Source organism: Actinomadura sp. WAC 06369 (assembly GCF_003947565.1).
GTDB lineage: Bacteria > Actinomycetota > Actinomycetes > Streptosporangiales > Streptosporangiaceae > Spirillospora > Spirillospora rifamycini.
Window position 1 is genome coordinate 1 of sequence record NZ_QHJN01000025.1, and the last position, 57,671, is coordinate 57,671.

Genomic DNA, 57,671 nt, shown 5'->3' on the forward strand with positions numbered 1-57,671 from the left:
CACCGGAACCGCCGGCGCCGCCCGCTCCCCGACCCCCCGAGCCCGCCTTGGACCCGCCGTCCCCACAGGTTCCGGCGGCCAGGGCGGTCCGGGCGGCGCCGGCGGTTCCGGTGGCCCCGGAGCTTCCGGCGGCGCCGGCGGCCCGGCTGGTCCCGGCGCCCCGGCTGGTCCCGGCGCCCCGGCTGGTTCTGGCGGGCCGGACGGTCCCTGCTGCCTGGAAGGTCTGGGCACTGGCGATTCCGGCGGTCCCGGCGGCTGTCATGCGCGTGCCGACGGGGACGTCCTGCTCGGCTCCGGGGACGGGAGCGCTCGGGGCGGCATCTCGGCCCGGTGCGGGCGCGTCGCTTCGCTGCGGCGGGCGGTGGACGGGGGCGCCCTCGCTGACCCGGGCGGGCTCGCCGACGAGCTGGAGCGCGGGACGCGCGGTGTCCGGGGCCACCGTGCCGTCCGGGGCGGGGAGCCACAGGCGGGCGCGGCGCCCCCGCGGCGCGTCGCGGCCCTCGGCGACGACCTCGGCGCGGCGCCCCCGCAGCCGTCCGTGCCCCGCGCCGAGGCCCTCCCACGACGGCGCGTCGATGCGCAGCCGCAGCCGGACGCCCGGCCACGCGGGCGCGCCCGCCAGGGCGAGCACCGCGCCGTGCCGGCGGGCGAGCGCCGACAGCCGCCGGACGGCGGCCGGGTCCGGCCGGTCCGGCGGGCGCAGCAGCACCAGGTCGACGGCCTCGACCAAGGCCGCCACCACGTCCGCCCAGCGGTCGCCGGGCTCGTCCACCAGCAGCAGCCGCTCCGGGGCGGCGCCCATCCCGGCGGCGGCCCGCACCCCGAACGCGGGCAGGCCGACGACGCCGCACCAGCCGCCCGTCCCGTCCGCGCCGCCGTGCCGGGACGCGCCCGCCACCAGCGCCGCGCCCAGCGACGCCGCGCCGGGCCCGTCCAGGCCCGCGAGCGAGCCCGCGCGCAGCCCGCCGGGCAGGACGGCGCGGAGCGCGGGCAGCACCGGCACCGCCGGCCGCGCCGCGCCCGGCGCCACGGCGTCGCGCAGCGCGGTCGCGTCGCGCAGTGCCGCCTCGGCCACGTCCGCCCCCTTCCCGTTCCCGTTCCCGCATAATTTCGAACACCGGTTCGATCGATGTCAAGTTTACGCAGGTCACGCGATGGTTCTGGGGAGGCCGCAAAGCCCTGCGGGGTAAGGGCGGACGCGACTTCCGAGGCATCATGGACACCATGACCACCGATGTGCCGACCATCGCCTGGACGGGCGACGCCCTCCGGCTGCTGGACCAGACCGTCCTGCCCGCCCGCGTCGAGCACCTCGAGGTGCGGGACGTCGACGCGCTCGTGGACGCGATCCGGCGGCTCGTCGTGCGCGGCGCGCCCGCGCTGGGCGTCGCGGGCGCGTTCGGCGTCGCGATCGCCGTCCGGCAGGCGGAACGGGAGGGCTGGGACCACGCCGCCCGCGACGCCGCGATAGCCCGCGTCCGGGAGGCCCGCCCCACGGCGGTGAACCTCGCGGCGGGCGTCGACCGGGTCCTGCCCCGCGTCCCGGAGGGCGCCGCCGCGGTCGCCGCCGAGGCCCAGGCCGTCCTGGACGAGGACGTCCGCGCCAACCGGGCGATCGGCGTGCACGGCGCCGACTGGCTCGAGTCCCGCTGCCCCCGCCGGCCGCTGCGCCTCCTGACGCACTGCAACGCGGGCGCGCTCGCGACCGCCGGATGGGGGACGGCCCTCGGCGTCGTCCGCGAGCTGCACGCGCGGGACCGGGTCGAGATGGTGTACGCGGACGAGACGCGCCCGCTGCTGCAGGGCTCGCGGCTCACCGCCTGGGAGCTGCGGGAAGCGGGCATCCCGTGCACGGTGCAGGTCGACGCCGCCGCGGCGGGCACGATCATGCGGGGCCTGGTGGACGCGGCGGTCATCGGCGCCGACCGGATCGCCGCCAACGGCGACACCGCGAACAAGGTCGGCTCGCTCGGGGTGGCGCTCGCCTGCGCGGCGGCCGGGATCCCGCTGCTGGTCGCGGCGCCGTGGAGCACGGTCGACCGCGCGACGCCCGCCGGGGACGCCGTCCCCATCGAGGAGCGCCCCGCCGAGGAGGTCCTGGCCTGGGGCGGGACGCCCGCCGCACCGGACGGCGTCCAGGCGTTCAACCCCGCGTTCGACGTGACCCCCGCCCGCCTCGTCACCGCGCTCGCGACGGAGACGGGCGTGCTCGAGGTGGCGGCGGGCGTCACGCCGGCGAGCCGTCCACAGGTGCGGGAAGGGGCGGCGGACCGTCCGGCCCGCCTGTGATCATGTCGGACGTGACCACACCGACTCCGCCCCGGGCGGTCCTGGAGGCCGTCCTCGAGCGCATCACCTACGCCAACGAGGAGACCGGCTACACCGTCGCGCGCGTCGCCGCCGAGCGCGCCGGCGACGACCTGCTGACGGTCGTCGGGGCGCTGCTGGGCGCCCAGGTCGGCGAGAGCCTGCGGCTGACGGGGCGGTGGCGCTCGCACCCGAAGTACGGGCGGCAGTTCGAGGTCGAGTCGTACACGACGGTGCTGCCCGCGACCGTCCAGGGCATCCGCCGCTACCTCGGCTCCGGGATGATCAAGGGCATCGGGCCGGTGATGGCCGACCGGATGGTGGCGCACTTCGGCACCGACATCCTGCGGGTCATCGAGGAGGAGCCGGAACGGCTCGTCGAGGTCCCCGGCCTCGGCCCGAAGCGCACGAAGCGGATCGGCGACGCGTGGGAGGAGCAGAAGGCCATCAAGGAGGTCATGGTCTTCCTGCAGGGCGTCGGCGTCTCCACCTCCCTGGCCGTCCGCGTCTACAAGCAGTACGGCGACGCGTCCATCGACACGGTCCGCCGGGACCCCTACCGGCTCGCCGCGGACGTCTGGGGCATCGGCTTCCGCACCGCCGACACGATCGCGCGGGCGATCGGCGTCCCGCACGACAGCCCGGAGCGCATCAAGGCGGGGCTCCAGTACACGCTGTCGGAGGCCGCCGACGACGGGCACTGCTTCCTGCCGGAGCCGAACCTCGTCACCGACGCCCAGAAGATCCTCGAGGTGCCCCGCGAGCTGGTCGTCCCGGCGCTGGACGAGCTGGCCGCGGCCGAGGGCGTCGTGCGGGAGCCGATCCCGGGGGACGCCGCGACGATCCCCGCCGTGTACCTCGTCCCGTTCCACCGCGCCGAACGCTCGCTCGCCCGCGGCCTCCGCGCGCTCCTCGACGCGGAGGAGGACCGGCTCGCCGCGTTCGCCGGCGTCGACTGGGGCAGGGCGCTGCCCTGGCTGCGCGCACGCACCGGCACCGACCTCGCCGCCGAGCAGGAGGAGGCGGTCAAGCTCGCCCTCACCTCCAAGGTCGCGGTCCTCACCGGCGGGCCGGGGTGCGGCAAGAGCTTCACCGTCCGCTCCGTCGTCGAACTCGCCGCCGCGAAGCACGCCAAGATCGTCCTCGTGGCGCCCACCGGCCGGGCCGCCAAGCGCCTCGCCGAGCTGACCGGGCACGAGGCGTCGACCGTCCACCGGCTCCTCCAGCTCCAGCCCGGCGGCGACGCCGCCTTCGACCAGGACAACCCGCTGGACGCCGACCTGGTCGTCGTCGACGAGTCCTCGATGGTCGACCTGATCCTGGCGAACAAGCTGGTCAAGGCGATTCCCCGCGGCGCCCACCTGCTGCTGGTCGGGGACGTCGACCAGCTCCCGTCCGTCGGCGCCGGGGAGGTGCTCGCCGACCTCCTCGGCTCCGCGACGATCCCGCGCGTCCGGCTGACGAAGATCTTCCGGCAGGCGCAGCGGTCGGGCATCGTCGTCAACGCGCACCGCGTCAACTCCGGCGAGCACCCGCACACCCGCGACTACGCCGACTTCTTCCTGTTCCCCTGCGAGGAGCAGGAGGAGGCCGCCGAGCTGACCGTGGACGTCGTCGCCAACCGCATCCCCCGCAAGTTCGGCCTCGACCCCCGCCGCGACGTGCAGGTCCTCGCGCCCGTGCACCGCGGCGCCGCCGGCGCGGGCGCGTTGAACGCCCTCCTCCAGGAGGCGCTCACCCCGCACCGCGAGTCGGCCCCGGAGCGCCGCTACGGCGGCCGCGTGTTCCGCGTCGGCGACAAGGTCACGCAGCTCCGCAACAACTACGACAAGGGCGAGGCCGGGGTGTTCAACGGCACGGTCGGCGTCGTCACGAAGGTCTCCCTCGAGGACCAGTCGCTCACCGTCCGCACCGACGAGGACGAGACCATCGACTACGCGTTCGACGAACTCGACGAGCTCGCCCACGCCTACGCGATCACGATCCACCGCTCGCAGGGCAGCGAGTACCCCGCCGTGGTCGTCCCGCTCACCACCGGGGCGTGGACGATGCTGCGCCGCAACCTGCTCTACACGGGCATCACCCGCGCGAAGAAGCTCGTCGTCCTCGTCGGCTCGCGCCGCGCCCTCGCCGCGGCCGTCCGCACCCCCGGCGCGGGCCGCCGCCACACGGGCCTGCGCCACCGGCTGGATCAGCGGTAGCGCGCGGAAGACCGAGGGGGCGGCCCGGCCGGGCCGCCCCCTCGGTCTTTCGACGCGTCAGATGATCTGCTCGGTCGGCAGGATGGTGATCTCGGTGAGGTTGACGTGCCTGGGGACCGCGCTCATGAACGCGACCGTCTCGGCGACGTCCTCGGAGGACAGGACGTCGATCTGGGCGATCAGGTCGGCCATGAGCTTGCTCGCCGCCGGGTCGGTGACGTGGTCGGGCAGCTCGGTGTCGACCATGCCCGGCTCGATCGTCGCCACCCGGATCTTCTTGCGGCCCAGCTCGGTGCGCAGCAGCCTGGTGAGCTGGGTGATGTAAGCCTTCGTCGCGGAGTAGACCTGGAAGCCTTCCAGGACCCGGACGGCGGCGATCGACGAGGTGGTGATCAGGTCGGCGCCGCGGCCGTCGGCCGCGGCCGACTCCAGGGCCGGCACGAACGCCTGGACGGTGTTCATGACGCCCTTGATGTTGAGGTCGATCTGGGCGTCCCAGTCCGCCGCGGCCAGGTCGGTAATGCCGGAGATGAGCTGCCTGCCGGCGTTGGCGAAGACGAGGTCGGCGCGGCCCAGTTCGTCGGCGACCCGGTCGGCCGCCGCGAGGACGGCGGCGCGGTCGGTGACGTCGGTCGGCAGGGCCAGGGCGGTCCCGCCGCCCGCGCGGACGCGGTCCTCGACCCGGTCGAGCCGGTCGCCGCGGCGGGCCAGCAGCGCGACCTTCGCGCCGAGTTCCGCGAAGCGGACGGCGGTCGCCTCGCCGATGCCGCTGGAGGCACCGGTCACCACGGCGACGCGTCCGGCGAGCGGGGTCCCGGAGACGACCTGGGCGGGGCGCTGGGTGCTCTTCGTGGTGTCCATGTCGACAAGCCTGCAAGCCGTTCCGCCGGACCGGGGGGTGGCGATACGACCCCCCACCGCGACCAGGTGCCGCGCCGTGTCCGGCGGTAGCCTCGGGGGCATGCCACGCGCCGAGTTGGGCCAGTTCCTCATGACCCGCCGGGCCAAGGTGACGCCCGAGGACGTCGGGATGCCCGCGGCGGGGGAGCGCCGTGTCCCCGGCCTGCGCCGCGACGAGGTCGCCGCGCTCGCCGGGGTGAGCGTCGACTACTACCGCGGCCTGGAGCAGGGCAAGGAGACCCGCCCCTCGGCAGAGGTCCTCGCCGGCCTCTCCGCGGCGCTGCGGCTGACCGAGGCCGAGGAGCGGCACCTGTACGCGCTGGCCGGTGCGGCCCGCCGCCTCGGCGAGGAGGCGACGGTCCGGCCGGTGCCGGCCGAGCTGCTGGACCTGATGGACTCCTGGAGCGACTCCGGCGCGATCGTGCTGGATCCGGTGCTCGACGTCCTGGCGATGAACGCCGAGGCGCGGAAGCTGTTCGCCGGCTTCGAGGAGACCGCGAACCTGCTGGAGATGGTCCTGCTGGACCCCGAGGGCCGCCGGTTCTTCGTCGAGTGGGAGGCCGCCGCCGAGGCGACCGTGGCGAACCTGCGCGCCAGCGCCGACTTCGCCGCCGCTCCCGCCCGGCTCCGCGAACTGCTCGACCGGCTCGAGGCCGAGAGCCCCGAGTTCCCCGGCCTGTGGGCGCGCCACGACGTGCAGCCCAAGACCCACGAGACCAAGGTGCTGCGCCACCCCGACCGGGGCCTGCTGACCATCGGCTTCCACGCCTTCAACGTCGCCAGCGTCCCCGGGTACCAGCTCCTGGTCTACCGGGAGCACCCCGGCGGCGACTGAGCGCCGCAGCGCACGCGGGCCACGGCGGCGGGCCGCACCGGCCTGCGGGGCCGGCGCGTCGAGCCGCACGGGCAGGTCCCTCAGCGGCCGAGCAGCCGGCGCAGCCAGCGGAGCCGGGCGGCGCGGGCGTCCCGGGAGACCGCGGCCTGCGGGGCCATCATGTCGAACCCGTGGAAGCCGCCGGCCCACACGTGGAGTTCGGCGCGGCCGCCCGCCTGCCAGATCCGGGTGGCGTACGCGACGTCCTCGTCGCGGAACGTCTCGGCGGAGCCCACGTCGATGAACGCGGGCGGGAGCCCCGACAGGTCGGCGGCGCGGGCGGGCGCGGCGTACGGGGAGACCGCGTCGGTGCCGCGCGCGTCGCCGAGCAGCGCGGTCCAGCCCGCCAGGTTGGACGCGCGGTCCCACACGCCGAGCCCGGCCATCTGGACGGCCGACGGGGTGTCGTTGCGGTCGTCGAGCATGGGGCACATGAGGAGCTGGCCGAGCAGGGCGGGGCCGCCGCGGTCGCGGGCCATGAGGGCGAGGGCGGCGGCGAGCCCGCCGCCGGCGCTGGCGCCGCCGACGATGACGCGCGCCGGGTCGGCGCCGAGCTCGGCGGCGTGCCCGACCGTCCACAGGAGCCCGGCGTAGCAGTCCTCGACGGGGCCGGGGTGCGGGGCGCCCGGCGCGAGCCGGTACTCGACCGACACCACGGCGGCCCCGACGTCCGCGGCGAGGTCCAGCATCTCGGGCAGGCCCATCCGGTTGTCGCCCGTGACCATGCCGCCGCCGTGCGTGTGGTAGAGCACGGGCACCGGCTCCGGCGCCGCCGCCGGACGGCAGATCAGCAGGCCGATGTCCGGTGCGCCCGCGGGGCCGGGGACCGGGCGCTCCTCGACGGTGAACGCGCCGTCGCGGGCGAGGGACGCGTCCGTGGGCGGCTCCATGAACGACGGGCGGTCGGCCGCCGCCGAGAGGGCGGCGGGGTCGGCGAGGGCGTCCGGGGCGAAGAACTCGTTGACGACCCGCAGGACGGGGACGAGTTCGGGATCGAACGGCGGGGGAGGCCCGACGGGGCGGTCGGTGGTCATCGTCGACTCCAGATGAGGGGGACCGGTGCACCGTCATCGGCGGCCCTGGGGCGTGCGTTGCGGCCGCCGGACGGCGGCGCGCCCCGCGGCCGGCCCGGAAGCGGCGTCCGGGCCGGCCGCGGCGCGCCGTCAGGGCGCCCAGCTGTAGAGCATGCGCTGCCCGGGGCCGGTGCCCTCCGAGTCGCTGCCCGGGTGCTCGGCGACCGTCCACATCTCGCCGAGCGTCGGGGCGGTGGGAGTGCCGCCGGGCCAGTGGGACAGGTCCTCGGGGCCCTTGCTGATCGGCTTCTGGCTCGCGATGCTCAGGGTGCCGGTCGCCGAGGTGATCGGCTGGGTGGTGTAAAAGGTGCCGTTACTGTCGGCGCCGCGGCTGCGCGTCAGGTACCACCGGTCGTTGAACCGCGTGGCGCCCTGGATGTTGCTGGCCGGCAGGTTGTAGGCGGCGTTCGCGTTCCACCGGTAGCCGGTGTCCATCATGAGTTCGCCCGCGGCGTCGAACGCGCCCGCCATCGGCCAGGCGGCGACCCGCCCGTCGGCTTCGGTCTTGGCGCCGTCGCAGTACTCGCCCGCGAGCAGGTGGTCGACGCCGCTGCGGTCGAGCGACACGTAGGAGAAGTTCGGTGACCCGTCGTCCGCGCTGCACTTCTCGCCGGTGGCCGCGGTGCGGGTCCACGAGCCGACCTGCGGCATGATGTACCGGTACGAGTGCGCGTGGTAGGTGTCGCCGATCAGACCGATCTTCGTCTCGTCCGCGGTCGTCCCGTTCTCGGAGGCGCCCAGGTCGTAGATGCGGCGCATGTCGAAGACGCGGAAGCCGCGCGCGGTGTCGGCCACGAACAGGTGGTCGCCGTACCAGAGGATCCCGCCGGCGTGCAGGGCCGTGTCGTATTCGGGCTTTTTGCTCGAATCCTGTGAGACGCGGACGGTCTCGTAGTCGATGGTGTCGCCTGCCCGCTTCGGGTAGACGAGCAGCACGTGGCGGTACGCGCCCGTGGTGCGGTCGACGAAGCTGATGCGGGCGCCCCGCTGGCCGCCGGTGAGGTCGTTGTGGTCGTACCAGCTGACGATGAGCTGCTGGGGGCTGTCGCCCCACCGCTGGTCGCTCTGCATGTCGGCGACGGTCGTGACGCCCTGCGGGTACCACTCGGTCGTCTCGTTGTCGCCCTCGTTGAAGCAGATGCTGCGGCGGATCGACACGCCGGACTCCACCGCGTCGGAATTGCACGCGCCGCCGGTCGTCACGGCGGGGCCGTCCGCCGGGTCCCGCCGCCGGTTCAGGTCGCCCATGATCTGGGTGACGGTCGCCTTGACCATGGGGATGTCGTCGGCGCGTTCGAGCAGGTCGGTGCCGTAGGCGTTGGGGCGCATCTCGAAGTTGGTCAGGGCCAGCGGGTCCGCGGACGCCGGAGCCGCGAGGGCGGTCAGGAGCCCGGCGGCCAGTGCGGTGGTGGATGCGGCTGCCAGGAGCCGGTGACGCCATCGGTGCACGCGTTTCCTCCTCGGACCCCCGCGAGGGGCCGGGGGAGCCGGTGGGGCGGCCTCGCGAGGACGTGATCAAGGTGTCATAGAGGCAGAAATGGCGCTATATCCGGTCATGATGTGCGGCCGCCGCCCGCCCGACCGGGGACGCGGCGGCGGAGTGATCGTTCCTGCTCAGCGAGCGCGGGGAAGCGGCCGGAGCGGACCGCCGGGGGACCGCGCCCCTCCCAGATGGCCGGTAGCGGACGTATGGCGACATAACGGCCAGTCCGGATTGTGTGGCAGGGTGCGACCGCAGCGTCACGCATTGCCGATGGCGTACGCCGCCCCGCGCCCCGCGCCCCGCGCCCCGCGCCCCGCGGCGTGCGGCGCGCGAACGGGCTCCGGCGGTGCCTATGGGTTCCGGCGTGGCCTACGTGCCCGGCGGCCCTACACGCCCGGCGGGGCCCACGCGTCCGGCGGTGCCTATGGGTTCCGGCGTGGCCTACGTGCCCGGCGGCCCTACACGCCCGGCGGGGCCCACGCGTCCGGCGGGGCCCACGCGTCCGGCGGTGCCTATGGGTTCCGGCGTGGCCTACGTGCCCGGCGGCCCTACACGCCCGGCGGTGCCCACACGCCCGGCGGGGCCTGCGTGCCCGGCGGGGCCTACGTGCCCGGGGGGCGGCGGCGGGGGCGGAGCTCCTCGTCGGTCTCCCGCGCGTGCTCCTCCGCCGCGGACGCCGCGGACCCGGCCGCCCGGCGCAGCTGCGACCCCGCCTGCCGGACGACCTTCGCGGGGCGCTCGGGCAGGTGGCGGGCCGTCCCGCGGTGCCGCCGCCACTGCTCGCGGGCGCGGGCGCGGTGCTCGACGCGGAGCTGCTCGACGAGGCGGTCGACGTCCATCGAGATCTCCCCGTAGAGCGGCCACAGGTCCCCGGCGGCGGCCCGCTCGTGCAGTTCCCGCGCGAGCCGGGCGCGCCGCTCGCGGGCGATGTCCACCCGCACCTCGAGGTCCTGCTCGGCCTTGAACGGGCGGGCGCGGCGGTCCAGGTCGGAGCGCGCGAGGCGCCCGTAGGCGGCGATCCCGTCGGCGACGCCCGCCAGCGCGTCGGCGAGCCGCGGCCGCAGCACCGGGTCGGTGAGCAGCCGCCCGTGCCGGCCGAGCCGCTCGTCGTCGACCAGCGAGCGGGTGAGGCCGCGCAGCGTGAGCGTGAAGTGCTCCATGGTCTCCATGGCGTTGCGCAGCGCGACGCCCGCGTCGACCAGCCGCCAGGCGCGCGGGTTGAGCTTGACGCTCTGCTCGGCGGCGCCGAGCGCCTGGTCGGTGCGGGCGAGGTCGCGGGCGAGGTGCTCGGTCTCCTGCTGCCAGCGGACGGCCTCGCCGGGGCTGCGCTCGCCGCGCAGCCCCTCGGCGATGTGCGAGATCAGCTCCCGCAGCCGCTCGGAGATGTCGGCCACCGCCTCCTCGGCGGGCCGCACCACCACCGACGGGACGAGGAACGTGGCGACGAGCCCGGTGGCGGCGCCGACGATCGTCTCCATGAACCGGTCGAAGGCCCCGGACTCGCTGGCCGCGCCCAGCGCGAAGATCAGCATGGCGCTGATCGCCGCCTCCAGGACGTGCTCGCGCAGCCGCAGCACGTGCCCGATCGTCAGCGCGGCCAGGATCGCGAGCCCGAGCGTCCACCAGGTGAACCCGATCGTCTCGGAGAACATCACCGCGACCAGCACCCCGGAGGTGACCGCGGAGACCCGCAGGATCCCGGCGCGGATCGTGTCGTACACCGAGTACTGGACGACCAGCAGCGCGGTCAGCGGCGACAGCAGCGGCGGCGGCCCGCCCGCGGGCAGCAGGTACAGCGCCAGCAGGTACGCCACCGTGGCGGTGATCGACAGCCGGGCGATGCGGTAGACGGTGGACTGCACCTCGGTCGCGACGCTGAACGGCGTGCGTCCGGCGCGGTCCTGCCTGCGGAGGAACGGGATGGGCATCGGTGGAACCGGGATCGGTCGGGTACGTGGCCGTACGGGCTCCGCCCGGAGCGAGGACGCGCGGAGGCCGTACAGATCCCGTGTGCCCACCGGTGCCGCGTTCACTCCCTTCACCTGCTCCTCCGGAGGATGCCTCGGCCTGCAGACCGGGGCGGAATCCGGACTCCGTCAGAACCGCCGACTGCGGGTGGGCGAGTTCCGCCGCATGCTCCGATTCGGCTTCAGCTTCAGGGAGAGGAGGAAGTCGATCCCGTCAGTGGCGCCAGCGGGTGGCGGCCGCGACCTCCTCGGGCGTGGCGTGCGCGAGCAGCTCGGCCTCCCCGCGGCGGACGGCCGCGACCGTGTCGACGACGGCCTCGCCGAGCGCGTCCCGCAGCACGGCGTCCTGCTCGAACGCCGCGACGGCCGCGTCGAGCGACGCCGGCAGCGGCGCGATCCCGCGGGCCGCGCGCTCGTCGTCGGTGAGGGCCGCCGGGTCGACGCCGACCGGTTCGGGCAGCGTGAGCCCCGCCGCGAGCCCGTCCCGTCCGGCGGCGAGCAGCGCGGCGAGCGCCAGGTACGGGTTGGCGGCCGGGTCGAAGCACTTGACCTCGAGGTTCGCGGCCTCGTCCCGCTCGCCCTGCACGCCGCTGACGAACCGGAGGGCGGCCTCCCGGTTCTCCGGCCCCCAGCACGCGAACGCGCCGGCCCAGTGGGACGGGACGAGCCGCAGGTAGCTCGCGACCGCCGGCGCCCCGATCGCGAGCAGGGCGGGCAGCCGCCGCAGGATCCCGGCGGCGAACGCCTCCCCGTGGGCGCTCATCCCGCACGGGCCCGCGCCGCCCGCCATCGCGTTCGCCGGGCCGTCCACGGGGTTGCGCCGCCACAGGCTGAGGTGGACGTGCCCGCCGTTGCCGACCGCGTCCGCCTCGACCTTCGGGGAGAACGACGCCCGCATCCCGTGCCGCAGCGTCACCGCCCGGATCGTCTCCCGCACGAGGACGGCCGTGTCGGCGGCGGCGACCGGGTCCTCGTGCTCGACCGAGACCTCGAACTGGCCGGCCGCGTACTCGGGGTGCAGCTGCAGGACGGTCACGCCGCTGGCCGCGAGGTCCGCCAGCAGTTCCCGCAGGTAGCCGGACAGCTCGGCGATCCGCGTCATCCCGTAGGCGGGGCCGCGCGCCGCCGGGACGAACGCGTCGCCGTCCCCGGCCGACACCGCCCACTCGACCTCGAACGCGGCCTTCGCCTCCCAGCTGGCCTCGCCGAGCCGCACCACCTCCCGGTACAGCAGGGCGCGGGCGTCCAGGGGGTGCACGGTCCCGTCCTGCGCGAACCGGACGGCCGGGGCCTGCGCCCAGCCGGGCAGCGCGGCCATCGGCACGACCCGGTCCAGGACGGGGTGCAGCCGCAGGTCGCCGACGGGCCCGCCGATGTGCCGCCCCGAGACGATCGAGTCGTCCAGCAGGTACACGTCGAACACCGGGGACATCCCGACGCCCCACGCGGCGGCGTGCTCGAGCCGGTCCACCGGGACGGTCTTGGTGCGTGTGATCCCGCTGACGTCCACCCAGGTCAGCGCGACGGCGACGACGTCCTGGCCGGCCAGCCGACGGGCGGTCTCGGCGGCCCGGGCGCCCATCTGGGCGCGGTCGTTGCCGCCGAGGGTCGCTGGGATCTGTTCCACGTTCGATCTCCGGTTCTTCGCAGGGGTAGTCCGCGCCCGGGACGTTGGAGCGTTCCCGGTCACCAGGGCATCGTAGGAACATCTTCCCGCCGTTTCCGGGAAGGGCCTCCCTTCGGGACATGTCGCGGAGAGGAAGCCGGCCGTGCTGGAGTACCTGGAGTCGCTGCCGCTCGTCGACCACCACTGCCACGGGGTGTTCGAGGCGGACACGGACCGCGCCGCGTTCGAGGCGGCGCTGACCGAGGCGGACGCGCCGGGCCCGCCGGGCGCGTCCCTGTTCGACTCGCAGATCGGCTTCGCGCTGCGCCGCTGGTGCCCGCCCGTCCTCGACCTGGACGCGCACGCCGAGCCGGGCGACTACCTGGAGCGGCGCGCGGACCTCGGCGCCGCCGAGGTGAACCGGCGGTTCCTCGCGGCGGCCGGCCTGCGCGCCCTGTGCGTGGACACCGGGCACGCCCCGCGGCCGGTCCTCGGCCCGGCCGCGCTGGGGGAGGCGGCGGGGGCGGACGCCCGCGAGGTGCTGCGGCTGGAGACGGTCGCGGAGGAGGTCGCGGCCGAGGGGGTGTCCGCGTCCGGGTTCGCCGCCGAGGTCCGCGCCCGGATCGAGGCGCGCGCCCCGTCGGTGGTCGCGGCCAAGTCCGTCGCCGCGTACCGGGCGGGGCTGGAGATGCCGGGGCGCCGGCCGTCCGAGGCGGAGGTCGCGGCGGCCGCCGGACGGCTCATGCGGCACCTTCAGCCGCGCGCCTCCGAGGAGCCGCTGCACCGCTTCCTGGTGTGGTGCGCCGTGGATGCGGGCCTGCCCGTCCAGTTCCACGTCGGGTACGGCGACCTGGACGCCGACCTGCGGCGCGGCGACCCGCTGCTGCTGGTCGACCTGCTGCGGGCGATGAACGACGCGGGCGTCCCGGCGATGCTCCTGCACAACTACCCGTACCACCGCAACGCGGGCTACCTGGCGCAGGTCCTGCCGAACGTGTACGTGGACGCCGGACTCGCCATGAACAACCTCGGGCACCGCGCGCACGTCCTGCTGGGCGAGCTGCTGGAGCTGGCGCCGTTCGGGAAGGTGCTGTACTCGTCCGACGCGTACGGCCTCGCCGAGCTGTACCACCTCGGCGCGCTCCTGTTCAGGCGGGCGCTCGCCGGGCACCTCGCCGGGGGAGTGGACGACGGCGCCTGGACGGCGGGGGACGCGCGGCGGGTCGCGGAGATGGCCGCCCGCGGCAACGCCGAGCGCGTCTACGGGCTCTGACGGCCGGTAGCCTCAAAAACGATCATCGGTGACGGGAGGACGACCATGGCCGGACGCGAACGCCTGCTGGTGATCGGCGGGGACGCCGCGGGGCTGAGCGCCGCGTCGCAGGCCCGCCGCCGCCGCGACGCCGCCGACCTGGAGATCGTCGCGTTCGAGCGCGGCCGCCACGCGTCCTACTCGGCCTGCGGCATCCCGTACTACGTGGGCGGCGTCGTGGACGGCGCCGACCGGCTGATCGCCCGGACGCCCGCGGAGTTCGCCGCCCGCGACATCGACCTGCGGCTCCGCACCGAGGCCGTCGAGATCGACACGGCGGGCGGGCGGGTGCGGGTGCGCGACGCCGCGTCCGGCGCGGAGGCGTGGGAGCCCTACGACCACCTGATGGTCGCGACGGGCGCGGTCCCGGTGCGGCCGCCGCTGCCCGGCGCGGACGCGCACGGCGTGCACGGCGTGCAGACGCTCGACGACGGCATCGCGATCCACCGCGCGCTGGAGGCGGACTCGCCGCGCCGCGCGGTCGTCGTGGGCGGCGGCTACATCGGCCTGGAGATGGCGGAGGCGATGGTGATGCGCGGGCTGCACGTCGCGCTCGTCGACGCCGCCGAGCAGCCGATGACCACCCTCGACCCCGACATGGGGGCGCTCGTCGCGGACGCGATGCGCGGCCTCGGCATCGACCTCTACCTCGGCGAACCGGTCGCGGGCTTCGACACCGACGCGTCCGGCCGGGTCACGGCCGTCCGCACGGAGGCGCGGACGCTGCCCGCCGACATCGTCGTCCTCGGGCTGGGCGTCCGGCCGGGCGGCGAACTGGCCCGCGACGCGGGGATCGAGGTGGGCGCGACCGGCGGGGTCGTCACCGACCGCCGCATGCGGACCCGCACCGAGCGCGTCTGGGCGGCGGGCGACTGCGTGGAGTCCCGCCACCTGGTGTCGGGCGAGGCCGTCGCGATCCCGCTCGGCACCCACGCCAACAAGCAGGGCCGCGTCGCCGGGATCAACCTCGGCGGCGGCTACGCGACGTTCCCGGGCGTGCTCGGCACCGCGATCTCCAAGATCTGCCGCGTGGAGGTGGCGCGCACCGGCCTGAACGAGCGGGAGGCGGCCGACGCCGGCTTCGCGGCGCTCAGCGTCGCGGTCGAGTCCACGACCCGCGCCGGGTACCACCCGGACGCCACCTCGATGACCACCAAGCTGGTCGTCGAGCGCCGCTCGGGGCGGCTGCTCGGCGCGCAGATCGTCGGCGAGGAGGGTGCGGCGAAGCGGGTGGACGGCCTCGCGGTGATGCTGTGGAACCGGATGACGGTCGAGGAGATGACGGGCCTCGACCTCGCCTACGCGCCGCCGTTCTCGCCCGTCTGGGACCCGGTGCTGATCGCCGCCCGCAAGGCCGCCGAACGCGTCGAGCGGGACATGCACGCCCTGGATTGAGCCGTTCCGGACGGCTTTGTCGGTGATCTCCCGTACGGTACGTCACCATGATCGAGACGACGGGCCCCGACGAGAACACGCTGGTCATGCCGGACGGCTGGGCGCGTGCCCGGCATCCCCGCCGCGACCGGCCCGGGGTCCCGGCGCCGCCCGCGCCCGACCGGTCCGCCGCCGAGCGCGTCCGCGGCCTCGTCGCCGCCGTGCGCGACGACATCGACCACGTCCTCGGGCTCCCGGACACCGCGCCCGACATCGCCGACGCGGCCCGCGCCCACCTGGGCGGCGAGGCGAACGGGCTCGGCGCGGCCGCGGTCGCGTACGTCACCGCGCCGCTGAACCACATGTCGCAGTGGTCCGATCCGCCGCCCGACCGCCTGTTCCTCGACGCGCTGGTGGCCGAGCACGGCGTCGCGTTCGCCGCCCGCGCCTACACGGAGTGGGCCGGAATCCATGCCGACAACCCCGCGTGCGCCAACCGCACGGGTTTCCCGACGACCTACGGGGGACGCCGCGACGCGCTCCTGGCGATGACGGTCCGCCACCACGGCCCCGACGACCTGCTCTACGACTGGTGGCTCACCCGGGGGAGCGCCCGGTCGCTGCGCACCCTGCTCGCCGCCGCCCCGGACGACGTCTACGCCGAGGCCGTCGACGGCATCGCGGGCGCCCGCCGCCACCCGCTGCAGAAGCTCGTCGCCGCCTACCTGGCGCCGACCCGCGACGACTGGGTCGAGGACCTGTGGGCGCGTCCCGGCGAGAGCCGGTTCGGTTGGGCGGGCTGGCTGGCGCTCTGCGCGCTCGGCCGCCCGCACCAGCCCGCCGCGCTCGGCCAACCACTGCACTACCACTGCGACCGCGAGGTCGTCGCGACGCTGCTCGACGGCGTCGGGGCCGAACCCGTCGTGCCGCTGCTGGTCGAGGCGCTGGACGGCCCGTACGTGAGCACCACCGACGCGGTCGCGCGGACGCTGGGGTTCCTCGCCGCGCTGCCCCGGGACGAGGCGTTCCAGGCGCTCGTCGACCGGATCGACGAGCCCAAGGTCGCCCCCGCCCTGATGGAGGCCGCCCGCCGCTTCCCGAACCGCGCGATGCGGCTGCTGCCGGGCTCCCCGTCCCCGCGGGCCGCGGAGCTGCTGTCCGTGCACGTCCGCGCGAACCCCGGTATCGCCGAGGACGTCGCGCCCGGCCTCCCGGACGGGGAGCGGGCGAAGGTCCGCGAGATCCTCGACGCGATCGCGCGGGTCCCGGCCGCCGCGGACCTGCCGCCGCTGCTGACCGAGCCGCCGTGGACCCGCCCCCGGCGCAAGAGCAGGCCGGTCGTCATCGAGGACCTGCCTCTGCCCGGCTCCCGCGCGGTCGCCTGGGGCCCGGGCGAGCGCGACGCCTGGGCGGGGCGGGGGACCGATCTCTGGAACTTGCGCGCGCAGGGGGAGGACTTCGACGACCTGGCCGCGAAGGTCGCGGCGGGAGAGGACCACTACTGGTACGAGGGGCCCCTCCTGTTCCTCAAGGGCCCCGAGGAGACGGCGCGACCGCTGCTGGAGGGCTGGAAACCGAGGAACCTCTGGGAGGGGAACGGGTGGCTGCCGATGCTGATCGCGCGCCACGGGGCGGCCGCGTGCGCCCCCGCCCTGGCCGCCGCCCGCAAGGACCCGGCGTCCTTCGGGCCGTACCTGCTGCCGCTGCTGTCCGACGGGATCGCGCGGACGATGGCGGACTGGCTCGTCCGCCTCAAGTCCGCGGGCAGGACCGCCCGCGCCTGGTTCCGCCGCCACGGGACGGCCGCCGCGCCCGCACTCGTCCCGGACGCGCTCGGCAAGGCGGGGCCCGCGCGCCGCGCGGCCGAGGCGGCCCTGCGGCTGATCGCCGACCGCACCGGCCCGGAGGAGATCGTCGCGGCGGCGCGCGTCCACGGCGACGCGGCGGCCGCGGCGGTCGAGGCGCTGCTGGCGGCCGACCCGCTGGACGACCTGCCGAAGAAGATCCCGGCCGTGGAGTGGGCGGACCCGCGCACGCTCCCGCAGATCCTGCTGCGGGACCGCACGCGCGCCCTCCCGGACGAGGCGGCCGGGCACGTCCTGACGATGCTGGCGATGTCGAAGGCGGACGACCCGTACGCGGGCGTCCGCGTCGTCCGCGACCTGTGCGACCCGGAGTCGCTCGCCGAGTTCGGCTGGGCGCTGTTCCGCCGGTGGCAGGAATCGGGAGCGCCGTCGAAGGAGGGCTGGGCGCTCACGCAGCTCGCGCTGACCGGCGGCGACGACACCGTCCGCCGCCTCACGCCCGTGATCCGGGCCTGGCCGGGCGACGGCGGCCACACCAAGGCCGTCACCGGCCTCGACGTCCTCGCCGCCATCGGCACCGAGACGGCGCTGATGCACCTCAACGGCATCGCGCAGCGGGTGAAGTTCAAGGGGCTGAAGACCCGGGCGCAGGAGAAGATCCAGGAGGTCGCGGCCGAACTCGGGCTCTCCGCCGACCAGCTCGCGGACCGCGTCGTCCCGGACTTCGGCCTGGACGCGTCGGGCACGCTGACGCTCGACTACGGTCCGCGCCGGTTCGTGATCGGGTTCGACGAGCTGCTGCGGCCCACGATCGCCGACGGGGACGGCAGGCTCCGCAAGACGCTGCCGAAGCCGGGCGCCGCGGACGACCCCGAACTGGCACCGGCCGCGTACAAGCGGTTCGCGGCGCTGAAGAAGGACGTGCGCACGATCGCGACCGACCAGCTGGCGCGCTACGAGCGGGCGATGGTCACCGGCCGCCGCTGGCCGCTCCCCGACTTCCGCGACCACCTCGCCGGGCACCCCCTCGTCGGCCGCCTCGTGCGGCGCCTGGTGTGGCTGGCCGAGGACGGTGCCGCCGGCGCCGCCGGCGCCGACGGTGCCGACGGGGGCGCGGTGGCGTTCCGCGTCGCCGAGGACGGCACGTTCGCGGACGCCGAGGACGACACCGTCCCCCTCGCCGACACCGCGCGCGTCCGCGTCGCGCACCCCGTCCACCTGGGCGGCGAGCTGAAGGCGTGGACGGACCTGTTCGCCGACTACGAGATCCTCCAGCCGTTCGAGCAGCTCCGGCGCCCCGTGCACGCCCTCTCCCCGGAGGAGGTCGACGGCGGCACGCTGCCCCGGTTCGAGGGGGCGGTGGCGCCGATCGGGGCGCTCCTCGCCCTCACGCGGCGCGGCTGGGAGCGCGGGGCGCCGATGGACGCGGGCATCGAGCACTACGTCTCCAAGCCGCTCCCCGAGGGCCGCCACCTCGTCCTCGGCATCACCCCCGGCATCACCGTCGGGATGGCCGACGACTTCGGGGACCAGACCCTCACCGACGTCCGGGTCGCCGCGGTGGCCGGCGAGTACCGGCCGGGCCAGGGCGGGGCCCTCCGCCTCGGCGACCTCGACCCGGTCACCGTCTCCGAGATGCTCGCCGAGCTGATCCGGCTGACCGGCGTGACGGACGGGACGCCCGCATGACCGACGAGGACACGCTGGTCATGCCGGACGCCTGGCGCGCGGCCGTCCATCCGCGGCGCGGCGGGCACGTCCCGGAGCCGCCCCCGCCGGACGGGGCCGTGGAGCGGGCGCGCGCCGTCCTGGACAGCGTCCGCGAGGGCGTCCGGCAGGTCGTCGACCATCCGGACACCGCCCCGGACATCGCCGCCGCGGCCCGCGCCCACCTGGGCGGCGAGCCGAACGCGCTCGGCGCGGCGGCGGTCGTGTTCGCCGCCGTCCACGCGGGCGACTGCGCCGACCTGTTCTTCCCGTCCTCCTCGGAGGACGAGTTCGACGACGAGTTCGGGGACGAGTTCGAGGAGGAGTCCGTCGAGGCGTTGCTCGCGGACGCGCTCGCGGCCGAGCACGGCGTCGCGTTCGCCGCGCACGCCTTCACCGAGATGGCGGACATCGTGCTCGCGGGTTCGGAGCGGGACGGCCTGTACGGCGCCGGGCACCGTCCCGCCGTGGCGATGTACCCGAGCGAGGGGTTCTCGCGGAAGGCCGCCCGGTCGCTGCGGTGGCGCCTCGCCGCGGCCCCCGACGACGTGTACGCCGACGCCGCCGAGCGGCTGGAGGGGGCCCGCCGGCACGACTGGCAGCGGATGGTCGCCGCCTACCTCGTGCCGACCCGCGAGGACTGGGTCGAGGACCTGTGCGCGAGCAGCCCGGACTTCCCGGAGCGCTTCTACCACACCGAGGAGTGGATGCTGTTCTGCTCGTTCGGCTGCCCGCGGCAGCTCGCGGCGATGGGGAGCCGGCCGGGGCGGCTCTTCGACGAACAGGTCTTCGCGACGCTGATCGACGTTCTCGGCCCGGCGGACACCGTGCCGCTGCTCGTCCAGGCGCTGGACAGCCGGTCGAGCGGCGCCCGCGTGCCGCTCGAGTTCCTCCCGCTGCTGCCCGTGGACGCCGCGTTCCAGGCGCTCGTGTCCCGGCTCGGCCGCCCCGGCGTCCGCGACCCGCTGCGGGACGCCGCCCGGCGCTTCCCCGAGCGGGCGGTGCGGCTGCTGTCGGCCGCGTCGTCGCGGCTCGCCGCGGACGTCCTGGCCGAGCACGTCCGCGCGCACCCGGCCGCCGCGGAGCGGGCCGCGGCGGACCTCCCGGCGGCGCGGCGGGCGGCGGTCCGGTCGATGCTCGCGCGCCGGCCGGCGCCCGCGGACCTGCCGCCGCTGCTGACCGCGCCGCCGTGGACCCGCGCCGCGACGGCCCGCCCGCCCGCCGTGCGGGGCCTGGCCGCGCCGGGCGCCCGCGGGGTCGCGTGGGCGCCCGGCGAGCGCGACGCCTGGCTGGCCGGGGTCCCGGAAAGCTGGCACCGCACGGACGTCCACTTCCCCGCGGTGGCCGCGAACTGGCCGCCCGGCGGCTATCCGGTGCGCGGCCCGGACGAGTTCCTGGCGGTGGGGCCCGAGGACCTGCTGCGGCCCCTCATGGAGGGCTGGGAGCCCGCGAACGTGTCGCGGGCCGCGACGTGGCTGCCGGCGCTCGTCGCGCGCCTCGAACTGGACGCGTGCGACCCCGCCCTGCACCTCGCCCGCCGCAACCCGGACGCCTTCGGGCGGTACGTGCTGCCGCTGCGCACCGACGGGATCGCGCGGACGATGGCGGACTGGCTCGTCCGCCTCAGGACCTCGGGGCGGACGGCCCGCGCCTGGTTCCGCCGGCACGGCGCCGCCGCCGCGCCGTCGCTCGTCCCGGACGCGCTCGGGGCGCCGGGCCCCGCCCGCCGCGCCGCCGAGCACGCCCTCCGGTTCGTCGCCGCGCACGACGGCCCCGAGGCGGTCGTCGAGGCGTCCCGCGCGCACGGGGACCGGGCGGCCGCCGCGGTCGGGGCGCTGCTGGCCGCCGACCCGCTGGACGACCTGCCGAAGAAGGTCCCGGACGTCGGGTGGGTCGACCTGGGGGTCCTCCCGCAGATCCTGCTGCGCGACCGGGAACACGCTCTGCCGGACGACGCGGCACGGCACGTCCTGACGGTGCTCGCGGTGTCCCGGCTCGACGACCCGTACGCGGGCGCGGCCGTCGTCCGCGAGATCTGCGACCCGGAATCGCTCGCCGAGTTCGGCTGGGCGCTGTTCCGCCACTGGGAGTTCGCCGGGGCGCCGTCCAAGGAGAACTGGGCGCTGACCCAGCTCGCGGTGACCGGCGACGACGAGACGGCCCGGCGGCTCGCCCCGGTGATCCGCGCGTGGCCGGGCGACGGCGGCCACGCGAAGGCCGTGCTCGGGCTGGACGTCCTCACCGCGATCGGCACCGAGACCGCGCTGGCGAACCTGTACTCGATCTCCCAGCGGGTGAAGTTCAAGGGGCTCCGAGCGCGCGCGCAGGACAGGATCGAGCAGCTCGCGGCCGACCTGGAGCTGACGGCCGACCAGCTCGCCGACCGGCTCGTCCCGGACTTCGGCCTGGACGCGTCGGGCACGCTGACGCTCGACTACGGCCCGCGCCGGTTCGTGATCGGGTTCGACGAGCTGCTGCGGCCCACGGTCGCCGACGAGGACGGCGAACCGCGCAAGTCCCTGCCCAAGCCGGGGACCGCGGACGACCCCGAACTCGCCGCCGCCGCCCGCAAGCGGTTCGCGGCTCTGAAGAAGGACGTGCGCGCCGTCGCCGCCGACCAGATCGGCCGGCTGGAAGCGGCGATGGTGTCCCGGCGGCGGTGGCGGGCCGCGGAGTTCCGCGAGCACCTCGCCGGGCACCCGCTCGTCGGGAACCTCGCCCGCCGCCTGGTCTGGCTCGCCGAGACCGGCGCCGACGACGGAGCCGAGGGCGGCGGCGCGGTCGCGTTCCGCGTCGCCGAGGACGGCACGTTCGCGGACGCCGCCGACGAGGGCGTCGCCCTCCCCGACGGCGCCGCCGTCCGCGTCGCCCACCCCGTCGACCTGGCCGGCTCCCTGCCGGTCTGGAGGGCCCTGTTCGCCGACTACGAGATCCTGCAGCCGTTCGAGCAGCTCGCCCGCCCCGTCCACGCCCTCACCGCGGACGAGCGCGCGGGCGGCCGGCTGGCCCGGTTCGAGGGCCGCAGGGCGGAGGTCGCCGCCGTCCTCGGCCTGGCCCGGCGCGGCTGGGAGCGCGGCGCCCCGATGGAGGTCGGGTTCGAACGCTGGATCTCCCGCCCGCTGCCCGGCGGCCCGCACCTCGTGGTCACCCTCGACCCGGGCTTCCCCGTCGGCGGCCTCGACGAGCGGGAGGACCAGACCCTCGTCGACGTCCGGCTCGCCGGAGCCCCGTACGAGTATGCGAAGGGCAGCCCCGACCCGGACCTGCGCTTCGGCGACGTCGATCCCGTGACCGCCTCCGAGATCATCACCGACCTCGTCCACCTGACCCGGGAACCCCGATGACCGACGAGAACGCCTTCACCATGCCGGACGGCTGGCGCCGCACGCTGCACCCGCGCCGCGACCGCCCGCCCGTCCCGCCGCCGCCCGCCCCCGACCGGGACGCCGCCGATCGCGTGCGGGCCCTCGTCGACGAGCGGCGCGACGAGATCGACGAGGTTCTCGCGCTGCCCGGTACGGACGCGGCGGTCGCCGAGGCGGCCCGCGCCCACCTGAACGGCGACGCGGACCCGCGGGGCGCGGCGGCGGTCGCGCTCGTGACCGTTGCCCTGCACCAGTTGCAGTACGAGAGGGCGGACCGGCTGTTCGCCGACGCCTGGACGGCAGACCACGGGATCGCGTTCGCCGCGTGCGCGTTCGCGGAGATGGGCGGGCTCCGCGCCGTGCACGCCGTCACCCGCCGGCCCCCGCGGGGGAAGCGGCGAGGGAAGGGCGACGGCGGGCTCAGGTGGACGGGCGTCAAGCAGCGCCGCCCGTCCGACGCGCAGCTCGAGCCGTGGATCGAGGAGGACACCGTCCGGCGGCTGCGCGCCCGGCTCGCCGCCGCGCCGGACGACGTGTACGCGGCGGCCGTCGAGGGACTCGCGCGGCGCCGCGACCACCACCTCCGGCGGCTGATCGCCGTGTACCTCGCGCCGACCCGGCGCGACTGGGTCGAGGAGTTCTGCGCGGACCCCGGCCGGCGCACCCCGGAACGGTGGTGGATGCTGCTGTGCTCGCTGGGCGAGCCGCACCAGCCCGCCGCGCTCGGCGTGCCGCTCGACCGCCACCACCCGGCCCTCGACGTCCTCGCGACCCTCGTGGACGGCGTGGGCCCCGGTCCGGTCCTCCCGCTCCTCCTCGACGCCCTGGACGACGACTACCTCGGCAGCGACCGCGTGCTCCTCGATGTCCTCGCCGCGCTGCCGCTGGACGACGCGTTCCGGGTGCTCGTCGAGCGGGCCGGCCGCCCGGGCGTCCCGTCCGCGCTGCTCGGCGCCGCCCGCCGGTTCCCGGCCCGGGCGATGCGGCTGCTGCCGGAGGGCGACGCCCCGCAGGCCGCCGAGCTGCTCGCGGGGCACGTCCGGTCCCGTCCGGACCTCGCCGAGGGGACCCTCCCGGCGCTGTCCGGCGCGGCGGCGGTGCGGGTCCGGGAGATCCTCGACGCGGACGCGCGCGTCCCGGTCGCCACCGATCTGCCGCCGCTGCTGACCGAGCCGCCGTGGACGCGGGCCGGTGCCACCGCGAAGCCCGTCGTCATCAAGGACCTCCCGTCGCCGGGTGTCCGCGCGGTGGCCTGGGAGCCGGACGAGCGCGAGGCATGGACGTCCCGGACGCCTTACCTGTGGAAGTGGTCCGACCGGCTCGACTTCGCGAAGCTGGCCGGGAAGTTCGACAGGATCCCCCCGCACCAGCAGGTCGTCGTCCTCGTGAAGGGCCCCGAGGACGTCGCCCGCCCGCTCCTCGCGGGCTGGGAGCCCCCGCCCGCGTGGGAGCCCGCCGACTGGATGCGGATACTGGTCGGACGGTTCGGAACGGTTGCGCACGATCCCGCGCTGGCGCTCGCCCGGAACGACCCGGCGAACCTCGCCGGGGTCCTGCTGCCGCTGCTCAGCGACGAGATCGCGCGGACGATGGCGGACTGGCTCGTCCGGCTGAAGACCGCGAGCAGGACGGCCCGCGCCTGGTTCGCCCGGCACGGCGCCGCCGCCGCGCCCGCGCTCGTCCCGGACGCGCTCGGCAAGGCGGGGGCGGCGCGCCGCGCGGCCGAGCACGCGCTGCGCCTGATCGCGGACCGGGAGGGCGCGGAGCCGGTCGTCGCGGCGGCGCGCGTCCACGGGGACGCGGCGGCCGCCGCGATCGGGGCGCTGCTCGCCGCCGACCCGCTGGACGACCTGCCGAAGAAGATCCCGTCCCCTGAGTGGGTCGATCCGCGCGTCCTGCCGCGGCTCCTGCTGCGCGGCCGGACGCACGCCCTGCCCGACGAGTCCGTCGCGCATGTCCTCACCATGCTGGCGATGTCGAAGCCGGACGAGGTGTACGCGGGCGTCCGCGTGGTGCGGGAGCTGTGCGACCCGGGGTCGCTGGCGGAGTTCGGGTGGGCGCTGTTCCGCTGGTGGGAGGCGTGCGGTTCGTCCTCGAAGGAGAACTGGGCGCTGACCCAGCTCGGCCTGACGGGCGACGACGGCACCGTGCTCCGCCTCGCCCCGGTGATCCGCGCGTGGCCGGGGGAGAGCGGGCACGCCCGCGCCGTGCTCGGGCTGGACGTCCTGGCCGCGATCGGTACCGAGACCGCGCTGACGAACCTGCATTCGATCGCGCAGCGGGTGAAGTTCAAGGGGCTGAAGGCGAAGGCGCAGGAGAAGATCGAGGAGGTCGCGGCCGGTCTGGGGCTGACGGGCGACGAGCTCGGCGACCGGCTCGTCCCCGACTTCGGTCTAGACGCCTCGGGCACCCTCACGCTCGACTACGGGGCCCGGCGGTTCACGGTCGGGTTCGACGAGCAGCTCAAGCCGACGGTCACCGATGACGGCGGCACGGTGCGCAAGTCGCTGCCCAAGCCGGGCGTCAAAGACGACCCCGATCTCGCGCCCGCCGCGCACAAGCGGTTCGCGGCGTTGAAGAAGGACGTCCGGACGGTCGCGGCCGACCAGATCGCGCGGCTGGAACGGGCGATGGTGGACGGCCGGCGGTGGCCGCTCGGCGAGTTCCGCGACCTGCTGGCGGGGCATCCCCTCGTCGGCCACCTCGTCCGCCGCCTCGTCTGGCTCGTCGAGGGCGGGTCGGCGTTCCGCGTCGCCGAGGACGGCACGTTCGCCGACGCGGCCGACGAGACGCTCGTCCTGCCGGAAACCGCGCGGGTCGGTATCGCGCATCCGGTCCACCTGGGCGACGGGGTGAAGGCGTGGTCGGAAATGTTCGCCGATTACGAGATCCTGCAGCCGTTCGAGCAGCTCGCCCGGCCCGTCCACGCCCTCACCGAGGACGAGCGGGCCGGCGCCGCCCTGGCCCGCCTCGACGGCCTGAAGGTCCCGCCGGGCGCCGTCCTCGGCCTGGTGGACCGGGGCTGGGAGCGCGCCGCCCCGCAGGACGCGGGCGTCGAACCGTGGATCTCCCGCCGCGCCGGGTCCGGACGGTACGTCGTCATCGACCTCCGCCCCGGCATCACCGTCGGCCGCCCCGACGAGTTCGGCGACCAGACCCTCGGCGTCCGGATCGCCGACCGGCCCGGCGACCGGTACTCCGCCCCGGACACCGGCCCGACGTTCGGCGACCTCGACCCCGTGACCGCGTCCGAGGTCCTCGCCGACCTCGCCCGCCTCGCCGCCTCCGCCCGCTGACCCGAAGGCAGTCCCATGACACCGACGCTCCCCGAAGCCCTCACCGACCCGCCGTGGCTCCGCAAACCGAAGCGGACCGCCGACTGGAAGGCGGTGACCGTCGAGGGCCTGGAACCCCCGGCCGGGCGCCGCGTCCGCTGGGCGCCCGGCGAGCGCGAGGAGTGGTCCGCGGATCCCGGCGGCGAAGACGAAGCCCACTGGCGGGCGGAGATCGACCGGCACTTCGGCCGGTACGGGGGCGCGGACTTCAGCCGGGCCGACGTGATCGTCCGCGCGCCCGAGCATCTGGCCCGGCCCCTGCTCGCGGAGTTCGCGCCCCGCGACGACGCGAGCTTCGGGCACTGGCTGCGGCCCCTCCTCGCGCGCTGGGAGACGGACGTGTGGGATCTCGTCGTCCGGATGGCCGAGGCCCGCCCGGCCCCCAACGGCTGGGCGGCGGTCCCCCTGCTCGGCGCCGACACGGCCCGCCTCGCCGCCTACTGGCTCTACAAGCTGAAGAGGGCGCGGCACGTCGCCGAGACCTGGTTCGAGCGGCACGGCCCGCTCGCCGCCGGGTACTACCTGGTGCCGGACGCCCTCGGCGCGGCGGCCGCGCCCCGCCGGTACGCGGTCCACGCGCTGCGGCACGTCGCCGCCATGGACGCCGGGCTGGTCGTGCGCGCCGCCCGCGCCTACGGCGACGAGGCGGCCGCCGCCGTGGAGCGGATGCTGGCGGAGGCGCCGTCCGGCGTCGCCCCGGCGGAGCGTCCCCCCGCGCCGCCGAAGCGGCCCGCCTGGGCGGACGCCCCGTCGGTGCCCCGCCCGGTGCTGCGGGACGGCGGCGGCGAACTCCCCGCCGACGCGGCCCGCAACCTCGTGCTGCTCCTCGCCATCGCGGGCCGCCCCAGCGAGTACCCCGGCGCGGACGACGCCCTCGCCGAGGTCGGGGCGATCTGCGAGCCCGCGTCCCTCGCCGCGTTCGCGTGGGGCCTGTTCGAGGCGTGGCTGGACGGCGGCCGCCCGGCCCGCGACGGGTGGGTGCCGCGCGCCCTCGGCCGGTTCGGCGACGCCGGGACCGTCCGCCGCCTCGCCCCGCTGGTCCTCGGATGGACGAAGCCGGACACCGCCGATCTGAGGAGCGGCGCGCTCCGCGCGATCGTGGAGATCGGCGGGGACGCGGCGGCGGAGCACCTGAACGACATCGCGATGCGGGCGCGCACCAAGACCGTCCGGGACGCCGCCCGGTACCGCCTCGGCGGGATCGCCGAGGCGCGCGGCCTCACCGCCGAGCGGCTCGCCGACCGGCTCGCCCCCGACCTCGGGCTGGACGCCGCGGGCACGCTCGTCCTCGACTACGGCGCGCGCCGCTTCACGGCCGCCGTCGACGACCGGCTCGTGCCGTTCGTCGTCGACGAGGACGGCCGGGTCCGCAAGAGCCTCCCGAAACCGGGCGTGCGGGACGACGCCGAACGCGCGGCGGCGGCCCGGGAGCGGTTCGCGCGGCTCAAGGCCGACGTCCGCGTCGTCGGCGCCGACCGGATCGCGAGCCTCGAACACGCCATGATTGCCGGGCGGGGCTGGACGCCCGGCGAGTTCCGCGCGTACATCGCCCGGCACCCGGTCGTCCGGCCCATCGCCCGCCGCCTCGTGTGGCGGGCGGCGGACGGGACGTCGTTCCGCATCGCCGAGGACGGCACGCTCGCCGACGCCGCCGACGAGGCCGTCGACCTCCCGGCGGACTCGGAGATCACCGTCGTGCACCCCGTCCTGCTCGGCGAGGAGGAGCACAAGGCGTGGTCGGCGCTGTTCGCCGACTACGAGATCCTCCAGCCGTTCCCGCAGCTCGGACGGCCCTGCCGCGTCCTGACCGCGGACGAGCGGGGCACGGACCGCCTCGCCCGGTACGAGGGCGCCGTGCTCCCGGCCGCCGGCGCGCGGGCGCTGCTCCGCGGGGGCTGGCGCCAGGCCATGGCCAGCGGGGGCCGCCGGCCGTGGATCGCGGTCGGGGCGGGGGAGCGCGCCGTCGCCCTCGACCTCGACCCCGGTCTGCCCGAGTACGACACGTACGAGATCGAGGACCAGGAGGTCCGCGGGGTGCGGCTCGTCGGCTCCGTTTACAGCGCCTGGGTCCCGGACGGGCCGCCGCGGCTCTTCGGCGAGCTGCCCGCGGGCGCCGTCTCCGAGGCCGTCACCGCCTTCGAGGCCGCCCTGCGCGCCACCGGCTGACCGGCACCGGGGCCGTCAGGCGAACCGCGAGCTGCGCACGGGCCCGGGCGAACCGACCGGTTCCCTGGGCCCGGCGGCCGGCCACCGCGGCCGCACCGCCGCGACCAGCGCGGCCAGGGCGGCGTCCGGGTCCGGCGGGGTCGCGCCGTCGCCCTCGTCCGCGTCCGGCTCCGCCCGTACGATCTCCGCGGCGACCTCCGCCGCGGGCCGCTCGTCCGGCTCCGTCCGCTCCACCGACCCGTCCGGCGCCGCCCGCAGCCCCGCGCCCCACGGCGGGACGGCCACCTGGTGCAGCAGCCCGCTCACGTCGGCGGTGACCGGCGGCGGGTCCGTCCAGCAGGTGGCGTGCTCGAACAGCACCTGCCCCTCCGCCCGGTCCCAGAGGCCGCCGAGCGCCTCGCCGTCCGCCTCGTTCAGGTCGTAGGCGACGACGAGCGAGCCCGGCCGCTCCGGCGCGAACGGCTCCGCGGGCAGGCCGAGCAGTTCCGCGGCCGCCAGCCCGAGGATCGTGCTGGACCGGTCCGGCAGCGGCATCACCCGGTCCGGGGCGAGCCCGGCCGCGCCGAGCACCGTCCGCAGCCGCTCGACGGAGCGGCGGCACTGCCCGTACGCGTCGCCGAGGTAGGCGAACCGGCCGGTCATCCCGTCGGCGAACCCGTGCGGCGACAGCGTCAGCAGCACCGCCCCGCCGATCGCGAACTGCCAGCCCCGCAGGTCGCGGTCGTCCAGCGGCGACACCGCCCGCACCGCCCGCGCCCGGGCCAGCAGCCGGTGCAGCCGCTCCGCGGCGGGCGCCCACGTCCCGTCCGGTTCCGGCAGCCCCCGCGCCGCGTCCTCCGCGCGGGCGACGTCCCCGGCCATGAACGCGTTGTAGGCGACGAGGTACCGGTCCGGCCACGGCTCCAGCAGGGCGGCGCGGGCGTCCAGCTCCGCGACCGCCTCCGCGTGCCGGTGCTCCCGCTCCAGCGCGGCGGCCAGCTCCCGGACCAGCCCCACCTCCCCGGGCAGCAGCTCCAGCGCCGCCCGCAGCGCCGGGACGGCCAGGGCCGCCGCCCCGCGCTCGACGCACGCGTACCCGAAGTCGTACAGCTCCTGCGGGCCCGGCTCCCCGCCCCGTCCGGCCGTCCCGGCGACCGCCGCCGCGGCCTCCCGCAGATCGTCGAACCCGGACGCCGCGGCGGCGCCGCCGGCCAGCCGCGCCAGCTCCCGGAGGTCCATGCCGTCGGCGTTCGCCCGCAGGTGCCGCAGCAGCCCGGGGACGTCGCCGTTGTCGAGAAGCGCCTGCGGATCGTCCATGAGCGCGCACACTACTGCCCGGCCCGCCCCGCGATCACCCGGATTTCCCGGCGCGGCCGCCGGCGAGGCCGAAGGCGGCGCGGGTGTGGTACGCGGTCCCCAGGACGTCCTCCCAGCGGCGCGCGTACACGCCGAGGTAGTCGCGGCACGAGGCGGCCATCCGGGCGAAGCTCCAGCCGTCCTCCGGCTCGCAGCACGCGTCCGCGGGCCACGTCCACGGCTCGTCGAGCCCCGCCGCCACCAGCGCCTCGCCCACACGGATCGCGCCCGCGTACGCGCGCAGCAGGTCGAACTCCCAGTCCTCGTCGTCGGTGATGTGGAACAGGCCGAGGACGCGCAGGAGCATGTCCCGCCCGTGCTCCAGCGCCCCCGTCTCCGCGCAGTACAGCAGGTGCGCGGCGACCTCCGCCGCACCGGACGCCGTCAGGTGCGAGCGCTCGTGCACCTCCCGCGCCCGCTCCGCCCGCCCCGCCCGCAGCAGGGCGGGCAGCAGCAGGTCCTCGCGCTCGTCGCCCGGCGGCAGCGCCGCCGCCGCGGCGAACGCCTCGCCGTCGAGCCCAAGGTCGAGCCACCACCGGACGCCGCGCGCGACGCGCCCGCGCGCGGTGTGGGCGGCGGCGGACGGCAGCGCCCGGAACTCCGCCCACGCCGCCCGCGCCGCGTCCGGGTCGCCGCGCCGCGCCGCCTCCTCCGTCCGGAACCAGCGGACGTGGCAGAGGTCGTCGGTCCCGGGGCGGCATCGCGGCTCCAGCAGGTCGAGCAGGCCGCGGACCCGCCGCAGGTGCGGCCCGGGGCGCGCCAGGACCCGGTCCAGCGCGACCGGCACCGCCCGCCACAGCGCGTCCAGCCGCTCCGCCCCGAACAGGTCGGGACGCTCGCCGTGCAGCCGCAGCAGCTCCTCCACCGTCGTGAACAGGTGCTGCCGCCACCGCTCGCGGTTCTCCGGCAGCAGGTCGTCCAGCAGCGCGAACCGGGCGTCCGCGACGATGTCCGCGGCGCCCGCCGCGACCGCGTTCTGCACCACCTGCTGCGTCCGGCTGATCCGCCGCCGCGCGCTCTCGGCGGCCCGCGCCCGGCCGAGCTCGCGCCGCAGCCCGCCCGGGTCGGCGACGGCCAGGTGCGCGGCGAGCCGCGGGCCGGCGTCCCGCGCGGGCGGGGCGGACGGCGGAGGCAGCTCCAGCCGGTCGACGACGGGTTCCGCGCGGATCAGCGCCTCGACCCGCTCCGGCAGGTGCGTCGACCCGTCCATCTCGCCGATCTCGCGGGCCAGGTTCACCGCCCCCCAGTGCAACTGCGCGCCGATCTCGGCGTACGTGGTCAGCGGCAGGTAGTCGCAGTCGGGGTCGTCGCACCCGCACGGCCAGAACCACTCGCGGTCGAGCCCCGCCTCGCAGACGCGGCGGCACAGCAGCGCCGCCGCGGCCGCCGTCCACATGTGCACGGCGTACCGGCAGTCGATCCCGATCCGGCCGAGGTTGCGGTGCAGGACGTCCAGTCCGCGCTCCTCGTTGCCGGTGCGGGCGCAGAACTCCAGGTGCGCGGCGACGTCCTCGTACGTCAGCCCGCGCAGCGCGTAGGTGCGCTGGTGCGCCGCCACCGCCTCGTCGAGCCGCCCGGTGTGCAGGTACGGCATCATCAGGGCGGTCTCGTACGCGTTGTCCTCCCGCACCGGGATCTGACCGGACACCACCGGCGCCATCGCCTCGATCGCGAGGTCGTACCGCCCCAGCCGCGTCCACATGAGCGCGTTCCCGCCGGCGTGCCCGTCGGGGATGAAGTGCTCCTCCGGCGTCCCCTGCACCCGCAGCCGCCGCCACAGCCGCTCCACCTCGGGCACGTTCCCGCGGCGCGCTTCGAGGTCCATGCGGGCGTCGTCCAGCGCGTACCGCGACCAGCGCCGCTCCGGCGGGCAGTACCGCTCCAGCTCGTCGATCAACCGGTGGACGCCGTCCGCGGGCTGGACGTCCATCCGGATGTACCAGTCGAGGACGTTGTAGAACTGCGTCCACATGGCCGTGACGTGCGCGGGGCTGTAGCGGTGCGGTTCGGCGTGCCACATCAGCAGCGCCTTGCGGAGCACGCCGAGCTCCTCCCCGATGACCTCCTGGGAGCGGCGCTTCCAGCTCTTCGAGCGCAGCGCGTACCCGTAGTCGATGCGGACCTCGAACAGCGCCTCCGGGTCGCCGAGCGCCTCCGCGTCGGCCAGCACCGCCTCCATCGCGGCCACGAACACTTCCTTGCCGCCGCCCGGCTTCCCCGGTTCCAGCCGCCACGCCGCCTTGTGCCGCCGCCGCAGCTCCTCGCGGTCGAGCGCGGCCATCACCCCTCCCGGACGGCGTGCTCGACCAGCCCGAGGAACGCGCGGTTCACGCCCGCCACGTCGTCCGGCCGCAGCGGCCGGTTCCCGGTCAGCAGCGCGTACCCGTACAGCGCCTCGACCGACAGCTCCACGACCCGGACGTCCGCGGTGCTCGTCAGCCGCGCCACGACCGGGTTGCGGTGGTTGAACACCAGCCGCGGCCCGGCCCGCTCCGGCTCCCCGGTGGCGATGAAATCCGCCCAGACGCCGTCGGCGTCCTCGTCGGCGCCGTGCCCGCCCGGGTCGCCCTCCAGGTACACCACCGGCAGCGACGCGGGGGAGAACGCCCGCAGCAGCGGCGCGCAGCCGTGCCCCGCCAGGGTCCGCCGCGCGGCGTCCAGGAAGTCGCGGGCCGCGAACTCCACGCCCGGCCCCACCGGGCCGAACCGCGTCGCCAGCTCCGACGTCTCCAGCCTGCGGACGTCCAGGTCCGGGTCCAGCCGCCGCAGCCGGTTCAGGATCTCGACGTGGTAGACGTAGCCGCCGTTCACGAGCGCGATGCCCTGCGCGGCCGCGATGGCCGACAGCTGCCGGAACTCCTCCACGCGCGGCGTGTACCGGATCGAGCGGTGCCGCGCCCGCAGCTCCGCGAGCGTGACGTGCCCCTCGCTCGTCTCGAACGGGACCTGCTCGTCCACGATCCGCAGCATCTCGGCGTCGTGCACCGCCAGCGCCATCACCCCGCGGTAGTGCACCTTCAGGAAGTCCCGCATCCGGGCCGGGTCCGTCGCCGCCAGCCGCACCAGCCACGACCGCAGCGCGTCGCCGAGCCGCTCCCGCGTCACCGCCAGCAGCTCGTCGTCGTACAGCTGCTCCCGGCTCGCCGTCGGCCGCAGCTCCCCGGCGTCCACGACGCACCGGACGAAGAACGCCCACTCCGGCAGCACGCCCTCCACCCGGTCGCCCAGCAGCATCCGCTTCAGGTACACCCGGTGGGTCGCCCGCTCGCTCGGGTTGCTCTCGTACGGCAGGACGAACGCCGCGCCCCGCAGCCCCGCCTCCGGCACCTCCAGCGGGACGGCGTCGAACGGCTCCGCGCCCAGCACCCGCGTCCCGTACGCGACCAGGTCGCCGCGGCCCCGCTCCCACGGCGCCGCCGGCTCGGTGACCCGCTCGCCGTCCACCCGGACGTCGCAGGGCAGCAGCGCGCCGTAGTGCCGCACCAGCTCCCGGACCGTGGACGCCTCCAGCCAGTGCCCGAAGTCCCGCCGGGCCCGCAGCACCACGGTCGTCCCCGGCTCGTCCCGCCGCCCCGGCTCCACGGTGTAGTGCCCGTCCGCGTGGCCGCGCCACACGACCGCCGGGGCGTCCGGGACGGCCGCGCTGCGCGTCACCACCTCGATCTCGTCGGCGACGAGGAAGCACGACAGCAGCCCGATCCCGAACTGCCCGAGGAAGTCGTGCCGCGCCAGTCCCAGCTCGTCCCGCTTCGACGAATTGCCGATCGTCGCGAGCAGCTCGTGCACCTGCGGCTCGGTCAGCCCGACGCCCGCGTCGGCGACCCGCAGCTCCCCGTTCCCCGTCTCGAACCGGATCGGCGCGTCCGTCCCGGCGCCCCGCGCCGTCATCGCGTCCACCGCGTTCTGCAGCAGCTCCCGCACGTACACGCGGGGGCTGCTGTAGAGGTGCCGGCTCAGCAGGTCGACGATCCCGCGCAGATCGACGTTGAAGTTCCGCGCCCCCGTTGGCTCCTGACTCGTCATCACGTGACTGAGATGATCGCCTTCCCCGCACGGTTCCCGCGTGTTCCCCCGGCGGCCGCGCGCACGTCCGGTCGTCCTCCGGCGCGCGGCGCGCGTCGGCGGGCCGCGTCCAGGCCGCGCCGTGCCCGGCCGGGAGACCCCGCACCGGACGCTCGACCCGCTCGTGTTGATCAAGAGGGCGGGACCTGCTGGGATGCCCGGCATGGATCACGCCCGCTTCCTCGGCCACCTCGACGACGAGTTCTCCCGCTTCCGCGCGGCCGCCGCGTCCGGCCTCTCCGCTCCCGTCCCCACCTGCCCCGGCTGGACCGTCGCCGACCTGGCCCGCCACGTCGGCGAGGTGTACCTCGAGAAGGCGCGCACCGTCCGGGAAGGGGCCGAGCCCGAGCCGTGGCCCCCGCCCGGGCTCGCCGCCGAGGACCCGCTCGCCCTGCTCGACCGGTCCTACCCCGACCTGCGCGGCGAGCTCGCCGCCCGGGCGCCCGGAGACCCGTCGGTCACCTGGTACGGCCCCGACCAGACCGTCGGCTTCTGGATGCGCCGCATGGCGCACGAGACGCTGATCCACCGCATCGACGCCGAGCTCGGCGCCGGGCGCCCGGTCGGCGACGTCCCGCCCGACCTCGCCGCCGACGGCATCGACGAACTCCTCAAGGTCTGCGTGGCGTACGCCGTCGCCGAGTGGAGCGAGGAGTTCACCGGCGTCCTCGGCGGCGCCCCCGAACGGACGTACGCGCTGCGGACGGACGGCGCGGCGTGGGCCGTCCGGTCCGGCCCGGACCTGTTCGACGTCCAGGACGGCCCCGGCGGCGGCCCCGCCGACGTCACCCTCTCCGGCCCGCCGGACGCCCTGCTGCGCTGGGTCTGGAACCGCGGCGGCGACGTGCGGATCGAGGGCGACCCGAAGGCCGTCGAGGTCCTGCGCCGGTGCATCGCCATCGCCACCCAGTAGCGGCGCGCGGCGTCAGGGGCGGACGACGATCTTGCCGGTGTACCGCCCCTCGGCGAACTGCCGCTGCGCCCGGTCGATCCCGGTGAGCGGGTGCCGTCCCGCGATGCGGGGCCTGACCAGCCCGGCACGGGCGATCCGGACGAGCTCGGCGAAGTGCTCGCGGGTGTGCATCGACGAGCCGATCAGCCGCCGGTTGTGCAGGTAGAGGCGCCGCAGGTCGAACGGCACCACCGGCCCGGCGACCGCCCCGGCGATCACCCACCGCCCGTCGTCCGCCAGCAGCGGCAGCAGCCGTTCGAGCAGGGGGCCCCCGGCGACGTCCGCGACCACCGGGAGCCCGGCGGGGCACAGCGACCGCACCCGCGCGGCGAGGTCGTCCTCGTCGCGGGCGACGACGTGGGCCGCGCCGGCGGCGGCGACCTCCGCGGCCCGGGCGCGGCCCGTCACCGCGACGACGGCGGCGCCGCGGGCCGCCGCGAGCTGCACCAGCGCCAGCCCCACCCCGCCGGACGCGCCGGTGACCAGCACCGTCTCCCCGTCCCGGAGCCCGACGCGTTCGAGCATGCCCATCGCGGTGCCGTACGCCACCGGCAGGCACGCCAGCTCCTCGTCCGAGAGCGGCGACCCGGTCATGTCGTGGGCCCGGTCCGCCCGCACCGCGACGTACTGGGCGAACCCGCCGTCCGCCTCGCTGCCCAGCAGCCCGACGGGCGGCGCCTGCGCGCCCTCGTCCCGGTACAGCGCCGGATCGACCAGCACCCGCCGCCCGACGAGGTCGCCGGGCGCGCCGGGGCCGGCGGCGGCGACCGTCCCGGCGATGTCGCCGCCCTGGATGCGGGGGAACGCGATGGGGCCCCGCCACCCCGCGCGGGCGTCCGGCCGCCCCGGCAGCCCGTAGGCGCCCTTCCGGGTCCAGATATCGGTGTTGTTCACCGCCGCGGCGCTCACCCGCACCAGCACTTCCCCGGACCCCGGCCGCGGAACGGGCACATCGTGACGCACCCGCAGGACATCCGGCTCCCCGTGGCCCACCAGAACGGCGGCCGTCATCAGTTCGTCCACGCATCGACCCTGCCATGGGCCTGACCTGGACGAGCGCACCGGCACGCGCCCGGGGACGGCGGGCCGCCGCGGCGCCCGCACGGCCTTGCCGACCGGGGCCGGCGCCCCCCACGGTCCCGGCCGTGCCCGCCTTCGGGCGGCCGGTCTAAGTTATGGCGATGCAGCCCGATCTGCCGCAGAAAGCGGCGAACGAACTCCGGCCCCGCCGCGCCTGGTACGCCGCGGCGGCCGCGATCGCCGTCGTGCTGACCGTGCTCGGCACGGTCATCGGCGCGTACCGGCTCGACGGCGCGATCGGCGCGGTCGACACCGGCGACCGGTTCGCCAACGGCGACACCGTCACCCTGCGCCTCGACCCGGGGAGCGACAAGGCGATCTGGGTCATGTACCCGGGCCGGTCGCCCGGCCCGACGTGCGGCATCACCGGGCCGGGCGACCCCCGCCTCACCGACCCGGGGACCGACGTGTTCCTCACCCGCGACGAGACCTGGGCGCTGCTCTACACCATCGACGTGACGCGGGCGGGCGACCACGAGATCACCTGCTCGTCCGACGCGCTGTCCCGGTACGCGATCGGCGACCCGTCCGGCGGCCTCCTCGCGCTGGGCGGCGGCCTGCTTCTCGCCGCCCTTCTCCCGGTCCTCGGGATCGGCACCGGCGCCGCCATCGCCCTCGTCACGGCCCTCCGCCGCCGGGCCCACCGCAAGCGCCTGCGCGCCGACGTCTTCGAGCGCGAGGACCCGGCAGGGGACGTCCGCCGCGACGGCGGCCGCGTGGCGGGCGGGCACGAGGACGGTCATGCCCGTGCCGAACACGCGGCGGAGCCGGGCCGGTTCGCCGTCGAGGACGCACGGGGCGTCCGGGCAGAGGGACCCCGGAAGGGACGTGCCGGACGGCGTGGTCAGCGGGGAGCCGGCGTAGCGGAACGGCTCGGCGAGCTTCCCGGAGTCGATGGCCGCGCGGGCGTCCGGGTCGTGCGGCGCCCGCTCCAGCGTGCGGGCCCGCCGCTCCCGCTGCTCCGGCGTCTGCGGGACCAGGAACTCCATCGTGCGGGCCGTCACCCGCAGGTTCTCCAGCGCCGCCGCGCGGCGTTCGGCGTCGTAGGTGTCGAGCAGGGCGTCGGGCGCGCCGTGCCGGTGCGCGAAGGCCAGCTTCCAGGCGAGGTTCTCGGCGTCCTGGACGCCCGAGTTGAGGCCGCGCGCGCCGAACGGGGCGAAGACGTGCGCCGCGTCGCCCGCCAGGAACGCGCGCCCCGCGCGGAACGCCGCGGCGCACCGCTGGTGGAACCGGTAGGCGGTCGTCCAGACCAGCTCGTACGGGGCGTCGCCGACGATCCGGCGGATCCGGGCGTCGAGGGCGCCCGACGCGCGTTCGGCGTCCAGGTCGAAGTCCTCGGGCACCTGCCAGTCGATGCGCCACACCGAGTCGGGGCACTGGTGGACCAGCACCTGCCGGCCGGGGTTCCACACCGGGTCGAAGTGGAAGCGGCGCTCGTTCGGGAACGGCAGGTCGGCGCGGACGTCGCAGATGAGGAAGCGGTCGTCGAACGAGCGGCCGGGCCACGCGACGCCCAGCAGGCGTCGGACGGTGCTGTGCGCGCCGTCGGCGCCGACGGCGTGGCCGCCGCGCACGCGGACCCCGTTCGCGGCCGTCACCTCGACGCCCGCGGCGTCCTGCTCCAGCGCGACGACCCGGTGCCCGTAGCGCAGGTCGACCAGCGGTTCGGCGGCGGCGAGGCCGCACAGGCGCCGCTCCACCTCGGACTGCGAGATGTTGATCCACGGCGGCGTCACGCCCTCGCCCGGGTCGGGGAACGACACCGCGAACAGCTCGGTGCCGCGGTAGAAGGTGCGCCCCGTCGTCCAGGTGACCCCGCGGGCGACGAGGTCGTCGCCGCAGCCGGCGCGGCCGAGGACGTCCAGGACGTCCCGCTGGAAGCAGATCGCGCGGGACCCGGTCGTCTCGCGGCGGTCCGCGGCCTCCAGCAGGACGCTGGACACCCCGGACCGGGCCAGCAGCAGCGCGGTGACGAGACCGACCGGGCCGGCGCCCGCGATGACGACGTCGGCCTCGGAGCTCATCCCGGGCCGCCCGGTCTCCGGGCCGCCCGGTCGCGCGCATCCCCCCACGCCCGGCTGCCTACCCGCCCGCCGCCGGATCAGCCCCCCGCCGGTCAGGTCCGGGCGGCGTCGAGGGCGCGCAGGGCGTCGGCGACGAGGTCGGCGGTGTCCTCCACGCCGACCGAGAAGCGGACGAAGCCCGGTTCGACCGCGTCGCCGCCCCACCGGCCGCGCCGCTCCGCCGAGCTGTGCACGCCGCCGAAGCTCGTCGCCTGCGTCACCAGCGCGAGGGCGCCGAGGAACCGCTCGGCGAACTCCTCGTCGGGCAGCGTGAACGACACGATGCAGCCGAACCGCTTCATCTGCCGGGACGCGAGGGCGTGCGACGGGTCGTCCGGCAGGCCCGGGTACCGCAGCCCCGACACCTCGGGACGGTCGCGCAGCGCCTCGGCGAGCGCGAGCGCGTTCGCCGACTGCCGGTCCAGCCGCAGCTGCAGGGTCGCGAGGGACCGGTGCGCCAGCCACGCCTCCATCGGCCCCGGGATCGCGCCGACCGTCTTGCGCCACCACCGGACGCTCTCGGCCAGCCCCGGGTCCCGGGTGGCGACGTGCCCGAGCAGGAGGTCGCCGTGGCCCGTCATCGCCTTGGTGTCGCTGGCGACGGAGAAGTCGGCGCCGAGGTCGAGGGGGCGCTGCCCGAGCGGGGTGGCGAGGGTGTTGTCGACGGCGACGAGGGTGCCGCCCGCGTGCGCCGCCTCGACGATGCGGGCGACGTCGCACACGTCCAGGTTCGGGTTCGAGGGGGTCTCCAGCCAGACCAGGCGGGCCCCGTCGAGCAGGTCGAGCTGGGCGTCGCGGGCCGTCGGGCCCATCCGGACCTCGACGCCGTAGGACTCCAGCCGGTCCCGCAGCGACCGCGTCGTCTGGTAGCAGTCCGTCGGCAGGACGACCGCGTCGCCCGCCCGCGCCTGGGAGAGCAGCACCGCCGCGATCGCCGCCATGCCGGACGAGAACACCGACACCTCGGCGCCGCCCTCCAGCTCGCCGATGGCGGTCTCCAGCAGCGTCCACGTCGGGTTGGCGTCGCGGCCGTAGGTGTAGGGCCCGGCCGGTTCGCCGGGCAGGTGGTAGTGCGCGGCGAACGCCGGTCCCGGCAGCGTCGGCGCGAACTTCTCCGCGGGCGGGCGTCCCGCGCCCACCGCCAGGGTCCCGTCCCCGATCTCCACTCCGACCTCCTCTTTCGCGGGACCGCCATCGTCCCGCATCCGGCCGCCGGGCGTTCCGGTGGCCCCGCCGACGTCGGCGGCATGCCCTACGTTGACCCGCTATGAAGGATCAGCAGAACTCCGTGGCGCCGGACGAGGACGTGTTCGACTTCCCGAAGGCGTGGCTCCGGTACATCCACCCCCGCAGGGGCGGCGTGCCCGCGGCGGTGAAGCCCGCCGGCCCGGCGGAGGCGCGGAGCCTCATGCGGGCGCCCGCGGGGGAGGGGGAGTCCGTCGACGCGGCCCGGCGGTACCTCGCCGGGGAGCCCGACCCGGTGGGGGCGGCGGCGGTCGCGGCCGCCGCGGTGAAGGCGGAGTGGAAGTACGAGCGCAAGGCGGTGACGTTCCGGACGCTGGTCGACGCGTGGGTCGCCGAGCACGGGCTCGCCTTCGCCGCCGAGGCCGTCGTGGAGCGGTGCAAGGCGGTGCTGGCCGCCGACCGGCGGTTCCACAACGGGACGCGGATGCCCCGCGGCCTGGGCGAGCCCGAGCAGGAGGCGCTGTGGCGGGTGCGGGCGTTCCTCGCGGCGGCCGACGACGCCGGGTACGCGGCGGCGGCCGAGCGGCTGGACGCCGTCCACTGGCCGGCCGAGGAGGAGATGCTGGGGGCGTGGATCGTCGCGTACCTCCTTCCCGACCGGCAGGACCGGGTCGACGACCTCCTCGCCGCCGGACCCCGCTGGGAGCGGCTCGATACGCTGGTGCTGTGCTCGCTGGGGCGGCCGTCCCAGCTCGACGGGCTGCTGCCGCGCTCTCGGCGGGCCCGGGTGTCCACCGGCACGATCGCGACGCTCGCCGACGGCATCGGCACGGCCGTGCTGGCGTACCTGCTGAACGCGGTGGCGGACGGCCGGCAGGGCGGCGAGCTCCGCAGGTGCGTCTTCGACGCGGTGGCCGTGCTGCCGACCGACGACGCGTTCCGCGCGCTGCTGGACCGGCGGGACGACCGGCACGGCCGGGGCGCGCTGATGGACGCGATGCGGCGGTTCCCCCACCGCGCCGTGCGCCTCCTGGCGGACGCCGGCGACCGCGACGCGGCCGAGCTGCTCGACGGGCACGTCCGCGCGCACGCCGACCTGGTCGCGGCCGCGCTGCCGGACCTGCCGGACGGCGCCCGCGCCGCCGTCGAGCCGATCCTCGCGGCGATGGCGCCGCGCGTCCCGGAGGCGCCGGCCGCCGACCTCCCGGCGTGCCTGACCGCGCCGCCGCCCTGGAAGCGGCCGGTGAAGCCGGCGGCGCCCGGCCTGGAGCCGCCCGCGCCGCGCGTCGCCTGGCCCGCCGGGATGCGGGAGGCGTGGCTCGCCGCCGACACGAGCGAGATGGAGCGGCTCGTCCCCGAACCCGACTGGGCGGACCTCGCCGCCGGGACGGACCGGTTCCTGGGACGTATGCAACTGGGCAACCTGCTGCTGTTCGGGCCCGAGGACGTCGTCCGCCCCGTCCTGCCCAAGCTGGTGCGCTTCGCGTACGCCGAGAGCTGGATGAAACCGGTCGTCGCCCGGTACGGCGTCGACGCCCACGACCTGGTGGTCCGGGCGGCCGGGCTGTACCTGCCGTTCCTGAGCGCCCCGGTCGCGGCGGGCGCCGCCGACGACCTGCTCCGCGGAGGCGAGAGCGCGGCCACGGCCGTCGCCTGGCTGGACCTGCACGGCACCGACGCCGTCCCGTACCTCGCCCCGGCCGCGCTGGGCCGGCCGGGCAAGCCGCGCCGGGCCGCCGAGCACGCGCTGCGCCGGCTCGCCGCCCGGCACGGCGCCGACGCGGTCGCCGCCGCGTGCCCCGGCGCGGCGGACGAACTGCGGACGCTCCTCACGGCGCACCCGGTGCAGACCGGCTTGGTCAAACGGCCCGCGGTCGGCGACTGGGTGCGGCAGGCGGCGCTGCCGCAGGTGCTGCTGCGCGGCGGGGACCGCGCCCTCCCGGAGGCCCACGTCCCGCGGCTCCTGGAACTGCTGGCCCTGCCCGTCCCGTACGGCCTGGACGAGCTGCGCGCGGCGTTCGAGCCCGCGTCGCTCGCCGAACTGGGCTGGAGCGTGTTCGCCCACTGGCTCGACCTCGGCCGCCCGTCCAAGGAGAGCTGGGCCCTCGCCCAGCTCGGCGGCTCCGGCGACGACGAGGCGGTCCGGCGGCTCGCCCCGCTGATCCGGGCGTGGCCGGGGGAGGGCGGCCACAAGTACGCCGTCACCGGCCTGGACGTCCTCGCGGGCATCGGTTCCGACGTCGCGCTGATGCACCTGCACTCGATCTCGCAGAAGGTGAAGTTCAAGGGGCTGCGGGCCCGCGCGCAGGAGAAGATCGCCGAGGTGGCGGAGGCGCGCGGGCTGTCCCTCGACGAGCTCGCGGACCGGCTCGTCCCGCACTTCGGCCTGGACGCGGACGGGTCGATGGCGCTCGACTACGGTCCGCGGCGGTTCACGGTCGGGTTCGACGAGCAGCTCAAGCCGTTCGTGGTGGACGAGGCGGGGAAGGTCCGCAAGGCGCTGCCGAAGCCGGGCGCGAAGGACGATCCGGAGCTGGCGCCCGCCGCCCACAAGGCGTTCGCCGCGCTGAAGAAGGACGTCCGGACCGTCGCGGCCGACCAGCTCCGCCGCCTCGAACGCGCGATGGTCGAGGGCCGCCGCTGGACGCCGGACGAGTTCCGCGCGCACCTCGTCCGGCACCCGCTCGCCGGGCACCTCGCCCGCCGCCTGGTGTGGCTCGCCGACACCGCGGACGGGACGGCGTCGTTCCGCGTCGCCGAGGACGGGACGCTCGCCGACGCCGACGACAAGACGTTCGACCTCGCGGAGTCGGCCCGGGTGGGGATCGCGCACCCGCTCCACCTCGGGGACACCCTTCCGGTTTGGCGGGAGGTGTTCGCCGACTACGAGATCCTGCAGCCGTTCGAGCAGCTCGCCCGTCCCGTCCACGCGCTGACCGACGCGGAGCGGGAGAGCGGGCGGCTCGAGCGGTTCGAGGGGCTGGAGGTGCCGTTCGGGACGGTCCTCGGGCTGGAGAAGCGCGGCTGGGAGCGCGCCGAGCCGGGGGACGGCGGCAGCCAGGAGTACATGTCCCGGAGGGCCGGCGCCGACCGGTACACCGTCGTCGACCTGTACCCCGGCTTCAGCATCGGTGTCCCGGACGCGACCGGCGACGTGCAGCTCCTCGAGCACGTGCGGTTCGCGGCCGAGCCCGGGCGGTACTGGGGGGCGCGGAGCACCCCGCCCCCGCTGGGCGACCTCGACCCGGTGGCGGCGTCCGAGATCATCGCCGACCTGGAGACGCTGCGCGATGCCGCCCGCTGACCTTCCGGTTCGCTCCGTTCTCGACCAGTTGATCCCTTACGGTGAGGGCACATGAACGATCGGCTCCAGGTCCCGCCCGACGAGGACCTCCTGACCCTGCCGGACGAGTGGCTGCGGTCCGTGCACCCCCGGCGCGGCGGCGCCCCCGTTTGCGAGCCCGAGGCCGACCCCGGCGCGCCGGAGGCCGCCGCGCGGCTGGTCGCCGGGAGCGAGGGCGTCGTCGAGGCGATGCTGGCGGGCGGCCGCCCGACCGCGGAGATCGCGGAGGCCGTCCGGCGGCACCGGGACGGGACGCCCGACCCGGTGGGCGCCGCGGTGGTCGCGAAGCTCGTGCGGCACGCCGTGGGAGACCTCAAGACGCCGGTGTGGCGCACGTTCGTCGACGCCTGGACGGTCGCGCACGGCCCCGGGTTCGCCGGGCGCGCCCTCCTCGAGACGTCCCGGACGACCGTCAGGACGATGGCCGGGGGCGGCGGGTGGCGCGGCCGGTTCACCGTCCGCGCGGCGCGCGACGACGGGGACCCGAACCGGCCCGGGCCGCTCCCGCTGCGGCGGGTGCGGGGCCTGCTCGCCGCGGCCGGCGACGCCGAGCAGGAGGCCCTCGACCCACACCGCGCCACCCCGGCGACGCGGCTCCTCGCCGCCTACCTGGTGCCGAACCGGCACGACTGGGTGGCGGAGTCCCTCGCCGAGGCCGACCGCCGCAGGTACAAACCGCTCGCGCTGTGCTCGGCGGGGACGGCCGAGCACCTGCGCACCGCGAACGTCACGCTCTCCTGGGGCGAGGCGAGCAGAGACGTGCTCGCCACCCTCGTCGACGGCCTCGGCCCGGACGTGCTGCCGTTCCTCCTGGAGAGCCTCGAAGCCGGCCACCTGGACAGCCGCGACCGCGAGCAGATCTTCCGGGCCGTGGCGCTGCTGCCGTCCGACGCGGCGTTCGAGGCGCTGCTGGACCGCCGCGCCGACAAGTACGCGCGCCGCGCGCTCCAGGAGGCGATGCGGCGGTTCCCCGTGCGCGCCATGCGCCTGCTCGCGGGCCGCGGCCTCGCCGAGCAGCTGGGCGACCACGTCCGGACGCACCTCGACACGGCCGTCGCCGCCCTGCCGGCGCTCCCCGGGCCGGTGCGCGCGGCCGTCGAGCCGTTCACCGAGACGGCCGCCCGCGTTCCCGACGCGCCCGCCGCCGAGATCCCGGCGGTGCTGGCCGCGCCGCCGTGGGACGGGCCGCCGGAGACGTTCCGGGCGGACGTCCCGGTGCCGCCCGTCCGGGCGCGCTGGCCGGAGGGGCTCCGCGAGGCGTGGCTCGCGGCGGACGTCGCCTCCGTCGTGCCGTCGGACGACCGGTACCGGAAGGTCCTCACGGCGGACGGCCCCGCGTCGGAGGAGGCCCGCGAGCTGCTGGCGAAGGGCGCCTGGCTCGCGGCCGGCGACGGGGACTGGCGCCGGGCCGTGGTGGCGCGGCACGGGACCGCGACCCTCGAGCGAGTGCTCTGGTACGCCGGCCACTCCCCTTGGGAGTACGCGGACCTGCTGGTGCCGTTCTTGAGCTGCGGCATCGCCGAGTTCATGTGCGACCGGCTCGCCCGGGAGGACGGCAGCGGCCGGCGGGCGGCGGACGCGTGGCTCCTCCACCACGGGCTCGACACCGTGCCGTACCTCGCGGTGCGGGCGCTCGGCAAGGCCGCGAAGAAGCGGGGGCAGGCCGAGCGGGTGCTGCGCCGGCTCGCCGCCGAGCACGGCCCGGACGCGGTCGCCGCCGCCTGCCCGGAGGCGTCCGGCGGGCTGCGCGCGATGCTGGCGGCCCACCCGGCGCGGACGGGCCTGGTCAAGCGGCCGGAGGCGGGCGCCTGGGCGGACCCGTCCGTGCTCCCGCAGGTCCTGCTCAAGGACCGGGAGCGCGCGGTCCCGGCGCGGGAGACCCGGGCCCTCCCTCGCCGACTTCGGCCGGGCCCTCTTCCGCCGGTGGCGGGACGCGGGCGCGCCGCCGAAGGAGGCGTGGGCGCTGACGCAGCTCGGCCGCACCGGGGACGACGAGACGGTGCGGATGCTTTCCCCGGTGATCCGGGCGTGGCCGGGGGAGGGCGGCCACAGGAACGCCGTCACCGGCCTGGACGTCCTTGCCGAGATCGGCACCGGCCTGGCGCTGTCGCACCTGGACTCGATCTCGCGGAAGGTGAAGTTCAAGGCGCTGCGGGCCCGCGCGCAGGAGAAGGTGCAGGAGGTGGCGGACGGCCTCGGCCTCACCGCCGAGCAGCTCGCGGACCGGCTCGTCCCGGCGTTCGGCCTGGACGCGGACGGGGCGATGACGCTCGACTACGGTCCGCGGCGGTTCACGGTCGGGTTCGACGAGCAGCTCAAGCCGTTCGTGGTGGACGAGGCGGGCAAGGTCCGCAAGGCGCTGCCGAAGCCGGGCGCGAAGGACGATCCGGAGCTGGCGCCCGCCGCCCACAAGGCGTTCGCCGCGCTGAAGAAGGACGTGCGCGGCGCCGCGTCCGACGCGCTGCTCCGCCTCGAACGCGCGCTCGTCACCGGGCGGCGCTGGACGGCGGCCGAGTTCCGCACGTACCTGGTCGGGCACCCCCTCGTCGGGCACCTGGCCCGCCGCCTGGTGTGGCTGGCGGAGGACGGCGGCGGGACGGCGTCGTTCCGGGTCGCCGAGGACGGGACGTTCGCCGACGCCGCCGACGAGACGTTCGTCCTTCCGGAGGCGGCCCGGGTGGGGATCGCGCACCCGCTCCACCTCGGGGACTCCCTTCCGGCGTGGGCGGAGGTGTTCGCCGACTACGAGATCCTGCAGCCGTTCGAGCAGTTGACCCGGCCCGTCCACGTCCTGACCGACGCGGAGCGCGAGGGCTACCGGCTGGAGCGGTTCGAGGGCCTCGACGTCCCGTTCGGGACGCTGCTGGCGCTCGTCCGCCGGGGGTGGGAGCGCGGGCAGCCGCTGGACGCCGGCCTCGAACGGTGGATCTCCCGGCGGGCCGACGGATGGCACCTCGTCATCAACCTGTCGCCGGGGATAGCGGTCGGCGCCGTGGACGCGACCGGCGACACCCAGCGGCTCACGGCCGTCTGGCTCGCCCCCCGGCCGGACGACCACCGCCCCTCCCCGCCCGCGCCCCTCCGCCTCGGCGACCTGGCCCCGGTCACCGCGTCGGAGATCCTCACCGACCTGGCGGCGCTCGCCGGCGCGGCGGTCTGACCGCCCGCCCGCGAGCCCCGCGTGGACGCCGCCCGGGTCGGCCGTCGTCGGCGGGCGGCGTCCACGCGAACGCCAGGGACGCGCCGGTGATCGCGGCGAGGGTGCCGACCAGGAAGCCGCCCAGGTTCGTCAGGACGAACGCGGCGAGGGCGGCGAGGACGGTCAGCAGCGCGACGGGGACGCGCTGCTCGGGCGCGAACCAGAGCGCCGCGCCCAGCGCGGCGAGGAAGAGGCCGAGCAGGAAGGCGGCGTAGCCCCCGACTCCGGTGTGGACGATCAGCCCGGTGCCGGCCACCGGCACCAGCAGGATCTCGGCGCCCGCCGCGGCCACCAGCAGGCCCGCGGCGAAGGGGCGGCGGGCGCACCACGCCGCGGCGGCGCGCCGCCCCGCGGGCAGGCGGCTCAGAAGCATGCCGGGACGTCCCGCCCGAAGGAGACGTCCAGGCCCGTCACCTGGAACGAGCCGCCCGCCACCATCCAGGCGTCGGCCTTGACGTCGGTGACGGTGAAGCCCCCGGCGCCGACGCCGAAGTCGCCGGGGGAGCCGTCGGCGGGGGTGCCGGTGCCGAGCCCGCCCGCGTCCCGGTTCAGCAGCAGGGACGTGAAGTCGACGTCGGCGTCGACATGGGTGGCGGAGATGCTGAGGCCGGTGATCTGCGAGGCGCGGGCCGGGTCCGTCGCGCCGAGCCGCACCGTGTAGCGGCCGAGGGGCGTGTCGACGTGCGCGGACTGGCACAGCCCGCGGGCCCGCGCCGAGCGCATCGTCAGCACCATGACCGGGTGGTCGGCGCCGTCGGCCGTGCGGACGACGGCCGGGTGCAGGCCGAAGCCCTGCCCCGACAGCTCGTCGGCCGACACCTGCATCTGCCGCCCCGACACCGCGAACGACGCGGGCAGCGCGCCCTGCGCCATTCCGAACGCCAGGACCGCGAGGGCGCCGACGGCCGGCACGAAGAGCACCAGAAAGCGGCGCAACGGGGCGAGTGGTCGCGTCATCGCGGGCGTCCTTCCCGGTAGCTGCCCGGCTTGGGTCTTTGATCGACCCGCCGATGGCTCTCCATGACGATATCATTACCCTTAGTGACCGAAGGGGAGCGGATGGATCTCGTGCGGTGCCTGCGTGAGCGGAGCGAGCGGTACGGGGACGAGCGGTGGTTCGCGTTCGTCGCTTCCCGGGGCGGGAAACTGGTCGAGACCCGCCGTCTGACGTACGCCGGACTGGACGGGCGGGCGCGGGCGCTGGGCGCGCGGCTGGCCGCGCGCGGCGCGCGCGGAGAACCCGTCGTCCTGCTGCATCCGACCGGGCCCGAGTTCCTCGTCGCCTTCTTCGGCTGCCTGCACGCCGGGGCGGTCGCCGTGCCGGCGCCGCTCCCCGCGCTCGATCCGCGCGCGTTCGCCCGCGCCGAGGGCGTCCTCGCCGACACCGGCGCCCGGCTCGTCCTGACCGACGCGGCGAACCTCGCGATGCTGGACGAGTGGCTGGCGCGGACCGGCCTGCGCGGCCGCGTGCGCTGCGCGGCGACCGACGCCCCGCCGACCGATGCCGTGCCGAGCGATGCCGCGGCCGGCGCCGTCCCGCCGGGACGCGGCGGCGCCGGGCAGAACGACGTGGCGTACCTGCAGTACACGTCCGGATCGACCAGCCGCCCGCGCGGCGTGATGGTCACCCACGGCAACGTCCTCGCCAACTGCGCCGCCATCACCGCGGGCCTCGGCGCGGCGGCGGGCCGCGTGGCGACCGGGTGGCTGCCCCACTTCCACGACATGGGCCTGGTCGGCATGTACCTGCACGCCCTCGTCGCGGGCCGCGACCTGGTCGCGGCCTCCCCGACGGCCTTCCTCGCGCGCCCGGCGCTCTGGCTGGAGATGATCGACCGGTACCGGGCCGGGTGGACGGTCGCGCCCGACTCCGGGTACGAGTGGCTGGCCCGCCGCTGCCGCCCCGAGGACGCGCGGGGCCTGGACGTCTCGTGCCTGCGGCGCGCGGTGGTCGGCGCGGAACCGGTCCGGCCCGCGACCCTCGACGCGGTCGCCGGGCGGTTCGCCGCCATCGGCTGGGACCGCCGGTGCTGGACGCCCGCGTACGGCCTGGCGGAGGCGACGCTGATGGTGAGCATGACGGCGGCGGGCGGCCCGGTCGCCGGCCGCTTCGGCACGGCGGCCCTGCAGGCCCGCAGGGCCGTGCGCGCGGACGGCGCCGACCCGCGCGCCGACCCCTGCACCGAGCTCGTCGCCGCGGGCCGTCCGTCCGGCGCGGAGGTGCGGATCGTCGACCCGGAGACGCGCGCCGAACTGGGGGAGGGCCGGGTCGGGGAGATCTGGGCGGCGGGGGCGGGGGTGGCCCTCGGCTACCGCGGCGACGAGCGGGCGACCGGGCGCACCTTCCGCGCCCGCCTGCGCGACGGCCGCGGCCCGTTCCTGCGCACCGGCGACCTCGGCTTCGTCCTGGACGGCGACCTGTACGTGACCGGACGCCTGAAGGAGATCGTCATCGTCAACGGCCGCAACGTCCACCCCTACGACCTGGAGGAGGCGGGGCGGCGCGCGCACCCGGCGGCGGGCGCGGGCGCCGCGTTCGCCGTGCGGGACGGCCGCGAGCACCTCGTCCTCGTCCAGGAGGTCCGGGCGCGGAACGGGGAGCCGCTCGCGGAGGCGGCGCGGCGGATCCGGCGCGCGGCGAGCGGCGCGGCGGGCGTCCCGGTGAGCGTGGTGCTCGTGCGCCGCAACGGCGTCCCGCGCACCACCAGCGGGAAGGTGCAGCGCGCCCGGACGCGCCGGGAGTGGCTCGGCGGGCGCCTCACGGTCCTGCACGCCGACCTCGCCCCGGACGTCGGCGCCCTGCTGGACCGGGTCAGCGGCACATGAAGTCGCGGAGCTCGACCAGGAACCGGTAGCCGGTGTCCTCGAGGACGTAGTGCCCCGCGTCCTCGTAGGCGTGCGTCCGCGCGGCGGGGAAGCGCCGCCGCCACTCGTCCAGCATCGCCCGGTCGAGGACGACGTCCCGCAGCCCCCACCCGATGAGGACGGGCAGGTGCGCGAACGCGGCGAGCGCCTCGCCCGCGCCGTGCAGCAGCGGCCACGCCGGGTCGCCCGGCCGCAGCGGGACGTCCTGGACGAACCGCTGGATCGCGCGGCGGTTCGCGGGGTCGGCCGTCGGCGCGAGGAACGCGGCCCGGACGGCTTTCGGCATCGGGCGCCGCACCCCCAGCGGCGGCAGGGTCGCGAGCCGCGCGAACAGGTTGTGCCGCAGGAACATCCGCTCGCCGAGCCGGGTGTCGCGCAGCACCCGGAACGGGACGCGCAGCGGCACGCGGACCCGTTCGCCGTGCGGGTTCGGGAAGGCGGCCGTGTTGAGGACGACGAGGCGCTCCACGCGCTCGGGGCGCCGGGCGGCCCACGCCGCGCCGATCGGGCCGCCCCAGTCGTGCATCGCCAGCGTCCAGCCGCGTTCCGGGGCGCCCCGCTCGGCGATCAGGTACTCGACCAGGGCGTCGAGGTCGTCGACCCGGGAGGCCAGCGTGTAGGCGTACCGGTCCTCGCCGGGCTTGTCGGACAGCCCCATCCCGACGTGGTCGGGCGCGACGCAGCGGAACCGGTCGCGGAGCGTCAGGATCGGCCACCGCCACAGGTAGCTCCACGACGGGTTGCCGTGGACGAACAGGACCGGCGGCCCCGAGCCCTCGTCCACGTAGTGGAGCCGGACGCCGCCGAGGTCGAGCCGGTGGGACGCGAACGGGTACTCCGGGAACCGGTTCACCGGGCCGCCCGCAGCGGCCGCCGCTCCAGGTGCGCGGCCAGCCGCGCGAGGCCCGTCGCGGTGTCCACGGACGGGCGGTAGCCGAGGTCGCGGCGCGCGGCCGAGAGGTCGAACCAGTGCGCGGTGGACGCCTGGTTCACCAGGAAGCGCGTCAGCGGCGGCTCGCCCCGCACGCCGGGCACCCGGTACGCGGCCTCCACCAGCGCCCCCGCGGCGTAGGCGGGCCGGACGAACGGGAGCCGCCGCGTCACCGGCGGCAGCCCCGCCGCCGCCAGCAGCGAGTTCAGCCACGCCCCCATGCCCCGCGGCTCGCCCTGGCTGATGAAGTAGGCGCGGCCGACGAGCGGCGACCCCGGCTCCAGCAGGTCGAGCGCGCGGACGTGCGCCTCGGCGGCGTTGTCGATGTAGACGGTGTCGACCGGTTTGTCGGTCCTGCCGAGGAGCCAGAGCCGGTGCCGCCGCGCGGCGAGCCGGGGCAGGAAGTGCGGGTCGCCCGGCCCCCAGATCAGGTGGGGCCGCAGCGCCACGGCCGGGACGAGCCGCCCCGCCGCGCCCAGCACCAGGCCCTCGGCCGCGGCCTTCGTGCGCGGGTACGCGGCCAGGAAGCGCCGCGCGTACGGGACGGACTCGTCCACGCCCGCCAGGTCGCGGCCGGCGTGCACGACGCTCGGCGACGACGTGTGGACGAGCCGGGCCCCGGCGCGCGCGCACGCCTCCAGCACGTGCCGCGTGCCGTCCACGTTGACGTGCTCGTAGTCGCGGGCGCGGCCGCCGACGCCCGCCTTCGCGGCGCAGTGCACGACGGCGTCGCACAGCTCCGCCGCGGCGAGCACCGCGCCCCGGTCGCGGACGTCGGCGAGGTGCTGGACGACGCCGAGCTCGTCCAGCGCGGCGGACCGGTGCCGCTGCAGCGCGTGCACCGTGTCGCCGCGCTCGGCGAGGCGCCGGCACACGGCCGCGCCGAGGAACCCGCCGCCGCCCGTCACCAGGACCTTCACCGCGCCTCCCCGGCCCGCCGGCGCGCCGGGTCGCGGGCCTCCTCGCGGGCGGTCTCGCGCGCCGCCCACAGCGCCAGCTCGTTCCGGCGGATCTTGCTGTTGTGCCGCACGTCCACCGGGAACCCGTAGTTGAACAGGACGTCGCGGATCGCGGCCGTCCCCGGCCGCCGCGCCGCGACCGCGAGCAGCTCGGCCCGCAGCCGCGCCCGCTGCGCCCGCCCGGTGCCCGGTTCGGGCTCCACCACCAGGACGGGGCGCTGCCGGGGCGGCGACCCGAGGCCGACGAGGGCGGAGCGGCGCACCCCCGGCACCGTGTCGAAGACCGGCTCGACGTGGTCGGTGTACAGCTCGCCGCCGTCCGCCGTCCGGACGCGCTCGTCCTTGCGGCCCGCGAACCACAGCCGGCCCTCCGCGTCGACGCGGCCGAGGTCGCCCATGCGGTGCACGGTCCGGTCGCCGTCGGCGATGCGGGCGCGGGCGGTGGCGCCCGGCCGCTCCAGGTACGGGTCCGCGACGGTCGGCCCGGCGACGGTGATCTCGCCGATCGCCCCGTCCGGGACGAGCAGCTCGTCGCTCCACTTGCGGATCGGCTCGTCGGTCACCGCGATGACGCGGACGAGCTGGCCCGGCAGCGGCCGGCCGAGGCAGGTCCCGGCGCCGTCCGCGGTCGCGTCGCCGGTCGCCGCGAGCTCCCGGCCGTCGATCACGCTGACCGGCATGCACTCGGTCGCCCCGTACGCGGAGAACAGCTCCGCGTGCGCCGGGAGGCAGGCGCGCGCCCGCCGGAGCACCGCGTGCGGCAGCGGCGCGCCCGCGGTGAGGACCGTGCGGACCGGCGCCAGCGAGTGCCCGCCGGTCAGGCTGTAGCGGGCGATCCGGTCCAGCAGCGCGGGCGGTGCGAACAGCGCGCTCACCCCGAACCGGCGGATGTCGCCGACGAGGGTGTCCGGGCGGGCCGACGCGGGGCGCCGCGCGTCCACGGCGGGGAACACCGCGCAGGCGCCCAGGAGGGTCGCGCCGAGCGCGAACGGCGGGAACGTCGACAGCACCCGCGTGCCGGGTTCGAGCGGCCGGGTCGCGTCGAGCATCCGCACCTGCGCCAGCAGGTGCCGGTGCCGCAGCGGGACGCCCTTCGGCACCCCGGTCGACCCCGACGTGTACGCGATCAGCGCGAGGTCCTCGGGTTCGGGTTCGGGCCCGGTCTCCAGGGCGGGCGGCGCGTCCGCGCGCAGCCGGTGCACGGTGCGGCCGAGCCACATCCGCCGCGGCCCGACCGTGATCGAGGTGCGGACGCAGCTGCGCGCCCACCCGAGCGCGACCCGGGCGGCCTGCGCGACCGGGACGCCGATGAACACCTCCGGCGCCGCCTCCGCCATGCAGGCCCGCAGCGCCGCCTGCGGGAGCGCCGGGTCGATCAGCACGGGGACGGCGCCCATCCGCAGCAGCGCGTGCACGGTCGCGAGCAGCTCGATGCCCGGCGGCACCATCACCGACGTGCGGGTCCCGGCCTCCACCCCGGCGCTGCGCAGGCCCGCCGCCGTCCGGTCGATGAGGACGGCCAGCTCCGCGAACGTCACGCTGCGGGGCGAGCGGCCGCCCGTCACGCACGCGACCGTGTCGGGCCGCGCGCGGACCTGCGCGTCGAACATGACCGCGAGCCGGGCCCCTTCTGTGATCATCTCCGGGTCACCACCGCGCGATGACGATGCCGGCGCTGATGCCGCTCGCCAGCCCGACCATCGCGACGAGGTCGCCGCGCCGGACCCGGCCGTCCCGCACGGCCCGCGCGAGCTGCAGCGGCAGGGTGGCGGACGCGACGTTGCCATGGTCGGCGATCGTGACCACGGTCTTGTCCGGCGGGATCCCGGCGCGGTCGCAGAACGCCCACAGGTAGGGCAGCGCGGCCTGGTGGACGCAGACGACGGCGAAGTCGCGCCAGCGGAGCCCCGCCTCGGCGAGCGGCTTGTGCAGGGCCTCCAGGTCGAGCCGGTTGAACGCGTCCGCGAACGCGAGGAAGTCGTAGTCGAACCGGCCGATGGCCGCCGCGGGGGCGTCCGGGTCCGACGTCAGGTTCGTGACCGGGACGGCGGCCAGCCGCCAGGCGGCGGACTCGGCGGAGAACCGGGTGCCGAGGACGCCCGGCTCCGCGCCGGCCTCCAGCACCATCGCGGCCCCGGCGTCGGAGAACGTGTAGTGCACCGCCGCGGCGAAGAACTCCTCGGTGCTCGCGACCGTCCAGGGCGTCCCGGAGCTGAGCAGCTCCCCGCAGGCGATGAGGATCCGGCGGTGCGTGCCCCGGGCGATGAACGCGTCGGCGATCTCGATCGCGTTGACGAAGCCGTTGCAGGCGTTGCGGACGTCGAACACCGGGCAGGCGGCGCCGAGCTTGGCGGCGACGACGTGCGCGGTGGCGGGCTCGACGGTGTCGCCGAGCACCCCCGCGTAGATGACGAGGTCGAGGTCGAGGGGGCGCGCCCCCGCGTCCTCCAGCGCCTCCCGGGACGCTCTGACCGCCAGGTCGGACGGCAGCTCGCCGGGCGCGGCCAGGTGCCGCCGCCGGACGCCGCTGCCGCGCTCGACGAGCCCCCGGGGGAAGTCCGCCCCCGGGCTGCGCGCCGCGACCCGGTCCTCGAGTTCCCCGGTGGTCATCGTCGTCTCCGGCAGGTACGCGGACACGGCGGCCAGCCGGCTGCGCGGGGCGTTCATCGCGACATCTCTCCTTGCACGGTGCGGTGGACCAGATCGGCCAGCTCCAGCACCGTCCTGGTGATGATCAGCCGGTCGAGCGGTAGTTCGACGTTCAGCCGCTCCTCGATCGTGTACACGGCGGCGTAGAGGGTGCGGGACTCCATTCCGGGCAGGTCGGCCCAGCTTGCGTCGGGCGCGACCTCCTCCGGGTCGAGCGTCAGCGTGTCGGCGAGGACGCCGCGGACGAGATCGAGCATCGGGATCGGTACGGCGGACGTGGCCACCTTTCCTCCTCGGGTGCGGAACGGCTTCGCGTGCGGTCAGCGCGAAGGTGACGGGGACCCCTCGCCCCGCCGCCGGTTCCGCGTCGCGCGCGGCCGGGGCGGCGGCGCCGAGCCGCAGCACGATGAGCCGCGCGATGTCGTTCACCGTCCCGCCGCTGCGCAGCAGCTCCATCGGCGGGATCTCGACGCCGAACCGGCCGCGCAGCGCGGACAGCAGCTCGGTCGCCATGAGGGAGTCCAGGCCGTAGTCGTCCAGCCGCCGGTCGTGCGCGATCCGCTCCGCCGGGGTGAGCAGCACCGCCGCCAGCACCTGCACGAGCCGTTCGGCGACGAGGGCGTGCGCCTCGTCCGCGCCCGCGCCCGCCACCAGCCGGGCGAGCTCGGTCGCGCTCGCGTCGTCCTCCTCCAGCCCGGCGGGCACGAGCCGCGACAGCCACGGCCGGCGCAGCGCGGGCAGGACCCGGCCGAGCCGCGCCCAGTCGCACCGCCCGACCATGCCGACGTCGACGCCCTCGGCGAGCATGTCCCCGACGGCGGCGAGCGCCTCGGCGGGGGTGATCGAGTCGATGCCGGCCCGGGCCAGGACCCGTTCCCGGTCGCCGGTCGCGAGGACGCCGGTGCCCGCGAGCGCGCCGAGCCCCACCGCGAGGGCCGGGAGCCCGTCCCGGCGCCGCCGCCGGGCCAGCGCCTCCAGGTACAGGTTCGCCGCGACGTACGGCGCCTGCCCGACGTTCCCGATCGTGGTGAGCGACGAGCACAGGACGAACAGGTCGAGGTCCCGGTCGCGGGTCAGCCCGTCCAGCACCGCCGCCCCGGCGATCTTGGGGTGCAGGACGGCGCGGATCCGCTCGTCGTCCAGGTCGGTCAGCGGGGCGTCGTCCAGGTGCATCGCGGCGTGGACGACGCCGCGCACCGGGCGCCCGGCGGCGTCGGCCTCGCGGAAGACGCGCCGCATCGCGTCGGCGTCGGCCGCGTCGGCGGCGTGCGCGCGGGCTCGCGCGCCCAGCCCGTCCAGCTCGCCGAGCAGCGCGGCGGCGCCCGGCGCGGCGGCGCCGCGCCGGCCGACCAGGGCCAGGTGCCGGGCGCCGTGCCGCACCAGCCACCGGGCGGTCTCCGCGCCGAACCCGCCGAGCCCGCCGGTGACCAGGTACGTCGCCTCCGGGTCGAACCGCGGCGGGGTCCGGCGCGACCGGACCCGCACCGGCTCGTCGCGCGGGTCGAGGGACACGACGATCTTTCCGACGTGCCGCGAGTGCCGCATCAGCGTGAAGGCGTCCTGGACGCGCGCGGCCGGGAACAGCGTGTGCGGCAGCGGCCGCACCTCCCCGGAGCGGGCGAGGGCGGCGAGCGCGGCGAGGTGCCGGGCCGCGTCCTCGGGCGCCTTCCACAGCAGCGTGCCGATGTCGACGCCGTGGAAGGCGAGGTTCTCCCCGAACGGCCGCAGCAGCAGCGGCCGGTTCTCGTAGATGTCGCGCTTGCCCAGCTCGATGAACCGGCCGCCGTGCGCGAGCGTCTCCAGGCTCCGGGTGACGGCCTCGCCCGCGAGCGAGTTGAGCACGACGTCCACGCCGCGGCCGCCGGTCAGCTCCCGCACCCGCTCCGCGAAGTGCAGGCTGCGCGAGTCCAGCACGTGGTCGGCGCCCAGCGCCCGCAGCAGCTCGCGCTTGACCGGGGTGCCCGCCGTGGCGACGACCCGGGCCCCGAAGGCGCGGGCGACCTGCAGCGCCGCGAGCCCGACGCCGCCCGCCCCGCCGTGGACCAGGACGGTCTCGCCCTCCCGGAGCCGCGCGCACACCTCCAGGGAGTACAGGGCCGTCGCGAAGGCGATCGGCAGCGTGGCGGCCTCCGCGAACGTCATCCCGTCCGGGACGGGCGCCGCCACCCAGTCGGCGACCACGACCTGGTCGCCGAACCCGGTGTTCCCGACCGCCGTCACCCGGTCGCCCGGCCGCACCGCGGTCACCCCCGCGCCGACCGCCGTGACGATCCCCGCGCACTCCAGGCCCAGCTCGTGCCCGCCGAAGACGTTCTCGATCGCCTCGACCGGCAGCAGGTTCACCGCCCGCATCACGTCCCGGTAGTTCAGGCCGATCGCCCGCGCCGCGATGCGCACCTCGCCCGGGCCCGGCTCCCGCACCGGCGCCTCCCGCCAGGCCAGGGCGAAGGACAGCCCCGGATCGTCGACGGCCAGTTCGCGGGCGGCGGGCCGCGCGGCGGCCGCCGGCTCCGCCTCCACCAGCCGGGGGACGAACCGCCCCCGGGGCGCGAGGACGAGCTCGTCCTCGTCGTCCGGGGCCAGGAGCTCGGCGGCCAGCCGCCCGGCGTCGGCGCCGTCGTCGCCGCCGGGGTACAGGCACACCCGCCGCACCGTCAGGCCGGGCTGCTCGTTGCCCAGCGTCCGCGCCGCGCCCCACACCGCCGCGTCCTCCGGGTGCGTCGCGACGCCGTCGAGGGCGGGTTCGGGCAGCGCCCCGCAGGGGCGCGCCACCACCCACAGCGCGGCGTCCGCGCCGTCCGGCAGCCGGTCGGCGGCCCGCGCCGCCGCCCGCAGCGCCGCGAGCCGCCGGGCGACCCGCTCGGCGGGCCCGCCCGGGCCGTCGCCCAGCACGAGCACGAACCCGACGGCGCGCGCGTCGGCGGGGACGTCGGCGAGCCACCGCTCCGGGTCGCCGCTCGCCGGGCACGCGCCCGCGGCGCCGCCCCGCGCCTCCAGGACGTCCCGCAGGGCGCGGGGCAGCCCGGACGGCCCGTCCTCGGCCGCGACGACCCAGCACGCGGAGGCGTCCGGCGCGGGCGGCTCCTCGGGACCCGGGCGTTCCGCGGCGGGGGCGCCGGCCGCGGTCGCGACCGCCACCGTCAGGTCGCCGTCCGCCCACGCGCCGCCGGCCGGGTCCCCGTCGTCGGTCCGGGCGACCTCGGCGAAACCGGCCTCCGCGAGCAGCGCGTCCCACCGCTCCGGCGCGAGCAGCGGCGAGTCCGGCCGCAGCCCGCGGTCGGTCACGTCCCAGAAGTCCGCCGCCTGCCCGTCCACGGCCAGGAGCGGGCCGAGCCGGTGCGGCTCGGCGGCCAGCAGCGTCCCGCCGGGCACCAGGAGCGCCGCCAGGCGGTCCAGCGCGACCGCGGCGTCCCGCGCCCGGTACAGCCCGCCGGCCGCGACGACCACGTCGAACGCGCCCGCCGCGAAGCCCTGCTCGGCCGGGTCCCGGTCGAGGTCGAGGACGCGGTGCTCGACGCGTCCGTCGTCGCCGAAGCGCTTCGCCAGTTGCGCGACGGACGTCCCGTCCGGGTCGGTGACCGTGTACCGGGTGCGGTCGGGCGGCAGGACCGGCAGGACGGACGCCGTCGCGCCGCCCGTCCCGGCGCCGACCTCCAGCACCCGCAGCGGCCGGTCCGCGGGCCACCGCCGCACGATCCGCTCGGCGACCGCCGCGACGGCCCGCCCCGCCAGGAGCGCGAGCGGCCCCGCGTCGCGGACCTGCCGCAGCAGCTCGGCGCCGCCGCCGGACTCCACCGGCTCCGCCGGCCGCTCGCCCCGCAGCAGCCGGGGCAGCTCCCGCCACCGGCACACCGCGAGGACGGTCCCCGCCGCGAACGACGAACTCCGTTCGAGGAGGTCGCGGTGCGCGCCTTCGACGTCGCGCGCGGACCATGCGGGCCGGATCCGGTCCTCCTCCAGGACACCGTGCCGCTCCAGCAGCGGCACCGCCGCCCGCACCATCCGGCGCAGGTGCGGCACCGCGCACTCGCGCAGCACGTCGTCCAGCGGCCGCCCGCCGGCCGGCTCCCCGAACGCGTCGGCGAGCGCGCGGGCGAGCGTGTGCGCGAACACCTCCTCCAGCCGGTCCGCGTGCGCCGCGTGGCCCTGCTCGTCCCACGCCGGACGCAGCGCCGCGATCGCCGCCTCCGCGTCCGCCAGCACCTCCCGGGCCGGGACGGCCGGCGCCGCCGCGGCCGGCCCGGGCCGGGGCGCGGCCCGCAGCACCGTCGCGTACCGCGCGAGCGGCGTCCGGCTCCGCGCGGGCATCCGGCGCAGCCGGCACCCCTCGATCTCCACCGCGACCCGCCCGGCCAGGTCGGTGATCGCGATGTCCCAGCAGACCTCGTCCTCGGTGCGGGGCCGTTCCCGGACGTGCAGCAGGCCGTTCACGGACGGCGCCTCCCACACCCGCACCGCGCCGATCGCCGCCGGCATGTACCCGGTGCCCGCGCGCAGCTCGTCCACCAGCCACAGGACGCCCGCCTGCAGCGCGCTGTCCAGGACCACCGGGTGCGCCCGGTAGTCCCCCTCCGCCTGGGCCGGGCACCGGTACGCGGCGAAGATCTCCCCGTCGCCGCGCCGCAGCTCCGTGAGCACCCGGAACTCCGGGCCCCACACCATGTGCCCCTCGGCGGCCGCCGCGTAGTACCCGGCGACGTCCACCGGCTCGGCGGCGCGGGCCCGCAGCGCGTCGGCGTCCAGGGGCGCCGGGGCGGGGCGCAGCAGCGGGCGCACCCGCGCCCGGACGTGCTCGCGCGGCTGCCCGCCCGACCGGTCCGAACCCGCGACGGTGAGCACGCCGGTCTCGGTGGACAGCGACGTCTGCGCCCACACCGGCTCCGCCTCCGCGCCCGACGGGATCACCATCGCCCGGCTGATCTCGACCCGGTCGACCTCCACCGCGTCCGCCGCGCCCGGCACCGCCAGCCGCGCCGCCGCGACGGCCATCTCCACGTAGCCCGTCGCGGGCATCACCGCCGCGCCCGCCGCCCGGTGGTCGAGCAGCCACGGCGCCCGCGCCGGGTCCATCTCCCCGAACCACGCCGGCTCCGGCGCCGGGAGCCGCGTCCCGAGCAGCGGATGCTCCGTCGCCTTGGCGCCGCCCCGCTGCGTCCACGTGTCGGGGCCGCCCACCCAGAACCGCTCCCGCCGCCACGGGTACGCCGGGAGGTCCGCGACCGCGCCGCGGCGCGGGAAGTGGACGCCCCAGTCGAGGTCCGCGCCGACCGCGACCAGCTCCGCGACGGCGTCCCGCACCCGCGCCGGGCCCGGTTCGCCCCGCCGCAGCGTGCCGACGACCGCGGTCCGCCCCCGCGCGGCGCCCGACACGCGCCGCAGGTACGACCGCAGCACCGGGTGGGGGCCCACCTCCAGCAGCACGTCCGCGCCGTCCGCGAGCACCCGCGCCGCGGCGTCGGCGAACCGCACCGGCTCCCGCACGTTCCGCCACCAGTACCCGGCGTCCAGCTCGGGGCCCTCCACCGGGCCGCCCGTCACCGCGGACACCATCGGCACCCGCGCCCGGCCCGGCC

32 protein-coding genes (1 of these 32 running past the window's edge) are annotated in these 57,671 nt (G+C 76.8%); 13 read left to right on the forward strand and 19 right to left on the reverse strand.

The genetic code is table 11. The features are described 5' to 3' along the window. Positions 1–1,075 (reverse strand): hypothetical protein (locus tag DMH08_RS41540; protein WP_233617501.1); only part of this gene is annotated, 1,075 nt, incomplete at its 3' end. A 149-nt stretch (positions 1,076–1,224) separates the two neighbouring features. Between DMH08_RS41540 and mtnA the strand changes: the two genes are divergently transcribed. Next, positions 1,225–2,289, forward strand: coding sequence for an S-methyl-5-thioribose-1-phosphate isomerase (mtnA, locus tag DMH08_RS09475; protein ID WP_125613093.1), 1,065 nt, complete (start codon positions 1,225–1,227; stop codon positions 2,287–2,289). 11 nt (positions 2,290–2,300) lie between these two features. After that, positions 2,301–4,508, forward strand: coding sequence for an SF1B family DNA helicase RecD2 (gene recD2 / locus DMH08_RS09480; protein ID WP_425248276.1), 2,208 nt, complete (start codon positions 2,301–2,303; stop codon positions 4,506–4,508). 57 nt (positions 4,509–4,565) lie between these two features. Here recD2 and DMH08_RS09485 read toward each other — a convergent pair whose 3' ends face one another. Beyond that, positions 4,566–5,369 (reverse strand): SDR family oxidoreductase, encoded by an 804-nt coding sequence (locus DMH08_RS09485; protein WP_125613095.1) that lies wholly within the window; start codon positions 5,367–5,369, stop codon positions 4,566–4,568. Between the two features lie 100 nt (positions 5,370–5,469). Here DMH08_RS09485 and DMH08_RS09490 point away from each other — a divergent pair, with 100 nt between their 5' ends. Then, entirely contained in the window at positions 5,470–6,243 is a 774-nt protein-coding gene (locus DMH08_RS09490; RefSeq protein ID WP_034520945.1) for a helix-turn-helix domain-containing protein, read from the forward strand. An 80-nt stretch (positions 6,244–6,323) separates the two neighbouring features. Here DMH08_RS09490 and DMH08_RS09495 read toward each other — a convergent pair whose 3' ends face one another. The 4 genes from DMH08_RS09495 to DMH08_RS09510 form a co-directional block, all read right to left on the reverse strand. Then, on the reverse strand, positions 6,324–7,316 hold the full coding sequence (locus DMH08_RS09495) for an alpha/beta hydrolase (RefSeq protein ID WP_125613097.1): 993 nt from the start codon (positions 7,314–7,316) through the stop codon (positions 6,324–6,326). Between the two features lie 129 nt (positions 7,317–7,445). After that, the gene (locus DMH08_RS09500) at positions 7,446–8,804 is read right to left on the reverse strand and encodes a hypothetical protein (protein ID WP_199747705.1); all 1,359 of its coding nucleotides are present in this window, start codon (positions 8,802–8,804) and stop codon (positions 7,446–7,448) included. Positions 8,805–9,440: 636 nt separating this feature from the next. Further along, a complete protein-coding gene (locus DMH08_RS09505; RefSeq protein ID WP_125613099.1) occupies positions 9,441–10,766 on the reverse strand; it encodes an FUSC family protein in 1,326 nt (441 codons plus the stop codon). Positions 10,767–11,019: 253 nt separating this feature from the next. After that, a complete protein-coding gene (locus tag DMH08_RS09510; protein ID WP_199747706.1) occupies positions 11,020–12,432 on the reverse strand; it encodes a glutamine synthetase family protein in 1,413 nt (470 codons plus the stop codon). 142 nt (positions 12,433–12,574) lie between these two features. Here DMH08_RS09510 and DMH08_RS09515 point away from each other — a divergent pair, with 142 nt between their 5' ends. From DMH08_RS09515 to DMH08_RS09540, 6 genes are read left to right on the forward strand one after another with little or no spacing between them, the layout of a single operon-like run. Next, positions 12,575–13,684, forward strand: a complete 1,110-nt coding sequence (locus tag DMH08_RS09515; protein WP_034520943.1) for an amidohydrolase family protein — start codon at positions 12,575–12,577, stop codon at positions 13,682–13,684. Positions 13,685–13,729: 45 nt separating this feature from the next. Further along, positions 13,730–15,118, forward strand: a complete 1,389-nt coding sequence (locus DMH08_RS09520) for an FAD-dependent oxidoreductase (protein ID WP_125613101.1) — start codon at positions 13,730–13,732, stop codon at positions 15,116–15,118. A gap of 47 nt (positions 15,119–15,165) precedes the next feature. After that, positions 15,166–18,591 carry a DUF4132 domain-containing protein gene (locus tag DMH08_RS09525; RefSeq protein WP_125613103.1) on the forward strand — a complete coding sequence of 1,142 codons (3,426 nt, stop codon included), beginning with the start codon at positions 15,166–15,168 and terminating at the stop codon, positions 18,589–18,591. Then, positions 18,588–21,953 carry a DUF4132 domain-containing protein gene (locus tag DMH08_RS09530; protein ID WP_125613106.1) on the forward strand — a complete coding sequence of 1,122 codons (3,366 nt, stop codon included), beginning with the start codon at positions 18,588–18,590 and terminating at the stop codon, positions 21,951–21,953. The genes DMH08_RS09525 and DMH08_RS09530 overlap by 4 nt, the downstream gene beginning before the upstream one ends. Beyond that, entirely contained in the window at positions 21,950–25,270 is a 3,321-nt protein-coding gene (locus tag DMH08_RS09535; protein WP_125613108.1) for a DUF4132 domain-containing protein, read from the forward strand. Before DMH08_RS09530 ends, DMH08_RS09535 begins: the two co-directional genes overlap by 4 nt. Positions 25,271–25,285: 15 nt before the next feature. Beyond that, a complete protein-coding gene (locus tag DMH08_RS09540; RefSeq protein WP_125613110.1) occupies positions 25,286–27,475 on the forward strand; it encodes a DUF4132 domain-containing protein in 2,190 nt (729 codons plus the stop codon). 15 nt (positions 27,476–27,490) lie between these two features. Here DMH08_RS09540 and DMH08_RS09545 read toward each other — a convergent pair whose 3' ends face one another. Genes DMH08_RS09545 through DMH08_RS09555 form a run of 3 tightly spaced genes read right to left on the reverse strand, consistent with a single transcriptional unit; the run spans position 27,491 to position 32,833 of the window. After that, entirely contained in the window at positions 27,491–28,771 is a 1,281-nt protein-coding gene (locus DMH08_RS09545) for a hypothetical protein (RefSeq protein WP_125613112.1), read from the reverse strand. A 34-nt stretch (positions 28,772–28,805) separates the two neighbouring features. Continuing rightward, on the reverse strand, positions 28,806–31,091 hold the full coding sequence (locus DMH08_RS09550) for a hypothetical protein (RefSeq protein WP_125613114.1): 2,286 nt from the start codon (positions 31,089–31,091) through the stop codon (positions 28,806–28,808). Next, on the reverse strand, positions 31,091–32,833 hold the full coding sequence (locus tag DMH08_RS09555; RefSeq protein ID WP_125613116.1) for an HSP90 family protein: 1,743 nt from the start codon (positions 32,831–32,833) through the stop codon (positions 31,091–31,093). The genes DMH08_RS09550 and DMH08_RS09555 overlap by 1 nt, the downstream gene beginning before the upstream one ends. A 202-nt stretch (positions 32,834–33,035) precedes the next feature. Here DMH08_RS09555 and DMH08_RS09560 point away from each other — a divergent pair, with 202 nt between their 5' ends. Further along, the gene (locus DMH08_RS09560) at positions 33,036–33,785 is read left to right on the forward strand and encodes a maleylpyruvate isomerase family mycothiol-dependent enzyme (RefSeq protein WP_125613118.1); all 750 of its coding nucleotides are present in this window, start codon (positions 33,036–33,038) and stop codon (positions 33,783–33,785) included. A gap of 12 nt (positions 33,786–33,797) precedes the next feature. On the opposite strand, the gene DMH08_RS09565 is transcribed toward DMH08_RS09560, so the two are convergent. The 3 genes from DMH08_RS09565 to DMH08_RS09575 form a co-directional block, all read right to left on the reverse strand. Further along, positions 33,798–34,847: a zinc-binding dehydrogenase gene (locus DMH08_RS09565; RefSeq protein ID WP_233617502.1), complete on the reverse strand. Its 1,050-nt coding sequence runs from the start codon at positions 34,845–34,847 to the stop codon at positions 33,798–33,800. Beyond that, positions 34,835–36,928 carry an FAD-dependent monooxygenase gene (locus DMH08_RS09570; RefSeq protein WP_125613120.1) on the reverse strand — a complete coding sequence of 698 codons (2,094 nt, stop codon included), beginning with the start codon at positions 36,926–36,928 and terminating at the stop codon, positions 34,835–34,837. Before DMH08_RS09570 ends, DMH08_RS09565 begins: the two co-directional genes overlap by 13 nt. A gap of 92 nt (positions 36,929–37,020) precedes the next feature. Next, positions 37,021–38,133, reverse strand: coding sequence for a cystathionine gamma-lyase (locus DMH08_RS09575; protein WP_199747707.1), 1,113 nt, complete (start codon positions 38,131–38,133; stop codon positions 37,021–37,023). A 101-nt stretch (positions 38,134–38,234) separates the two neighbouring features. Between DMH08_RS09575 and DMH08_RS09580 the strand changes: the two genes are divergently transcribed. Next, positions 38,235–41,456 carry a DUF4132 domain-containing protein gene (locus DMH08_RS09580; protein ID WP_125613124.1) on the forward strand — a complete coding sequence of 1,074 codons (3,222 nt, stop codon included), beginning with the start codon at positions 38,235–38,237 and terminating at the stop codon, positions 41,454–41,456. 36 nt (positions 41,457–41,492) lie between these two features. Here the strand turns inward: DMH08_RS09580 and DMH08_RS09585 are convergent, their stop codons facing one another. Continuing rightward, a complete protein-coding gene (locus tag DMH08_RS09585) occupies positions 41,493–42,524 on the reverse strand; it encodes a hypothetical protein (protein WP_125613126.1) in 1,032 nt (343 codons plus the stop codon). A 988-nt stretch (positions 42,525–43,512) separates the two neighbouring features. Between DMH08_RS09585 and DMH08_RS09590 the strand changes: the two genes are divergently transcribed. Then, a complete protein-coding gene (locus DMH08_RS09590) occupies positions 43,513–44,655 on the forward strand; it encodes a DUF4132 domain-containing protein (RefSeq protein ID WP_158642282.1) in 1,143 nt (380 codons plus the stop codon). Here DMH08_RS09590 and DMH08_RS09595 read toward each other — a convergent pair. After that, positions 44,618–45,067, reverse strand: a complete 450-nt coding sequence (locus DMH08_RS09595; RefSeq protein ID WP_125613130.1) for a DUF6114 domain-containing protein — start codon at positions 45,065–45,067, stop codon at positions 44,618–44,620. The genes DMH08_RS09590 and DMH08_RS09595 overlap by 38 nt on opposite strands. Further along, positions 45,058–45,651, reverse strand: coding sequence for a DUF6230 family protein (locus DMH08_RS09600; RefSeq protein WP_125613132.1), 594 nt, complete (start codon positions 45,649–45,651; stop codon positions 45,058–45,060). The genes DMH08_RS09595 and DMH08_RS09600 overlap by 10 nt, the downstream gene beginning before the upstream one ends. A gap of 102 nt (positions 45,652–45,753) precedes the next feature. On the opposite strand from DMH08_RS09600, the gene DMH08_RS09605 reads away from it, so the two are divergent. After that, entirely contained in the window at positions 45,754–47,520 is a 1,767-nt protein-coding gene (locus tag DMH08_RS09605; protein ID WP_158642283.1) for a fatty acyl-AMP ligase, read from the forward strand. On the opposite strand, the gene DMH08_RS09610 is transcribed toward DMH08_RS09605, so the two are convergent. The 4 genes in view from DMH08_RS09610 to DMH08_RS09625 are tightly spaced (at most 7 nt apart) and all read right to left on the reverse strand, a layout consistent with a single transcriptional unit that may run on beyond the window. Then, positions 47,507–48,412 carry an alpha/beta fold hydrolase gene (locus tag DMH08_RS09610; protein WP_026404741.1) on the reverse strand — a complete coding sequence of 302 codons (906 nt, stop codon included), beginning with the start codon at positions 48,410–48,412 and terminating at the stop codon, positions 47,507–47,509. The two genes, DMH08_RS09605 and DMH08_RS09610, sit on opposite strands and share 14 nt — an antisense overlap. Further along, positions 48,409–49,410: an NAD-dependent epimerase/dehydratase family protein gene (locus tag DMH08_RS09615; protein ID WP_125613136.1), complete on the reverse strand. Its 1,002-nt coding sequence runs from the start codon at positions 49,408–49,410 to the stop codon at positions 48,409–48,411. Before DMH08_RS09615 ends, DMH08_RS09610 begins: the two co-directional genes overlap by 4 nt. Next, positions 49,407–51,089, reverse strand: a complete 1,683-nt coding sequence (locus DMH08_RS09620; RefSeq protein WP_084550935.1) for a fatty acid CoA ligase family protein — start codon at positions 51,087–51,089, stop codon at positions 49,407–49,409. Before DMH08_RS09620 ends, DMH08_RS09615 begins: the two co-directional genes overlap by 4 nt. A gap of 7 nt (positions 51,090–51,096) precedes the next feature. Further along, positions 51,097–57,671, reverse strand: the 3' portion of a protein-coding gene (locus DMH08_RS09625; RefSeq protein WP_125613138.1) for a type I polyketide synthase. It continues 2,221 nt past the right edge of the window; only the last 6,575 of its 8,796 coding nucleotides appear in the window; its start codon lies beyond the right edge, outside the window; the stop codon is at positions 51,097–51,099.

Excerpts from the sequence above, each read along its gene's own strand:
- DMH08_RS09525 (WP_125613103.1), top strand. The coding sequence starts at position 15,166 with ATGATCGAGACGACGGGCCCCGACGAGAACACGCTGGTCATGCCGGAC.
- DMH08_RS09530 (WP_125613106.1), top strand. The coding sequence starts at position 18,588 with ATGACCGACGAGGACACGCTGGTCATGCCGGACGCCTGGCGCGCGGCC.
- DMH08_RS09535 (WP_125613108.1), top strand. The coding sequence starts at position 21,950 with ATGACCGACGAGAACGCCTTCACCATGCCGGACGGCTGGCGCCGCACG.
- DMH08_RS09485 (WP_125613095.1), bottom strand. The coding sequence starts at position 5,369 with ATGGACACCACGAAGAGCACCCAGCGCCCCGCCCAGGTCGTCTCCGGG.
- DMH08_RS09555 (WP_125613116.1), bottom strand. The coding sequence starts at position 32,833 with ATGACGAGTCAGGAGCCAACGGGGGCGCGGAACTTCAACGTCGATCTG.
- DMH08_RS09495 (WP_125613097.1), bottom strand. The coding sequence starts at position 7,316 with ATGACCACCGACCGCCCCGTCGGGCCTCCCCCGCCGTTCGATCCCGAA.
- DMH08_RS09595 (WP_125613130.1), bottom strand. The coding sequence starts at position 45,067 with ATGCTTCTGAGCCGCCTGCCCGCGGGGCGGCGCGCCGCCGCGGCGTGG.
- DMH08_RS09545 (WP_125613112.1), bottom strand. The coding sequence starts at position 28,771 with ATGGACGATCCGCAGGCGCTTCTCGACAACGGCGACGTCCCCGGGCTG.
- DMH08_RS09550 (WP_125613114.1), bottom strand. The coding sequence starts at position 31,091 with ATGGCCGCGCTCGACCGCGAGGAGCTGCGGCGGCGGCACAAGGCGGCG.
- DMH08_RS09560 (WP_125613118.1), top strand. The coding sequence starts at position 33,036 with ATGGATCACGCCCGCTTCCTCGGCCACCTCGACGACGAGTTCTCCCGC.
- DMH08_RS09600 (WP_125613132.1), bottom strand. The coding sequence starts at position 45,651 with ATGACGCGACCACTCGCCCCGTTGCGCCGCTTTCTGGTGCTCTTCGTG.
- DMH08_RS09620 (WP_084550935.1), bottom strand. The coding sequence starts at position 51,089 with ATGATCACAGAAGGGGCCCGGCTCGCGGTCATGTTCGACGCGCAGGTC.
- DMH08_RS09520 (WP_125613101.1), top strand. The coding sequence starts at position 13,730 with ATGGCCGGACGCGAACGCCTGCTGGTGATCGGCGGGGACGCCGCGGGG.
- DMH08_RS09605 (WP_158642283.1), top strand. The coding sequence starts at position 45,754 with ATGGATCTCGTGCGGTGCCTGCGTGAGCGGAGCGAGCGGTACGGGGAC.
- DMH08_RS09570 (WP_125613120.1), bottom strand. The coding sequence starts at position 36,928 with ATGAGCTCCGAGGCCGACGTCGTCATCGCGGGCGCCGGCCCGGTCGGT.
- DMH08_RS09580 (WP_125613124.1), top strand. The coding sequence starts at position 38,235 with ATGAAGGATCAGCAGAACTCCGTGGCGCCGGACGAGGACGTGTTCGAC.
- DMH08_RS09540 (WP_125613110.1), top strand. The coding sequence starts at position 25,286 with ATGACACCGACGCTCCCCGAAGCCCTCACCGACCCGCCGTGGCTCCGC.
- DMH08_RS09505 (WP_125613099.1), bottom strand. The coding sequence starts at position 10,766 with ATGCCCATCCCGTTCCTCCGCAGGCAGGACCGCGCCGGACGCACGCCG.
- DMH08_RS09490 (WP_034520945.1), top strand. The coding sequence starts at position 5,470 with ATGCCACGCGCCGAGTTGGGCCAGTTCCTCATGACCCGCCGGGCCAAG.
- mtnA (WP_125613093.1), top strand. The coding sequence starts at position 1,225 with ATGACCACCGATGTGCCGACCATCGCCTGGACGGGCGACGCCCTCCGG.